52 protein-coding genes and 3 pseudogenes (1 of these 55 only partly in view) are annotated in these 55,917 nt (G+C 73.5%); 27 read left to right on the forward strand and 28 right to left on the reverse strand.

Translation table 11 applies throughout. The features are described from left to right. Together QSK45_RS29360 and QSK45_RS29365 are read right to left on the reverse strand one after the other, a co-directional pair. The coding region (locus tag QSK45_RS29360) for a maltotransferase domain-containing protein (RefSeq protein WP_285561911.1) at positions 1-721 on the reverse strand (721 nt) is incomplete at its 3' end. Positions 722-830: 109 nt separating this feature from the next. Beyond that, entirely contained in the window at positions 831-1,130 is a 300-nt protein-coding gene (locus tag QSK45_RS29365) for a DUF5133 domain-containing protein (protein ID WP_285561912.1), read from the reverse strand. Between the two features lie 303 nt (positions 1,131-1,433). On the opposite strand from QSK45_RS29365, the gene QSK45_RS29370 reads away from it, so the two are divergent. Together QSK45_RS29370 and glgX are read left to right on the forward strand one after the other, a co-directional pair. Beyond that, positions 1,434-1,946, forward strand: a complete 513-nt coding sequence (locus tag QSK45_RS29370; RefSeq protein ID WP_285561913.1) for a pep a2 — start codon at positions 1,434-1,436, stop codon at positions 1,944-1,946. After that, a complete protein-coding gene (gene glgX, locus QSK45_RS29375) occupies positions 1,943-4,093 on the forward strand; it encodes a glycogen debranching protein GlgX (protein WP_285561914.1) in 2,151 nt (716 codons plus the stop codon). The genes QSK45_RS29370 and glgX overlap by 4 nt, the downstream gene beginning before the upstream one ends. A 45-nt stretch (positions 4,094-4,138) precedes the next feature. Here glgX and QSK45_RS29380 read toward each other — a convergent pair whose 3' ends face one another. Beyond that, positions 4,139-4,969 (reverse strand): VOC family protein, encoded by an 831-nt coding sequence (locus tag QSK45_RS29380; RefSeq protein ID WP_285561915.1) that lies wholly within the window; start codon positions 4,967-4,969, stop codon positions 4,139-4,141. Between the two features lie 127 nt (positions 4,970-5,096). Here QSK45_RS29380 and QSK45_RS29385 point away from each other — a divergent pair. Beyond that, a pseudogene (locus QSK45_RS29385) lies at positions 5,097-5,408 on the forward strand (ANTAR domain-containing protein); the annotation flags it as partial. A gap of 93 nt (positions 5,409-5,501) precedes the next feature. Here the strand turns inward: QSK45_RS29385 and QSK45_RS29390 are convergent. Continuing rightward, on the reverse strand, positions 5,502-6,308 hold the full coding sequence (locus tag QSK45_RS29390) for an RNA polymerase sigma factor SigF (protein ID WP_285561916.1): 807 nt from the start codon (positions 6,306-6,308) through the stop codon (positions 5,502-5,504). 262 nt (positions 6,309-6,570) lie between these two features. Between QSK45_RS29390 and QSK45_RS29395 the strand changes: the two genes are divergently transcribed. The 4 genes from QSK45_RS29395 to QSK45_RS29410 all read left to right on the forward strand — a co-directional run bounded on the left by QSK45_RS29395 (position 6,571) and on the right by QSK45_RS29410 (position 9,553). Then, a complete protein-coding gene (locus QSK45_RS29395; RefSeq protein WP_285561917.1) occupies positions 6,571-7,134 on the forward strand; it encodes a MarR family winged helix-turn-helix transcriptional regulator in 564 nt (187 codons plus the stop codon). Further along, positions 7,131-8,024: an ABC transporter ATP-binding protein gene (locus tag QSK45_RS29400; protein WP_285561918.1), complete on the forward strand. Its 894-nt coding sequence runs from the start codon at positions 7,131-7,133 to the stop codon at positions 8,022-8,024. The genes QSK45_RS29395 and QSK45_RS29400 overlap by 4 nt, the downstream gene beginning before the upstream one ends. Next, positions 7,981-8,844: an ABC transporter permease gene (locus QSK45_RS29405; RefSeq protein ID WP_490993632.1), complete on the forward strand. Its 864-nt coding sequence runs from the start codon at positions 7,981-7,983 to the stop codon at positions 8,842-8,844. Before QSK45_RS29400 ends, QSK45_RS29405 begins: the two co-directional genes overlap by 44 nt. Positions 8,845-9,028: 184 nt before the next feature. After that, complete coding sequence (locus tag QSK45_RS29410) at positions 9,029-9,553, forward strand: hypothetical protein (RefSeq protein ID WP_285561919.1); 525 nt, start codon at positions 9,029-9,031, stop codon at positions 9,551-9,553. A gap of 24 nt (positions 9,554-9,577) precedes the next feature. Here QSK45_RS29410 and hemC read toward each other — a convergent pair whose 3' ends face one another. From hemC to QSK45_RS29430, 4 genes are all read right to left on the reverse strand, one after another. Beyond that, positions 9,578-10,519, reverse strand: coding sequence for a hydroxymethylbilane synthase (hemC, locus tag QSK45_RS29415; RefSeq protein ID WP_285561920.1), 942 nt, complete (start codon positions 10,517-10,519; stop codon positions 9,578-9,580). Between the two features lie 18 nt (positions 10,520-10,537). After that, entirely contained in the window at positions 10,538-11,494 is a 957-nt protein-coding gene (locus QSK45_RS29420) for an ATP-dependent DNA ligase (RefSeq protein ID WP_285562088.1), read from the reverse strand. Positions 11,495-11,610: 116 nt separating this feature from the next. Next, on the reverse strand, positions 11,611-12,390 hold the full coding sequence (locus QSK45_RS29425; protein WP_285561921.1) for an XRE family transcriptional regulator: 780 nt from the start codon (positions 12,388-12,390) through the stop codon (positions 11,611-11,613). 187 nt (positions 12,391-12,577) lie between these two features. Next, positions 12,578-12,961 (reverse strand): SH3 domain-containing protein, encoded by a 384-nt coding sequence (locus QSK45_RS29430; RefSeq protein WP_285561922.1) that lies wholly within the window; start codon positions 12,959-12,961, stop codon positions 12,578-12,580. 261 nt (positions 12,962-13,222) lie between these two features. Here QSK45_RS29430 and QSK45_RS29435 point away from each other — a divergent pair, with 261 nt between their 5' ends. From QSK45_RS29435 to QSK45_RS29445, 3 genes and pseudogenes are all read left to right on the forward strand, one after another. Continuing rightward, positions 13,223-13,747 carry a MarR family winged helix-turn-helix transcriptional regulator gene (locus QSK45_RS29435; RefSeq protein ID WP_285561923.1) on the forward strand — a complete coding sequence of 175 codons (525 nt, stop codon included), beginning with the start codon at positions 13,223-13,225 and terminating at the stop codon, positions 13,745-13,747. Between the two features lie 197 nt (positions 13,748-13,944). Continuing rightward, entirely contained in the window at positions 13,945-14,412 is a 468-nt protein-coding gene (locus QSK45_RS29440) for a peroxiredoxin (RefSeq protein ID WP_285561924.1), read from the forward strand. Between the two features lie 56 nt (positions 14,413-14,468). Continuing rightward, positions 14,469-16,807: pseudogene (locus QSK45_RS29445) on the forward strand (SpoIIE family protein phosphatase); the annotation flags it as partial. A 17-nt stretch (positions 16,808-16,824) separates the two neighbouring features. On the opposite strand, the gene QSK45_RS29450 reads toward QSK45_RS29445, so the two are convergent. The 3 genes from QSK45_RS29450 to QSK45_RS29460 form a co-directional block, all read right to left on the reverse strand. After that, the gene (locus QSK45_RS29450; protein WP_285561925.1) at positions 16,825-17,262 is read right to left on the reverse strand and encodes a cupin domain-containing protein; all 438 of its coding nucleotides are present in this window, start codon (positions 17,260-17,262) and stop codon (positions 16,825-16,827) included. Positions 17,263-17,360: 98 nt separating this feature from the next. Beyond that, positions 17,361-17,969 carry a DNA polymerase ligase N-terminal domain-containing protein gene (locus tag QSK45_RS29455; RefSeq protein WP_285561926.1) on the reverse strand — a complete coding sequence of 203 codons (609 nt, stop codon included), beginning with the start codon at positions 17,967-17,969 and terminating at the stop codon, positions 17,361-17,363. Between the two features lie 59 nt (positions 17,970-18,028). Further along, a complete protein-coding gene (locus QSK45_RS29460) occupies positions 18,029-18,859 on the reverse strand; it encodes an aldo/keto reductase (protein ID WP_285561927.1) in 831 nt (276 codons plus the stop codon). Positions 18,860-19,174: 315 nt separating this feature from the next. Here QSK45_RS29460 and QSK45_RS29465 point away from each other — a divergent pair. Then, a pseudogene (locus tag QSK45_RS29465) lies at positions 19,175-19,753 on the forward strand (TauD/TfdA dioxygenase family protein); the annotation flags it as partial. 138 nt (positions 19,754-19,891) lie between these two features. Here QSK45_RS29465 and QSK45_RS29470 read toward each other — a convergent pair. From QSK45_RS29470 to QSK45_RS29480, 3 genes are all read right to left on the reverse strand, one after another. Continuing rightward, a complete protein-coding gene (locus tag QSK45_RS29470; RefSeq protein WP_285561928.1) occupies positions 19,892-20,920 on the reverse strand; it encodes an LLM class flavin-dependent oxidoreductase in 1,029 nt (342 codons plus the stop codon). Between the two features lie 104 nt (positions 20,921-21,024). Then, positions 21,025-22,524: a metallophosphoesterase family protein gene (locus tag QSK45_RS29475; protein ID WP_285561929.1), complete on the reverse strand. Its 1,500-nt coding sequence runs from the start codon at positions 22,522-22,524 to the stop codon at positions 21,025-21,027. Positions 22,525-22,721: 197 nt separating this feature from the next. Continuing rightward, the gene (locus QSK45_RS29480) at positions 22,722-23,702 is read right to left on the reverse strand and encodes an alpha/beta fold hydrolase (RefSeq protein WP_285561930.1); all 981 of its coding nucleotides are present in this window, start codon (positions 23,700-23,702) and stop codon (positions 22,722-22,724) included. 1,039 nt (positions 23,703-24,741) lie between these two features. Here QSK45_RS29480 and QSK45_RS29485 point away from each other — a divergent pair. Then, positions 24,742-27,177, forward strand: a complete 2,436-nt coding sequence (locus tag QSK45_RS29485) for a M4 family metallopeptidase (RefSeq protein WP_490993633.1) — start codon at positions 24,742-24,744, stop codon at positions 27,175-27,177. 65 nt (positions 27,178-27,242) lie between these two features. Here the strand turns inward: QSK45_RS29485 and QSK45_RS29490 are convergent, their stop codons facing one another. From QSK45_RS29490 to QSK45_RS29500, 3 genes are all read right to left on the reverse strand, one after another. Next, entirely contained in the window at positions 27,243-28,442 is a 1,200-nt protein-coding gene (locus tag QSK45_RS29490; protein WP_395482112.1) for a glycoside hydrolase family 64 protein, read from the reverse strand. 185 nt (positions 28,443-28,627) lie between these two features. Then, positions 28,628-29,392, reverse strand: a complete 765-nt coding sequence (locus QSK45_RS29495; protein WP_285561931.1) for a dienelactone hydrolase family protein — start codon at positions 29,390-29,392, stop codon at positions 28,628-28,630. A 163-nt stretch (positions 29,393-29,555) separates the two neighbouring features. Beyond that, positions 29,556-30,176, reverse strand: a complete 621-nt coding sequence (locus tag QSK45_RS29500; protein ID WP_285561932.1) for an L-threonylcarbamoyladenylate synthase — start codon at positions 30,174-30,176, stop codon at positions 29,556-29,558. A 358-nt stretch (positions 30,177-30,534) separates the two neighbouring features. Here QSK45_RS29500 and QSK45_RS29505 point away from each other — a divergent pair, with 358 nt between their 5' ends. Next, complete coding sequence (locus QSK45_RS29505) at positions 30,535-32,076, forward strand: helix-turn-helix domain-containing protein (RefSeq protein ID WP_285561933.1); 1,542 nt, start codon at positions 30,535-30,537, stop codon at positions 32,074-32,076. A gap of 576 nt (positions 32,077-32,652) precedes the next feature. Here the strand turns inward: QSK45_RS29505 and QSK45_RS29510 are convergent. After that, on the reverse strand, positions 32,653-33,132 hold the full coding sequence (locus tag QSK45_RS29510) for a hypothetical protein (RefSeq protein WP_285561934.1): 480 nt from the start codon (positions 33,130-33,132) through the stop codon (positions 32,653-32,655). A gap of 1,075 nt (positions 33,133-34,207) precedes the next feature. Between QSK45_RS29510 and QSK45_RS29515 the strand changes: the two genes are divergently transcribed. Beyond that, the gene (locus QSK45_RS29515; protein WP_285561935.1) at positions 34,208-34,648 is read left to right on the forward strand and encodes an Lrp/AsnC family transcriptional regulator; all 441 of its coding nucleotides are present in this window, start codon (positions 34,208-34,210) and stop codon (positions 34,646-34,648) included. 33 nt (positions 34,649-34,681) lie between these two features. On the opposite strand, the gene QSK45_RS29520 is transcribed toward QSK45_RS29515, so the two are convergent. Further along, positions 34,682-35,794 carry a PP2C family protein-serine/threonine phosphatase gene (locus QSK45_RS29520; protein WP_490993634.1) on the reverse strand — a complete coding sequence of 371 codons (1,113 nt, stop codon included), beginning with the start codon at positions 35,792-35,794 and terminating at the stop codon, positions 34,682-34,684. A 271-nt stretch (positions 35,795-36,065) separates the two neighbouring features. Between QSK45_RS29520 and QSK45_RS29525 the strand changes: the two genes are divergently transcribed. The 6 genes from QSK45_RS29525 to QSK45_RS29550 all read left to right on the forward strand — a co-directional run bounded on the left by QSK45_RS29525 (position 36,066) and on the right by QSK45_RS29550 (position 40,830). Beyond that, the gene (locus QSK45_RS29525) at positions 36,066-36,974 is read left to right on the forward strand and encodes a GNAT family N-acetyltransferase (RefSeq protein ID WP_285561937.1); all 909 of its coding nucleotides are present in this window, start codon (positions 36,066-36,068) and stop codon (positions 36,972-36,974) included. A gap of 44 nt (positions 36,975-37,018) precedes the next feature. Beyond that, positions 37,019-37,369 (forward strand): hypothetical protein, encoded by a 351-nt coding sequence (locus QSK45_RS29530; protein WP_285561938.1) that lies wholly within the window; start codon positions 37,019-37,021, stop codon positions 37,367-37,369. Positions 37,370-37,602: 233 nt separating this feature from the next. After that, positions 37,603-38,139, forward strand: a complete 537-nt coding sequence (locus tag QSK45_RS29535) for an EF-hand domain-containing protein (RefSeq protein ID WP_285561939.1) — start codon at positions 37,603-37,605, stop codon at positions 38,137-38,139. Further along, positions 38,136-39,236: an isocitrate/isopropylmalate family dehydrogenase gene (locus QSK45_RS29540; RefSeq protein WP_285561940.1), complete on the forward strand. Its 1,101-nt coding sequence runs from the start codon at positions 38,136-38,138 to the stop codon at positions 39,234-39,236. Before QSK45_RS29535 ends, QSK45_RS29540 begins: the two co-directional genes overlap by 4 nt. Next, complete coding sequence (locus QSK45_RS29545) at positions 39,233-39,877, forward strand: cysteine hydrolase family protein (RefSeq protein WP_285561941.1); 645 nt, start codon at positions 39,233-39,235, stop codon at positions 39,875-39,877. Before QSK45_RS29540 ends, QSK45_RS29545 begins: the two co-directional genes overlap by 4 nt. Further along, positions 39,856-40,830 (forward strand): class I SAM-dependent methyltransferase, encoded by a 975-nt coding sequence (locus tag QSK45_RS29550; RefSeq protein ID WP_285561942.1) that lies wholly within the window; start codon positions 39,856-39,858, stop codon positions 40,828-40,830. Before QSK45_RS29545 ends, QSK45_RS29550 begins: the two co-directional genes overlap by 22 nt. 46 nt (positions 40,831-40,876) lie before the next feature. Here the strand turns inward: QSK45_RS29550 and QSK45_RS29555 are convergent, their stop codons facing one another. The 5 genes from QSK45_RS29555 to QSK45_RS29575 all read right to left on the reverse strand — a co-directional run bounded on the left by QSK45_RS29555 (position 40,877) and on the right by QSK45_RS29575 (position 45,024). Beyond that, the gene (locus QSK45_RS29555; protein ID WP_285561943.1) at positions 40,877-41,764 is read right to left on the reverse strand and encodes a Gfo/Idh/MocA family protein; all 888 of its coding nucleotides are present in this window, start codon (positions 41,762-41,764) and stop codon (positions 40,877-40,879) included. A 35-nt stretch (positions 41,765-41,799) separates the two neighbouring features. Further along, on the reverse strand, positions 41,800-42,783 hold the full coding sequence (tgmB, locus tag QSK45_RS29560) for an ATP-grasp ribosomal peptide maturase (RefSeq protein WP_285561944.1): 984 nt from the start codon (positions 42,781-42,783) through the stop codon (positions 41,800-41,802). Positions 42,784-42,801: 18 nt separating this feature from the next. After that, positions 42,802-42,993 (reverse strand): putative ATP-grasp-modified RiPP, encoded by a 192-nt coding sequence (gene tgmA / locus QSK45_RS29565; protein ID WP_046416733.1) that lies wholly within the window; start codon positions 42,991-42,993, stop codon positions 42,802-42,804. A 118-nt stretch (positions 42,994-43,111) separates the two neighbouring features. Further along, positions 43,112-43,978 (reverse strand): fructosamine kinase family protein, encoded by an 867-nt coding sequence (locus QSK45_RS29570; RefSeq protein ID WP_285561945.1) that lies wholly within the window; start codon positions 43,976-43,978, stop codon positions 43,112-43,114. A 167-nt stretch (positions 43,979-44,145) separates the two neighbouring features. Further along, positions 44,146-45,024: an SCO6745 family protein gene (locus tag QSK45_RS29575; protein WP_285561946.1), complete on the reverse strand. Its 879-nt coding sequence runs from the start codon at positions 45,022-45,024 to the stop codon at positions 44,146-44,148. Positions 45,025-45,335: 311 nt separating this feature from the next. Between QSK45_RS29575 and QSK45_RS29580 the strand changes: the two genes are divergently transcribed. Together QSK45_RS29580 and QSK45_RS29585 are read left to right on the forward strand one after the other, a co-directional pair. Next, positions 45,336-45,932, forward strand: a complete 597-nt coding sequence (locus QSK45_RS29580) for a hypothetical protein (RefSeq protein WP_285561947.1) — start codon at positions 45,336-45,338, stop codon at positions 45,930-45,932. A 559-nt stretch (positions 45,933-46,491) separates the two neighbouring features. After that, positions 46,492-47,148 (forward strand): class F sortase, encoded by a 657-nt coding sequence (locus QSK45_RS29585; RefSeq protein WP_285561948.1) that lies wholly within the window; start codon positions 46,492-46,494, stop codon positions 47,146-47,148. Here QSK45_RS29585 and QSK45_RS29590 read toward each other — a convergent pair whose 3' ends face one another. The 3 genes from QSK45_RS29590 to QSK45_RS29600 all read right to left on the reverse strand — a co-directional run bounded on the left by QSK45_RS29590 (position 47,149) and on the right by QSK45_RS29600 (position 50,524). Continuing rightward, a complete protein-coding gene (locus QSK45_RS29590; RefSeq protein WP_285561949.1) occupies positions 47,149-48,315 on the reverse strand; it encodes a GDSL-type esterase/lipase family protein in 1,167 nt (388 codons plus the stop codon). 34 nt (positions 48,316-48,349) lie between these two features. Beyond that, positions 48,350-48,919 carry a TetR/AcrR family transcriptional regulator gene (locus QSK45_RS29595; protein WP_285561950.1) on the reverse strand — a complete coding sequence of 190 codons (570 nt, stop codon included), beginning with the start codon at positions 48,917-48,919 and terminating at the stop codon, positions 48,350-48,352. A 159-nt stretch (positions 48,920-49,078) separates the two neighbouring features. After that, on the reverse strand, positions 49,079-50,524 hold the full coding sequence (locus QSK45_RS29600) for a glyceraldehyde-3-phosphate dehydrogenase (protein WP_285561951.1): 1,446 nt from the start codon (positions 50,522-50,524) through the stop codon (positions 49,079-49,081). Positions 50,525-50,751: 227 nt separating this feature from the next. Between QSK45_RS29600 and QSK45_RS29605 the strand changes: the two genes are divergently transcribed. The 4 genes from QSK45_RS29605 (at position 50,752) to QSK45_RS29620 (ending at position 54,931) form a co-directional block, all read left to right on the forward strand. Continuing rightward, positions 50,752-51,960, forward strand: coding sequence for a glycosyltransferase family 39 protein (locus tag QSK45_RS29605; RefSeq protein WP_285561952.1), 1,209 nt, complete (start codon positions 50,752-50,754; stop codon positions 51,958-51,960). Positions 51,961-52,066: 106 nt separating this feature from the next. Continuing rightward, a complete protein-coding gene (locus tag QSK45_RS29610) occupies positions 52,067-52,387 on the forward strand; it encodes a hypothetical protein (RefSeq protein ID WP_285561953.1) in 321 nt (106 codons plus the stop codon). Between the two features lie 129 nt (positions 52,388-52,516). Next, positions 52,517-53,347: a PP2C family protein-serine/threonine phosphatase gene (locus QSK45_RS29615; protein ID WP_285561954.1), complete on the forward strand. Its 831-nt coding sequence runs from the start codon at positions 52,517-52,519 to the stop codon at positions 53,345-53,347. A 549-nt stretch (positions 53,348-53,896) separates the two neighbouring features. Next, positions 53,897-54,931, forward strand: coding sequence for an MASE1 domain-containing protein (locus tag QSK45_RS29620; protein ID WP_285561955.1), 1,035 nt, complete (start codon positions 53,897-53,899; stop codon positions 54,929-54,931). Between the two features lie 14 nt (positions 54,932-54,945). On the opposite strand, the gene QSK45_RS29625 is transcribed toward QSK45_RS29620, so the two are convergent. After that, entirely contained in the window at positions 54,946-55,149 is a 204-nt protein-coding gene (locus QSK45_RS29625) for a hypothetical protein (protein ID WP_285561956.1), read from the reverse strand. A 133-nt stretch (positions 55,150-55,282) separates the two neighbouring features. On the opposite strand from QSK45_RS29625, the gene selA reads away from it, so the two are divergent. After that, positions 55,283-55,917, forward strand: the 5' portion of a protein-coding gene (gene selA / locus QSK45_RS29630; protein WP_285561957.1) for an L-seryl-tRNA(Sec) selenium transferase. The gene runs 814 nt beyond the window's last position; the window shows 635 of its 1,449 coding nt (coding positions 1-635); its start codon is at positions 55,283-55,285; its stop codon lies off the right edge, out of view.

The raw sequence follows: 55,917 nt of genomic DNA on the forward strand, positions 1-55,917 counted from the left end.
GGTAGACGACGTCGAAGCCCATCTCCGCGATCGCCCGCAGGCGCCGGGCCGCGGTGCGGAAGGTGCCGTGGGGCCGCTCGGCGGTGCCCTCGCTGCGCGGGAAGAACTCGTACCAGGAGCCGTAGAGCGCGCGCTCCCGCTCCACCAGCAGCGGCATCGGGTCGGAGGCGGTGACCAACTCCCGCAGCGGGTAACGGTCCAGGACCTCCCGCACGGAGGGCGACAGCGCGGGCCTGAGGCGCTCGTGGACCGAGCGGGAGTCGTCGCCGAGGGCGTGGGCCGCGGCCGTCACCAGGTCCCGCTCCGGGCCCTTCGGCACACCGGCGGCGGCCCGCTCGTACAGCTCGGCGCCCTCCTCCAGGACCAGCCCCGTGTCGATCCCGGCGGGCACCTTCGCCGCGGCGGTGTGCCGCCAGGTCGCCAGCGGATGGCTCCATGCCTCCACGCGGAAGGTCCAACGGCCCGTCGTGTCCGGGGTGACGTCGGCGCCCCACACATCGCTGCCGGGGGACACCTCGCGCATCGGCGTCCAGGGGCCGCGCCGGCCCCTCGGATCGCGCAGGACCACATTGGCGCCGACGGCATCGTGCCCCTCCCGGAACACCGTGGCGGTGACCTGGAAGGTCTCCCCGGCCACCGCCTTCGCCGGGCGCCTTCCGCACTCCACGGCCGGCCGGACGTCACGTACCGGTACACGGCCGATGGCCGGGGTCCTGCGCATGTATCTCACCTCCGCCGTGCGCGAAGCCGGGCACCGGCCCGGCTTCGCGATCCGAGAGCGGGGCCGGCCCGAGCCGGTCCCCGAAGGGAACGCCTTGTACGGTGCCAGCTCAGGGGCTCGGCGCCGTGGAACGCCGCTCCGAAGCGGGCGTCCTTCGCACCGAACGGCGCGACTTCGGCCGTCCGTCCTGCTCGCGCAGATAGGTGGCCAGACTCGTGCGCAGATAGCGCTCCGCCGCGTCCGCCGCCTCGCGGGCACAGCGTTTGCCCATCAGGACGCACAAGGTGTACCCCGAGTCCTCGAACGTGGCCCGGACCCTGCGGTCGTACGGCGAGGCAAGCATCACGCGCTCCCACGCCCGGTATCGCCGCAGCTGCCGGGCCACTTCGGCCTTGGCGGGTAGCAGCATGGCCCTCTCCACCCTCCACGCACTCGACTGGGCGCGTTCCCGACGGTCGGGTGGCGCCGCCCAGGGGTGGGCGCGGCACCGTTACGGCGATCGAGGCTTTCACTCATGGTGCACGGGTGACGACGCAGCGTCTTGTTGGAGCTTCAACCATTGGGGCCGGTGTGTGCTCGTGTTGCACGAATGGCGTAGCGGCCGCACCGTTGGAGGTGACTCAGAAGCGATCACCGCTCACGCTGTGTGTCCGGGATCCCTCCCGGACAGGGCGAGGGGAGCGAGAGCTTCGCCGGTGAGGAGCAAGCGACGATGAAGACCGCAGTGCCCTGCTACTACCACCTCGACGTGGAAGTCAGCCCGGAACGGGTGGGACAGGTCAGCCGCATCCTGGCCGCCCACCTCCGCCACTGGGACCTCGACAATCTCGTGGCCCCCGTCTGCCGCGGCGCCGAACTGCTGCTGCGGGCGATCGACCAGCACGCCAGTGACAAGCACACCTCCATCGAGATGTGGTGGAACGGACAGCACCTCATCACCGCCTTCGGCGACGACGACCCCGAGCTGCGCCCGGACCAGGATCTGCGGGCCTGCCTCGCGGACATCGCCGCCATGAGCGACGGTTGGGGCTGCTGCGCCTCCGAGACCGGCAGCAAGATCATCTGGTTCTCGCAGCGGGCCCGCGCCGGCGAACGGGTGCCGCTGGTGCCGCTGCCGCCGGAGCCGTTCCTGAGCACGGGCCTGCACGAGCCGCGCCAGCATCAGGTGGCCGTCCTGGCCGCCCCCGCGCCCGCGGGTGACGACGCCCTGGAGGGCAGCCGGTGAGCGCCCGCACCACCCGGAAAGGGCTGCCCGTCTGGAGCGGGCAGCCCTACCCGTTGGGTGCCTCCTTCGACGGACAGGGCACCAACTTCGCGCTGTTCAGCGAGGTCGCCGAGCGGGTCGAACTGATCCTCGTGGACGACGACGGACGGGAGACGTCCGTCCGGCTGCACGAGGTCGACGGCTTCGTCTGGCACGCCTATCTGCCCGGCGTCGGGCCGGGCCGGCGCTACGGCTACCGGGTGCACGGCCCCTGGCAGCCCTCGCTCGGCCACCGCTGCAACCCGAGGAAGCTGCTGCTCGACCCGTACGCGCGCGCCGTCGACGGCCAGATCGACAACCACGCCTCCCTGTACGAGCGTTCACCGGACGGCCCGGACCCCGCGGACAGCGCCGGGCACTCCATGCTGGGCGTGGTCACCGACCCGTACTTCGACTGGGGCGACGACCGTCCGCCGCGCACCCCGTACGCGGACTCCGTGATCTACGAGGCCCATGTGCGCGGGCTGACCCGCACCCACCCGGACGTCCCCGAGCGGCTGCGCGGCACCTACGCCGGCCTCGCCCACCCGGCCGTCATCGAACACCTGACCTCGCTCGGGGTGACGGCGGTGGAGCTGATGCCGGTGCACCAGTTCGTCCAGGACGGCGTGCTCCAGGACCGGGGCCTGTCCAACTACTGGGGCTACAACACGATCGGCTTCTTCGCGCCGCACAACTCCTACGCGGCCTTCGGTTCCCGGGGCCGGCAGGTCAACGAGTTCAAGGCCATGGTGAAGGCGCTGCACGCGGCCGGCCTCGAAGTCATCCTCGACGTGGTCTACAACCACACCGCCGAGGGCAACGAGAGGGGACCCACGCTGTCCTTCCGGGGCATCGACAACGCCTCGTACTACCGCCTGGTCGACGGGGACTGGGCGCACTACTACGACACCACGGGCACCGGGAACAGCCTGCTGATGCGGCACCCCTACGTGCTCCAGCTGATCATGGACTCGCTGCGGTACTGGGTCACCGAGATGCACGTCGACGGCTTCCGGTTCGACCTCGCGGCCACCCTGGCCCGGCAGTTCCACGAGGTGGACCGCCTCTCCGCGTTCTTCGACCTGATCCAGCAGGACCCCGTGATCAGCCGCGTGAAACTGATCGCCGAGCCCTGGGACGTGGGGGAGGGCGGCTACCAGGTCGGCAACTTCCCGCCGCTGTGGTCGGAGTGGAACGGCCGGTACCGGGACGCCGTACGGGACTTCTGGCGCGCCGAGCCCGGCTCGCTCGGCGAGTTCGCCTCGCGGCTGACCGGCTCCTCCGACCTGTACCAGCACAGCAGGCGCCGGCCCCGGGCGAGCGTCAACTTCGTCACCGCGCACGACGGGTTCACGCTGCGGGACCTGGTGTCGTACAACGACAAGCACAACGAGGCGAACGGGGAGGACAACCGGGACGGGGAAAGTCACAACCGGTCCTGGAACTGCGGGGCGGAGGGGGACACCGGCGACCCCGCCGTGCTCGAACTGCGGGGCCGCCAGCAGCGCAACTTCCTTGCCACACTGCTGCTTTCGCAGGGAATTCCCATGCTGTGCCACGGGGACGAGCTCGGCCGCAGCCAGCGCGGCAACAACAACGCGTACTGCCAGGACAACGAGATCTCCTGGGTGGACTGGCGACTCACCGAGGAACAGGAGAACCTGGCCGACTTCACCCGGGGCCTGATCGCGCTGCGCGCCGCGCACCCCGTGCTGCGCCGGCGCCGGTTCTTCCGGGGCGAGACCGCGACGAACGCGAGGCAGCCGCTGCCGGATCTCATGTGGCTCCGGCCCGACGCCCGTGAGATGACCGGCCGGGACTGGCAGCGGGGCGACGCGCATTCCGTGGGGGTCTTCCTCAACGGCGACGCGATCGCGGAACGGGACGGGCACGGGCGGAAGCTGACCGACGACTCCTTCCTCCTCCTCCTCAACGGCTACTGGGAACCGGTGGACTTCCGCCTCCCCGACGACAGCTTCGGTGAGCGCTGGACGACCCTGATCGACACCGCGGCCGCCGACGGCGTTCCGGACGAGCGGGAGAGGAAAGCGGGGACGCGGCTTCGGGTGGAGGCGAGGAGCCTGGTCCTGCTCACGCGGCCCTCGAAGGCGCGGGCCCGGAGGTGACCAGGGACGACACACGGCGCCGCGCCCCGCACGGGGCGCGCCGGGTCAGCGGGCGGGCCGGGACATCACCGTGAACTGGGCGCCGTCCGCGTCCCGCAGGATCGCCTCCTTCTCGTCCTCCTTCAGGACGCTGCCCCCGTGTTTCTCCGCCGCTCGGGCGCATCCCGAGACGTCCGCCACCGCGAAGTGGATCTGCCAGTGCGGGCGGACGGAAGGGTCCGGCGCCGCCTCCACGGCGCCCGAGTCGATGCGCGCCACGGCGTCCCCCCGGCTGCGCAGCACCACCTCGTCACCGTCGTACTCCACCTCGCAGCACCCGGGTTCACCCGACGCCCAGTCGAGGATCTCGCCGTAGAACATCGCGGAGTCGAAGGCGTCGCGGGTGTGCAGCCGGATGAACGTGGGCGCGGCCCGCCGCCACGCCTCCCAGTTGGAGACCAGTTCCCCCTGCCAGATCCCGAACGTCGCCCCGTCGCGGTCGGCGAGCAGCGCGGCCCGGCCCGGCGGGAAGGACAGCGGTCCGACCGCCGCCGTACCACCCCGCTCCCGTGCCCGCGCCACCGCGACATCCGCGTCCGGCACCGCGAAGTACGGCGTCCACGCCACCGCCATCTGCCACATCGAGGCCACCGCGGCGATCCCGGCCACCGGCACCCCGTCCGCCAGCGCGACCCGGAAGTGCTCGCCGAGCTTGGCCCCGCGCCAGCGCCAGCCCAGTACGGCCGTGTAGAAGTCCTGGGTGGCCTGGAGGTCACGGCTGGTGAGGCTCACCCAGCACGGTGCGCCGAAGACGGACTGCGTGGAGACGACCTCCCGGGTGCGCGGCCCGTGCCCGGTACCGCTCGCTCCGTCGCTGACAGGGGGTTCTTCGTTCATGGCGGTCGTGTCCTGCTTTCGGGGGCCGGGGGGACCGGTCTGGTTCCAGTGTCCGACCGGAAGCGGGTGGGGCGCCTGTCGAGTACCCCCGGTGGCAGGGGAACAGGCCGCTGCGCACGATGGAGGCATGGCAGAGAGTGAGCCGGAGCGGATCGCCGCCCTGGAGGCCGAGGTCGACCAGCTGAAGCGGGCCGTGACCTCGCACGCCGTGGTCGACCAGGCGATCGGCATGATGGTGGCGTTCGGCCGCGTCACCCCGCGGCAGGGCTGGGAGGTACTGCGGGACGTCTCCCAGCACACCAACATCAAGCTGCGCAACGTCGCCGAACTGGTCCTGATCTGGGGCCGCAGGGGCGAGTTCCCGTACGAGATCGGCGCGGCCCTGGAGGACGCCCTGGACCGGTACGGGCGCGCCCGCACACCCGGCGGCGACCCGGAACCCGTGCCCGCCCCCGAGGAGCCGGTACCCGCGCCCGAGCAGCCGGCCGCGCCCGCCCCCGGCCGGACCGGCTCGCCCTGAGGCGGGGCGGCCTCACCGCGTCGCCTCCGACAGCAGCTCCTCCCGCAGCCGGTCGAAGCACCCGCTGAGCAGCCGCGACACGTGCATCTGCGAGATACCCAGCTGCTGCGCGATCCTGCTCTGCGTCATCCCGCGGAAGAACCGCAGGTAGAGAATGGTGCGCTCACGCTCGGGCAGTGCCGCGAGACACGGCTTGACGGCCGCCCGGTCCACCACGAGGTCGTACCCGGGGTCCGGCCCGCCCAGCGAGTCCCCGAGGGCGTAACCGTCCGTCCCCGCCACCTCGGCGTCCAGGGACAGCGCGGAGAAGCACTCCAGCGCCTCCATCCCGGTGCGCACCTCGTCCTCTTCGAGCCGGGTGTGCGCGGCTATCTCGGCCACCGTGGGCGGCCGGCCCGGCGTGGACTGGGACAGCTCCTTGACCGCCGTGCGGACCCGGTTGCGCAGGTCCTGGACCCGGCGGGGCACGTGCAGGGTCCACATGTGGTCGCGGAAGTGCCGCTTGATCTCACCGGTGATGGTGGGCACCGCGTACGCCTCGAAGGCGCGGCCGCGCGCGGGGTCGTAATGGTCGACGGCCTTCACCAGGCCCAGCGCGGCCACCTGGTACAGGTCCTCCAGGGACTCCCCGCGACCGCGGAACCGCACGGCGATCCGCTCGGCCATGGGCAGCCACAGCCGGACCAGTTCGTCCCGCAGCGCCCGGCGCTCGGGGCCGTCGGGCATCTCCACGAGCCGTTCGAAGGACTCGCCCGTGTCGGGCGCGTCGTCATGTGGATGGGGGTGAGACCTGGGGTTGGTGCTGCCAGTGACACGCATCGCGCGCACCTCTCTCGCCGGTGCTGGATGGACAGACACCGTGGGAGGCGCGCGCTTGCTCGGGAAACGGAGACTGGGCGTCAGGCCGCGCGGCGGCCGGCTCCCACGGAAGTGCCTCCTGTCCGAAGCACGTAGGTGCTCTTTCCCGCTCACGGACATCGCGAAACAAATCACCGCATACAGGAAAAACAGTGCGATCGCCTTGACCGCTTCCGGAGCCGCCCGACGGGCGCTACCTCTGTAGCAGAGTTAATCTCCGGACGTGGAGGACGAAGCGCTGCGCGGGCGCGGCCGGGAGACGCCGCCCGGCGCCCCGGAGACCTTCCCGGCGGAGCTGGCCGACGCGCTCGTCGGCGTCCAGCGGCTGATCCGGCGCCGGCTGCGCGGGGGCCTCGCCGGGCCCCGGCCGCGCGGTGCCGAGGTGGAACTGCTGCGCCTGGTCGAGTCCCGGCCCGGCATCGGCGTCTCGGAGGCGGCCAGGGAACTGCACCTGGCGAGCAACTCCGTGTCGACGCTGGTCAACCAGCTCGTACGGGACGCGTACCTGGTGCGGGAGACCAACCCCGCCGACCGCCGGGCCGCGCGACTGCGGCTGACCGGGGCCGCCGAGAAGCGCCTGGAGGACTGGCACCGCCGCCGCGCCGAACTGGTCGGCCGCAACCTCGACCGCCTGGACGAGGCGGACCAGGCGGCCCTGCGCGCCGCCCTCCCGGCCCTGCGCCGGCTGGCCGGCCGGCTGCGTGAGGAGACCGGGGAGCCCGTGACCACGCCGGCCGGGGCGGGACCCGTCCGTGAGGCACCCTGGACGGAGGGCACGCCATCATGACCACCGACCCGGCGGGACCGACCGCCACCACCGCTCCGGCCACCGCCGCGGGCGAGGCGGCCACCGCCCCCGCCGAGGCCGTCAGCTGCACCGGGCTCACCTACGCCTTCGGCGAGACCAGGGCCGTCGACGGGCTTGACCTGGGCGTCCGCCAGGGTGAGGTGTTCGGACTGCTCGGACCGAACGGCGCCGGCAAGACCACCACCATCCGCTGCGTCACCACCCTGCTGCCGGTCCCCGCGGGCATGGTCCGCGTCTTCGGGCACGACGCCGCCAAGGAGCGCATGGGAGTGCGCCGCCTGCTCGGCTACGTCCCGCAGCAGCTGTCCGCCGACGGCGGGCTCACCGGACGCGAGAACGTCGCCCTGTTCGCGCGCGTCTTCGACGTGCCGCGTCGCGAGCGTACCGCCCGGGTGGACCAGGCGCTCGCCGCCGTCGGCCTCTCCGACGCCGCCGAACGACTCGCCGGCACCTACTCGGGCGGCATGGTCCGCCGCCTCGAACTCGCCCAGGCCCTGGTCAGCGCGCCCCGGCTGCTGATCCTCGACGAGCCGACCGTCGGTCTCGACCCGATCGCCCGCACCGGCGTGTGGGAGCACGTCAACGCCGTGCGCGAGGCGACCGGCATGACCGTCCTCGTCACCACCCACCACATGGACGAGGCCGACCAGTACTGCGACCGGGTCGGCCTGATGCACCGCGGCCGCGTCCGCGCCCTCGGCACCCCCGAGGAACTGCGCCGGGGCCTCGCCGAACGCAAGGGCACCGACACCCTGCCCACGCTCGAGGACGTCTTCCGCGACGTCGCCGGCAGCGGCCTCGACGACAACACCGGAGGAGGTTTCCGTGAAGTCCGGAGCACCCGCCGCACCGCACGCCGCGTCGGCTGACCGCACCCCCGGCGAGGACACCGCGCTGCTGCTCAGCCCCCCGGTGCCGCGCGCCGGCTGGCGGCTGCCGCCGGCCCGCGTGCTCGCCCTGTGCACCGTGGAACTGCAGAAGCTGCGCCACGACCGCACCGAGCTGTACACCCGGGCCGTCCAGCCCGCTCTGTGGCTGCTGATCTTCGGTCAGACCTTCACCCGGATCCGGGCGATCCCCACCGGCGGCATCCCGTACATCGACTACATGGCGCCCGGCATCATCGCCCAGTCCGCCATGTTCGTCGCGATCTTCTACGGCATCCAGATCATCTGGGAGCGCGACGCGGGCATCCTGAGCAAGCTGCTCGTCACCCCGACCCCGCGTTCGGCGCTGATCACCGGCAAGGCGTTCGCGGCCGGCGTGAAGTCGCTGGTGCAGGCGATCGTCGTGATCGTCATCGCCGCCGTGCTCGGCGTCGCCCTGACCTGGAACCCGCTGAAGCTGCTCGGCGTCGCCCTCGCGGTGGTCCTCGCCTCCGTGTTCTTCTCCTGCCTCTCGATGACCATCGCGGGCATCGTGCTCAGCCGCGACCGGCTGATGGGTTTCGGACAGGCGATCACCATGCCGCTGTTCTTCGGGTCCAACGCCCTGTATCCCGTCTCCGTGATGCCGGGCTGGCTCCAGGCGGTCAGCAAGGTCAATCCGCTGAGCTACCAAGTCGACGCGCTGCGCGGGCTGCTGCTCGGCACGCCCTCGCATCCGGCCGCGGACTTCGGGGTGCTGACGATCGCGGCCGCGCTCGGCATCACCGCGGCCTCCGCACTGCTCGGCCGGCTGGCCCGGTGATCTTGCCGGGGAACGTGATGTGCGGCACGCGCCGCGGCGCGCCGGAAAGCGGCTCGGGAGGATTCTTCCTGGGCAGCGCTGTGATCGACGATCAAAGCGGGCGAACCCCCTGGGCACGGCGCATTCCGCTCATTTGACAGTGCGCTGAGCCCACAGATAGACACTCGGGGTCGAGAGGGGCACTGTGTACGAGCCGAACGTGGTCGGGGACTGGCAGGAGTACGAGGAGCATGCCGGTCTGCGGGTCCGCGTCCACCGCCTGGAGGCGGCCGAACCGCCGCGCGGACGCGACGACGCCGCGGCCGGGCTGACGTATTTCAGTGTCCGGGTGACGATCGAGAACCGCGGCACGCGGCACTTCGGCGTCCACTTGGAGGACGGGCAGATCGACGTCCGCGTCGGCCCGGACGGCGAGGGCGCGTTCATCGACTGGCGCAACTCGCAGTTCATCGAGGGCTTCGACGTCTATCCGCTGCGCCGGGCCACAGCCGTCCTCTACGCCGCCGCCCCCGAGGCCGCGCTCTGCCATGTGGACGTGCAGGTACAGCTGCGGGTGGACGAGGAGTGGACCGACCGCCGGCTGTGGGCCGGCGGCACCGGCGTCCTGGAGGCGGGCACCCCCTCCGCCCCCGTGGGTCCCGGGCAGGGCGACCTGGCCCACCAGGTCAGCGCCTTCCTGAAGGAGCAGACGGAGCGCGGTACCGCCTGAGCCCCGGCTGCTCCCCCGTACCGCTCAGTGCGGGATGCCGTCGATGATCTCCCGCGCGCCCTGCCGCAGCAGCGCCACCGCGACCGAGGTGCCGAGCGTGGCGGGGTCGAGCCGCCCCGCCCACTCGTGGGCGTTCAGCCGCGTCTTGCCGTCGGGCGTGAACACACAGGCCCGAAGGGAGAGTTCACCGCTGCCGTCGACGCGCGCGTACCCGGAGATCGGGCTGTTGCAGTGTCCCTGGAGCACGTGCAGGAACATCCGCTCGGCCGTCGCCTCCCGGTAGGTGTCCGGGTCGCCGAGCCCGCTCACCGCGTCGATCAGCTCGGTGTCGTCCTCCCGGACCTGCAGGGCGAGGATGCCCGCACCGATCGGCGGCATCATCGTCTCCGGGGACAGCACCTCGCTGATCACATCGGTGCGCCGGATGCGCTCCAGGCCGGCCACCGCGAGCAGCAGCGCGTCCGCCTCGCCCTCGGCCAGCTTCTGGAGCCGGCGGTTCGCGTTGCCCCGGAACGGCACGCACTCCAGGTGCGGGTGGGTGGCGGCCAGTTGGGCGATCCTGCGCACCGCGGAGGTGCCGATCCGGGTGCCGGCCGGCAGCTCGTCCAGGGTGAGCCCGCCCGGGTGCACCAGCGCGTCGCGCACGTCGTCCCGCTTCAGGAACGCGGCGAACACCGTCCCGGCGGGCAGCGGCCGGTCGGCGGGCACGTCCTTCACGCAGTGCACCGCGAGATCCGCGGCCCCGGCCAGCAGCGCCGCGTCCACCTCCTTGGTGAACGCCCCCTTGCCCTCGACCTGGGCCAGATCGCCCAGCCACTTGTCGCCGGTGGTCTTCACCGGGACGACCTCGGTGCGCACCCCCGGGTGCAGGGCGGCCAACTCGGCGCGGACCCGCTCGACTTGGGCCAGGGCCATGGGCGAGTCACGGGAGACGATTCGGATCAGTTCGGGAATCGGCATGCGCACACGATAGACCTTCGGGCCTCATGCCGAGTCCCCGGGCAGGTCCGCCGCCGAGTCCTCCGGGGCGAGATCCGGGCGCAGCCGCAGCCAGGACGGCTGGCGCAGCATCCCGGACCGGGTGCGGGTGCTGTAGCCGACCTCGCCGACCAGCCGGGGCAGCACCCAGCGGGCGCCCGGGACGCGGGGCGCCGGCACGAAGGGGCACCGCTCGCTCGCCATGTCCGCGAGCAGGTCCGCCAGCCGGGTACGCTCCGCCTCGCTCCAGCCGGTGCCCACCCCGCCGACGTACCGCAGCCGGCCGTCCGCGTCCCGCTGGCCCACCAGCACCGCGCCCGGCAGCCCGGTCAGCCGCCCCTTGCCGGGCAGCCAGCCGCCCACGATCACGTCCTCGGCGCGCGTGTTGCGGATCTTGATCCAGGCGCGGGAGCGCACCCCGGGCTCGTACACCGAGTCCAGCCGCTTGCACACCAGGCCCTCCAGACCGTGCTCCCGGGTCGCCGCGAGTGCCTGGGCGCCGTGCCCGGTCACCGCGCCCGGCGTCGACCAGTACGGCCCGGACAGGCCCAGCTCCGTCAGCCGGGCCCGGCGCCGTGCGTACGGCTGCCGCAGCTGCGGCTCCACCAGGAACGGCACGTCGAAGAGCACCAGATGCACCGGCACCCGCGCGGCCCGGCGCGCGGCCCGAGCGGGAGCGTGGGCGAGTCCCATCCGGCTCTGCAGCAACTGGAAGTCGGCCCGGCCGTCCGCGTCCAGGGCCAGCACCTCGCCGTCGAGGATCGCGGGCGTGTCGCCGAGCACGCCGCCGAGCGGTGCCAGTTCCGGATACGCCCCGGTGATCACCTCGCCCGAGCGGGCGCGCAGGACCAGGGTGCCGTCCCCGGGCAGGTAGACCATCACCCGCTGCCCGTCCTGCTTGGTCTCGTACGCCCAGCGCGCGTCCTGTGCGGCGGGCGGCAGCGAGCCGGGGGTGGCGAGCATGGGCGCGATCAACGGCAGGGCTACGGCGGTCACGGCTGGAGATGTCGACCGCCGGCCGCCCGCTCACGCGCCTTCGGCCGCCGGTTCCCCTGAACGGGCTGCCCCCGGTCGCCCCCTCAGCCCCGGTCGCCCGGCGGCCTGCCCGCGTCCAGCCCGGTGCACGCCACCTTCCCGCCCATCTCCGCGCACGCCTCCACACCCCGGGGTGAACCCACGGGGAGCATCGGGCTGTTGACGCTGGTCACATCGTCGGCCGGATAGCTCGCGGAGAGGATGGCGTCGCCCGCGCGGACCGACACCTCCCGGGCCCGGGGGCTGCGCATCCGCACCTCCGACCAGGCGGTGCCGCAGGACGGTGAGTAGCGCAGCCGTACGGCATAGGCCGGATCCGTGACCGTGCTCCTGGTCTGCGCGTCCCGGGCGCACGCGGAGGTGTCGGGCAACTCGCCCTGGCAGGACGTGCCGTGACAGCGCGGCACCTCGCTCATGGGCCGGGTCGCCGGCGCGGATCCCGGGCGCCCGGACAGCGCCACGGCGGCGGCGACCGCGGTGGCCGCGCCGAACAGCGCGAGCGCCGACACCGGGAGCCATGGCGGCGGCCAGGAAGAGCGCCGGGCCTCGGCGTGCGCCACGGACGGGTCCGGGGGAGCGGGACCGTCGGCCGCCTCCCACAGCGCCAGTACGGCGGTGGGGTCGGCGTCGGCCAGTCGGCACAGGGCCTCCACCGCGGGCCGCGGTGGCCGTTTGCCGCCCGAGAGATAGCGGTGCCAGGCGGACTTGCTGTACGGGGTGCGCGCGGCCAGCGCCGCCAGGCTCAGCCCCGTACGGTCCTTCAGCTCGCGCAGTCTCACCACCAGCGACTCGTCCGGCGCGATCGATCCTTGGGGGTGCCGCATCGTGCGTCCCTCGACTCCCATTCCCCTATGGGCGGTTCGCCCCTGTTGCCGGAATGGCTTCCCTGTCGGACGGGGGCTGCAACACCGGACGAGGTATGGGCCGGGTCAAGCACCCGCGTGCCGAAGGCCTGTTCGGGACGCGGCTCCCGGACAGGCCCTCGGCGGTCGGCGGTGCGGCGGACGACCGTCAGCACCAGGGGACGGACCGCTTGGTGGTCACGTAGTGGGCGGAGACGTAGCCCTCGTGGTGCGGGAGCCGGTACCAGACGCGGTTGCCGTGCACCCGGGAGCCGTAGGTCTTGCAGCTGACCGAGACGAGCCCGCGGGTGTTCCGGTGGCCGACCACCCGGTAGCCGGTGCCCGGACCGGAGCGGACGTTGAGCCGGACGTGACGGGTGACGACCCGGCCGGTGAGGTAGGAGTGCGTGCGGACGGGGTGCCGCGGTGCGGAGACGGCTGCCGCCGGGTGCGCGGGGGCGGCGCTCGCCGCGGCGGCACCGGCCGTCACGGGCAGCAGCGCGAGCACCGCGGCGGCGGCCGGGAGAAGGGTCTTGAGGGCCCGTCGGATCATGGAAACCTCCGGCTGTCGATCTCGTGACCACGAACCGTGATCACCTTGCCCAGCCTTGCCGTGACCGGCCCCCACCATGCCGTTTCCGCGTCCCCTGGGACGGCGTGGGACGTCCCGCGGGACGGGCGCCGGGAGTCTTCGCCGCCTGGTCCGGCGGGGCGCGGCGGACCGTCGCGGCGTGCCGGAGCGGCTCGGACCGTGCCGTTCGCGCCGCCGGGACGGAAAAGGCCGGGCCGCGCGAGGTCTGCGTAGACTTGGGGCATGCCCGCGCCCCCGCCGTCCGGCCGGCCCGCGGCCTCCCCGGAGGTCGCCGAGATCGAGCGCGCCCTCACCCGTATCACCTATCTCGGCACCCGCACCCGGCACCACGACCGGCTGCGGGCCCTCGCCGACGTGCCGCTGGACCGGGCCGCCGTGGCGCTGCTGCGGCAGATCGCCGACTGCGAGCCGATGCGGCTCGGCGAGGTGGCGCACCGCCTCGGTGTGGAGGCCTCGCACGTGACCCGTACCGTGCAGCAGCTCCAGCGGGCGGGGTACGTCACCCGGGTGCCCGACCCCGACGACCGGCGTGCCCAGCGGATCCGGCTCACCGACGCCGGCCGGCTGGCCGTCGCCCGGATCCGGGAGGCCGGTGCCGGGGAGATGCAGCTCGCCCTCGCCGACTGGCGGCCCGAGGAGCTGCGGCAGCTGGCCGTGCTCTTCCACCGGATGGTCGACGACTTCCTCGCGTACTCCGCCGAGGTGGAGGCGGCGCCGGAGGCGAGGGAAGCCGTCGGGGAGGGCTGAGCCCCCGGGACGGCGTGGAGAAGTCGTGCGAAGGGTCCGCCCGGCGGTCTACCGTCCAGTAATATCCGGCGGCAGGCCATCCGAGGAGGAACCGTGCCCTGCTCCGAACACCCGCTCCCGCCGCCCGCCGACCCCGGGGCCGCCCCGCGCCGGTCCGCTCCGGCCGTCCTCGACGCCGCGGTCACGGAGGCCCGGTCATGAGCGGACGCGTCAAGGTCGGCGACAAGGCCGAGGACTTCGCCCTGCCCGACGAGACCGGCACCGTGCGCCGCCTCGGCGAACTGCTCGCCGACGGGCCCGTGGTCCTCTTCTTCTACCCCGCCGCCCTCACCCCGGGCTGCACCGCCGAGGCCTGCCACTTCCGCGATCTCGCCGCCGAGTTCGCCGCCCTGGGCGCCCGGCCCGTCGGCATCAGCGGTGACGACGTCGACAAGCAGCGGGAGTTCGCCGGGCGGCACACCCTCGGCATGCCGCTGCTGTCCGACGCGGACGGGGTGGTCCGCGAGCGGTTCGGGGTCAGGCGCGGCTTCACCCTCGCCCCCACCAGGCGCGTCACCTTCGTCATCGCCGAGGACCGCACCGTCGTGGAGATCGTCCGCAGCGAACTGCGCATGAGCACCCACGCCGACAAGGCCCTCGCCGCCCTGCGCGCCCACCGGGGCTGACCGCGGTCGCGGCTCCGCGCTTGAGGAGCTACGACAATCGGATCATCCTGGGGTTTATGGACCGTGTCGCCGCCGTGGCGGTCATCGACACTCAGGGCAGGGTGACTGGGTGGAGCGAAGGCGCGCGGCTGCTCACGGGCCACCCGGCCGAGGAGGTCGTGGGCCGTCCCGCCGCGGATCTGCTCGCAGGGGAACCGCCGGTCGAGGCGCGTACCGCGGGGGCCGAGGCGTGGTACGGCACCGTCACCCTGCGCCACCGCGACGGCCACCGCTTCGACCTGGCCGTCACCGTCTGCCCCGTCGACCGCGGCGACGGACGGTCCGCGGGCTACGCCGTCACGGCCGAACCACCCGGCACCGCACTCGCCGCACAAGCCTTCGAACAGGCGTCCATGTCGATGTCCGTCTTCGACCTCCAGCAGCGCTACCTGCGCGTGAACGACGCCGCCTGCAAGGTCCTCGGCGTCCCCGAGGTCGCGCTGACCGGCCGGTTCTTCCCGGACACCGTGGCCGACATCGAGGAGAACCGGGGCTTTCTCCGCCATCTCCGCGAGGTCGCCGAGACCGGCACGCCCGTGCGCTACGAGAACTTCGCGGTCGCCCCCGCGCTGGACCGGGAGCATTTCTGGAGCCTGGAGATGTGGCCGCTGCACGACGCCTCCGGCACCCGGACGGCGGTCGCCATCGCCGCCTACGACAGCACCGGGCAGTACTGGGCCAGACGCCGGCTCGCCCTGCTCAACGAGGCGGCCACCCACATCGGCACCACGCTGGACGTGGTGCGCACCGCCCAGGAACTGATCGAGGTCCTGGTTCCGCACTACGCCGACTTCGCGAGCGTCGACCTGCTCGACTGGGTGCTCGGCGCGGACGAGCCGCCGATGCTCCCCGCGGACGACGTCGAGCTGCACCGCGTCGCCTGCAAGTCCACCGGACCGATCGCCCCCGGCGTGGCCGTGCGAGTCGGCGAGACGCAGATCTACCGGCCGCCCGCCCCACCCGCCCTCGCGCTGCGCGAGGGTCGCGCGGTGCTCGCCCACGCCGGCGAGCCGGGCTTCCGGGCCTGGCTCGCGGACCGCGACGAGCACGCGCCCGAGGGCCGGCCCTTCCGGAAGGGCGTCCACTCCATGATCGCCGCACCGCTGCGTGCCCGCGGCACCACGCTGGGCGTCGTGGTGTGCGTCCGGCTCGCCCATCCGGAGGACTACGGCCCCGACGACGCCGTCTTCACCGAGGAGCTGGCCAGCCGCGCCGCCGTCTGCATCGACAACGCCCGCCGCTTCGCCCGCGAACGCACCACCGCACTCGCCCTCCAGCACAGCCTGCTGCCGAGCGGGCCGCCCGGACAGGTCGCGCTCGACGTGGCCCACCGCTATCTGCCGTGCCGCTCGCAGGCCGGCATCGGCGGCGACTGGTTCGACGTCATCCCGCTCTCCGGCGGCCGGGTCGGCCTGGTCGTGGGCGACGTGGTGGGCCACGGCATCAGCTCCTCGGCCACCATGGGCCGGTTGCGCACCGCCGTGCGCACGCTCGCCGAGTCGACCTGCCGCCCGACGAACTCCTGACCCACCTCGACGACCTGGTGACCCACCTGGCCGCCGAGAACGGTCGCGAGGAGGTCGCGGAGTTCGGTGCCACCTGCGTGTACGCCGTCTACGATCCCGTCTCGCGCCGGCTCGCGCTCGCCTCCGCCGGCCACCCCGCCCCGCTTCTCGTCCTGCCCGGCGAACAGGCCGAGTTCGTGCCCGTGACCGCCGGGCAGCCCCTCGGCATCGGCGGACTGCCGTTCGAGGCGACGGAGTTGGACCTGCCCGAGGGCTCCGTCGTGGCGCTCTTCACCGACGGCCTGGTCGCGCACCGCGACGGCGACGGGGGCGCCGACGACGAACTCCGCCGCGCCGTCGGGGCATCGGCCGACTCCCTCGACGCCCTCGCCGACGGGGTCCTGAAGTCCGTACTGCCCGACCAGCCCGGCGACGACGTGGCCCTCCTGCTGGTGCGCACCCGCGCCCTCGGCGCCGACCGGGTCGCCACCTGGGAGGTGCCGGCCCATCCCGCCCAGGTGGCCGTGGTCCGGCAGGCGGCCGGCCGGCAACTGGCCGCCTGGGGGCTGGAGGAGACCGCCTTTGTCACCGAACTGGTCGTCAGTGAACTCGTCACCAACGCCATCCGCTACGGCGAACCCCCCATCCAGCTCAGGCTGATCCGTGACCGCGCCCTCATCTGCGAGGTCTCCGACGGCAGTTCCACCTCCCCCCACCTGCGCCGGGCACAGGTGTACGACGAGGGCGGCCGGGGGCTGCTGCTGGTCGCGCAGCTCACCCAGCGCTGGGGGAGCAGGCAGACGGCCGCGGGCAAGACGGGCAAGACCATCTGGGCCGAACAGCCGCTCCCCGACGCCCGGGAGGCCGCCTACTGGAAGGAACAGCCCGGGTTCGCGGCGTCCTCGGAGAACGGGGAGCCGTGCGGCAGCACGTAGAGCACGTCGAGTACGACCGGGGTGTCACCGAGATTGCGCCCTATGTGCACGTTCCCCGGTCCGGCCGGCTCCTGGATCCGCCGGCCCGCGGCGTACACCCCGTCGGAGGCGCAGGAGGAGTCGAAGTGGCTCAGCGCGCCCTGCCGCACCACGCCGTACAGCGGTCCGTCGTGGAAGTGCCAGCCGGTGCTCTGGCCGGGCGGGATCGTTATCTCCCGCAGGGTGTAGTCGGTGCCCCCGACGGTCCGCTCGGTGATCGTGCGGGCCGTCACCCCCGGACCCGGCGGAGTCGCCCCGGCGGTCCCGCAGGTCAGTACGGTGGCGGCGGTCACGGCGCCGATCAGGGCGGCGCCGCGCAGTGTTGTGCGCATTCGGATGCCTCCAAGGCAGCGAAGGATGTCGGCGCGAACATAGACGCCCCGCGGGCCCGTCGGGGCCGGAATCGGGGAACACCGGGGAATGAGGACGGTCACCGTTCGATGCCGTCCGCCGCGACCTGGGCGAGGGTGCGCCCGGTGCGCACCGAGCGCGCCCGCCGGGGATCGGGGGCGCCGTGCCCGGCCTTCCCCGCCGGGCCCTTGCGCACCAGCAGCCAGGCGTCCTCGCCGTCCCGGCCGCGGAAGCGGGTCAGGGCGTACTCGCCGTGCAGCTTGGTGCCGTGCAGCCGGAACGTGGCGTGGCCGCGCTCCAGCGACTCGGCGAAGTCCACCGGCCGCCCCTGCCGGTCATGGCTCAGCGGCTCGTACGTCCCCCGGTCCCACACGATCACCGTGCCGCCGCCGTACTCGCCCTTCGGGATCACGCCCTCGAAGTCCTCGTACGCCAGCGGATGGTCCTCCGTGGGCACGGCGAGCCGCTTGTCGCCGGGGTCGCCGGACGGGCCCCTCGGCACCGACCAGGACTTCAGGACGTCGTCCACCTGGAGCCGGAAGTCGAAGTGCATCCGGCGCGCGTCGTGGATCTGCACCACGAAACGCGGGCGCCCGCCGCCCTCGGCCGACCGCCCGCCCGAGGGCTCCCGGGTCCGCTCGAAGTCACGCTTGCCGCGGTACGTCCGCAGCCGGTCCTCTTCCGCCACGTGCGGCTCCTTCCGTGCGTCCGCCTCACGTGGCCCGGGTACCCCCTCGCGCGCGGGTCTCAGAACTCCTCGTGCGTCTCCGGGTCCCCGCCGAGCCTGCGCGGGGCGTGCCGGGCGATCGCGGCCATCTGGTCCGAGTCCAGCGCGAAGCCGAAGACGTCCAGGTTGGTGCGCTGCCGCTCGGGGTCGGCGGACTTGGGGATGGGCAGCGCGCCCAGCTGGACGTGCCAGCGCAGCAGCACCTGCCCGGGGGTCACACCGTGCTCGGCGGCGATCCGGGTGACCTCAGGGTCGGCCAGCAGATGGCCGCCCCGGCCCAGCGGGCTCCAGCTCTCGGTGAGGATTCCCCGGTCCGCGTGGAAGGCGCGCAGCTCCTCCTGCGGGAACAGCGGGTGCAGTTCGATCTGGTTGACCGACGGCAGCACCCCGGTCTCCTTCTCCAGGCGCACGATGTGCTCGGGCGTGAAGTTCGAGACGCCGATCGAGCGGACCAGTCCGTCCTCCCGGAGCCTGATCATCGCCTTCCAGGAGTCGACGTACCTGCCGACCCGGGGGTTGGGCCAGTGGATCAGGTACAGGTCCACGTACTCCAGGCCCAGCCGCCGCCGGGACTCCTCGAAGGAGGCCAGGGTCTCCTCGTAGCCGTGGTGGCGGCCCGGCAGCTTGGTCGTCACCACCAGGTGCTCGCGGGGCACCCCGGCGTCCGCGAGGGCACGGCCCACACCGGTCTCGTTGCGGTAGTTCGTGGCGGTGTCCACCAGCCGGTAGCCGAGGCCGAGGGCGCCGCGCACGGCGCGCTCGGCCGCCGCGTCGTCCAGCGGCCAGGTACCGAGGCCCATGGCGGGGATCGTCGTGCCGTCGTTGAGCGTGTGCACCGGTACGCGGTTCATGCGGGGACCTTCCGCTCGACAGTGTCGTGCCTCCAGCCTCATGGATAGGGTGAGTGGTGATCAACCGGGCGGGCGCGACGAAGCCGGCGGACGGCACGGGCCGCCCCGGGCCGGTACGGCCGAGCAGCGGAGCGCGCGCACGACGACGGACAGGGTCGCGGCGAAGCGGCAGGAGCGGGCCGCGGGCGTGGACATGCGGGCCGGGGACGTGGAGGTGCGGCCGGTCGCCGGGCACATCGGCGCTGCCGACCTCGCCGGTCCCCTCGACGACGCCGCGGTGGACCTGATCCTGCGGCCGTGCCGCGCTGGAAGGCGGTGTTCTTCCGGGAGCAGCGCCTGGACCACGCCGGCCACGTCGCCTTCGCGCGCCGCTTCGGCGAACCCGTCGTCGTCGGCCGCCGCGGCGGCGCCTCGCCCCCGGACTTCCCCGAGGTGGAGACCACGGCGGACCGGCTGGAACCGGGCGGCCGGTACGGGATGGACCACGAGCAATGGCTCGCGCGCCGCCGGCCCACCCTGTCGCGCGGCTTGCACTGCGATCACGGCGCCCGCGTCGACCCGCCGGCCGCGACGATCCTGCGCGCCGAGTCCGTCCCGCCCGGCGGCGACACCACCTGGGCCGACCTGGCCGCCGCCTACGCCGGCCTCTCGGCCCCCGTGCGCGCCTTCGTGGACGGCCTGCGGGCCGAGCACCGGCTCGGCGTCGGCTACCAGCCCCCGGCCCGGCGACGACGCGTACCTGCGCCACCTCCTGGACCACCAGGCGGCCTCCGTGCACCCCCTCGTCCGGGGGACCCAGGGACCGGGGAGCGGGTGCTGTTCGTCAACGGCTACTACGTCGAGCAGATCACCGGCGTCTCCCGCCCGGAGTACACGGTCCGCTTCCGCTGGGAACCGGGCAGCGTCGCCTTCTGGGACAACCGGGCCACCGTTCATCTGGCCCCCGGCGACCACACGCACGTCGGCGCGCCCGGGATCATGCACCGGGCGATGCCGCACGGCGAGGTGCCGGTCGTCCGCACCGACCGACGGTCAGCCCGCCGGTCGCCAGCCGAGCGCGGGGCCCAGCTTCGTCGCCATGTCGGTGAGGATCTGTACGTAGTCCTCGTGCGCGAAGGTGAACGGCAGCGCGAAGGCCACCTCCTCGACCTCCCGGAACGCGGCGTCCGCCCGCAGCCGCTCGGCCAGTTCCGCCGAGGTGCCGACCAGGTCCGGCGCGAACAGCAGCCGCGCCGGGCCCTGCGGGGTGGCGGTGCGGGGCAGCCGCCGTGCCGCGAACTCGGCATACCTGGCGCGCTGTTCGGGTGTCGCCGAGTCGGTGGGTATCACCACCAGCCCCTGCGAGACCCGGGCGGCCTCGCCTTCGGGGTGGTGCGCCCGGAACTCCCGGATCAGGGCCAGCTGTGTCTCCGCGAAGTCCGGCGGCCCCTCCGGGTCCTCGGCCTTGACGACGCTGCTGGTCAGGAAGTTCATCCCGTGCAGACCCGCCCAGCGAGCGGAGCCGAGGCTGCCGCCGCCGTACCAGAGCCGTCGGCCGAGCCCGGGGGAGTGGGGCTGCACCACATCGCTGAACACCTCGAAGCCCTCGACCCCGCTGAAGTCGCTGGCCGGCTTGCCGCGGACGAGGTCCAGCAGTCGCCGTACGCGCTCGTGGCCGAAGTCCTCGCTGTCGCCGGTGTCCGGGTAGAGGGCGTGCTTCACCTGGTCGTAGTGCATCGGCGGGCCCACACTGACGCCCGGGTTCAGCCGGCCGCCGGACAGGACGTCGACGGTCGCCAGGTCCTCGGCGAGGCGCAGCGGGTTCTCCCAGCCGAGCGGTGTGACCGCGGTGCCCAGTTCGATGCGGCGGGTGCGCTGCGAGGCGGCGGCCAGGACGGCGACCGGGGACGAGATGCCGTACTGCAGATGCCGGTGGCGGACCCAGGCACTGTCGAAGCCGAGCCGCTCGCCCAGTTCGATGATCTCCAGCGTGGACTGGTGGCCCCGGGCCGGGTCCGCCGGGTCGAACAGACCGATGGTGAGGAAGCCCAGCTTGCGCAGGGGGCGTGGGGTGGGCGGCACGGGCTCCTCCAGCGGTCGTACGGCGGTTCCGCTTCGAGTGTGACAGCCGAGTGTGACAACCGTGTGATCGGTTTTCGCGGGCGGGCCCCGACCGTCCGGCGGGGTCACTCCAGGGGGATGACGACCTCGTCCTCCATGGGCGGGTCCAGTTCCTGCGGGCGGTTGCCGGTCGCGGCGAAACAGCGGACGCGCAGTTCCCGCGCGTCGACGTCAAGGCGCAGAAAGGACTTGAAGAAGGGCGGCGTGTAGGTGACGGAGGACGGCGAGAAGAGCTGGGTGTACATCTTGCGCACCGGCAGCCGGAAGCGCGAGGTGCGGTCGGGGCGGCCGCCGGCCCCGAGGAGGCTCGCGACCAGACGGGTGCGCCGGGTGACCCGGGTGTCCGGCCCCGGGGCCCGGCCCGGCTCGATGCCGAGGCGTTCGGCGATCACGGCCGTGGCCTCCGACTCGCTGAGACCGAGGCGGCGCAGGCCCAGCCGGCGGGCGTACAGACGGCTGTAGAAGGCGAGCGAGTCGCCGCGCAGCGGGTAGCAGCGGAAGTCGCGCTCGGTGACCCCGCCGACCGACACCCGCGGGATGGTGTGCGTGGCGTGCATGAACGCGCCCCCACCGCCCGAGACGACGTACTGGATGGTGCGGCCGTCCACCTGGACCGGGTACCGCTGGTAGTTGTGGATGTCGCCGCCGATCGCGGCCACGTAGTGGTGCTCCGGTTCCCGGACGATGTCGTCCACGGTGCCGCCGCCGTCGATCGGGCACGGGTGATGCTCGCCGTCGACGTACAGCGGTGATCCGGTGACCAGGATCTTCGGCCGCGGTCCCTGGGACACCTCGCGCAGCCAGGCGCCCTGTTCGGCGTCGAGGGTGCCGAGGAGGCCGGTGTCGATGCCGATGATCCGCACCGGTCCGGCGTCCAGCGCCCAGTAGGGTCCGGGCTGTTCGGCCCGCTGCTCGGGCGCGGACCGCAACTTCCGTGCCACGTCGAGGCGTTGTCCGTCGGTCGGGTGCGGCCGATGCCACAGCAGCGCCTGCCACCAGGCGCGGCTCAGCGGGCGCGGGCGGGGCGCGGGACCGAGCGGCGGCGTGTCGGCACAGAAGACGCGCATGAAGGCGCCGAGGTCCTCGTACCAGTCGTGGTTGCCCGGTATCGCGTAGATCGGCGCCGGGTAGTCCTGGTACGGCCGGAAGAACTTGTCCTCGTAGTCGTCGGCGCTGCCCACCGGGTAGATCACATCGCTGGTGATCACCGCGAACTCGGTGCCCTGGCCGATCTTCAGGAACCCCGGCACGGCGGCGTACTGGGAGTCGCCGCCCTCGCCGGGGTCCCCGATGACCATGAAGGAGAACCTGTCCGGCACCTCCCGCCGGAACACCTTGTCGGCGGGTACCCCCGCGGCCTGCCTGCGGGACACCCACCGGCCGCGGGTGCGGCCGGTGGGGTCGCCGAACCAGGAGGCCAGCACGCCGTTGCGGGCGGCCCACAGCAGCCGGGGGTCCAGCCACGACACTTTCTCGACGTGGGCCGGCATCAGCTGCTTGTAGGCACCCGGCTCGGCCGAGCCCCAGCCGGCGCCCTGTGCGGTATCACGAGAGGAGTCAGACACGCGAAGACCGTAACAACGCGCCGACCAGCGGCGGGAGGCCGGGTTCGGGCCAACGGCGCGCGTCCGCACCGCCGTTCGCAGCGACCCCGCCGTCGCCGGTCCACCGGGCGGGAGTGCGCGAGCCGGGGTGGGGACGGACCCGCGCACGGCGAGCCGGACCGCCGGAGGGTTCCCGCGGTCACGGCCTGGGGCCCGTATCAGGCGGGCAGCCCGGCGAGCCAGTCGAGGAGCAGGCGGTTGGTGTCCTCGGGGCGCTCCTGCTGGATCCAGTGGCCGCAGTCGTCGAGGAGGTGCGAGGAGACGAGGCCCGGCAGGGTGACGGGGAACGCCTTGACGGCCTCGGACAACCAGGACGTGGTGGCGTCCAGGGCTCCGCCGACGAACAGGGACGGCTGCGTCAGGGGAGCGCCGTTGTGATCGGCGAGGTCCGCCCAGTCGCGGTCCATGGCACGGTAGCGGTTGAGCGGTCCGGTCAGGCCGGTCCGCTCGAACTCCTCCGCGTAGTGATCGAGTTCCGCCTCGCCGAGCCAGGCGGGCGACGGGCCGGCGGGAAAGCGCTCGCGCAGGGTGCCGTCCGGGCTGACGAAGTACGGGGCGGGCTCGCCGGGACCGGGCATGGTCTCGGCGGACAGGGCCCGGTAGAAGCCCGCGAGCCAGCCTCGTACATCGGGTTCGATCTCGGCCTCGGCGCGGCCCGGCTCCTGGAAGTAGGAGATGTAGAACTCGTCCTCTCCGTCGCCCATACGGGCGAACACCTCGGTGGGCCGGGGCTCGCTGCGCGGGGTGTACGGCACGCTGAGCATGCCCACCGCCCGGAAGACGTCCGGCCTGAGCAGACCGGAGCCCGAGGCGATGGCCGAGCCCCAGTCATGGCCGACGACCACCGCGGACTCCTCACCGAGCGCGTGCACCACCGCGACGTTGTCCTCCACGAGTTCGACCAGCCGGTAGGCGTCCGTCGCGGACGGTTTGGAGGAACGGCCGTAGCCGCGCACGTCGATGGCCACCGCGCGGTATCCCGCCGCCGCGAGGGCCGGCAGCTGGTGGCGCCACGAGTACCAGGACTCGGGGAACCCGTGGACGAGCAGGACCAGCGGCCCGCTGCCCTGCTCCACGAGATGGATCCGGCCCGCCGGAGCGGGGACCAGCCGGTGCGTGAAATGCGTGCCGTGCGTCATCGTGCCCTCCTCATGGGCAGTCAAGGGGTGAGTCGAAGGACGTGGTCTCACGTCTTTCCCGGTGCGACGAGGTGACGGCGCGCGGTCGCCGTGCCGACCGCGGCGGCGTCCGCTCCCGGCTGCCCTGACCCGGTGCGGACGGCGGCCGCGTACCGGCGGCCGTCCGGACAGGAGACGACGCCGGCCTGCCACGTACGACGCCGACCAGCTCCCGCTCCCGGCAGTCACCCGCACCGGCACCCGGAACGCGCTCGTGATCCGGTGCCGGGGGAACTGCCGCGCCACGAGCGCCCGCACCCGGCCACGGGCGGCGGCCGGTCCCGCCTGATCGGTCGGGGCGAGTCGGAGCGGCGCGACCGTGCCGCGCGATGTGGGCGGATGCCCGTACCGAGGGGTGAGGGCACGGAGCGTGCCGATCGCGCTGAAGGCGCGGACCTGGTTCGCCGAGGCCGACCCGATCCGCGGGAGCCGGCGGTGCCGACGCGCCGTCCCGGTGCCGACACCCCGAACACGACGGCCGCGAGGCCCGGCCGGGGAACACGGTGGTCCGGTCCGATCCGCGTACCATGCCGGACTCGGTCGGCGAGGACCTCGGCCACCGGGCGGACCGTCCGCGCGGACGACCGGGTCCGGAACCACCAGTTGGTCCGTCCATCCCGAACTCCCCGTCCGCGCACGGGTGTTGCGCGAGCGGTGCGCACGTGCGACCCGCCCGTGCGAAGACCGCCCGCACCTCGTCGTCGCCATGGAACCGATCTTCCCAGGGCGGCGCCCTGCGTCACAGGGGCCTCAACCGTTGTTTCATGAACGTAAATTGGCCGCTGAGGAAGCGCACAGCGACGTCATAGGGAAAACCCTCGATTGGTCTCCGAGCTGGTGACATGGCCGGGTCAAGGCTGTCATTCTCCCAGCGCACGCTGATCCCCCACGATCGCAACACGGATCACGGTCCCCGCACAGCACCACCCACCGGACAACAGACCCTGCTGTCCGGTCCCTCACAGGCCGCGACCCGGCGGCCTCCGCAGGAGGAGTAAGAGTGAGACCCCACAGATCCCTTTCTCACGGACGTCTTCCCCAGGGACGTCCCTCCAGGCGGGCGCAGGTCGGAGCCGCGCTGCTCTCCACCGCGGCCTTCCTCGCCGTCGGCATGCAGGCGGTCCCCGCGACCGCCGCGCCCGCCGCGCACCACCTCAGCCCCCTGCGCACCGGCGCCCTGGAGGCCAGGCTCAGCCCGGCCCAGCAGAAGGCCCTGATCCAGAGCGCCCAGGCCAAGACGGCCGACACCGCCCGCAGCCTCGGCCTCGGCGCCAAGGAGAAGCTGGTCGCCAAGAGCGTCGTCAAGGACGCCGACGGCACGCTGCACACCCGTTACGAGCGCACCTACGACGGCCTGCCCGTCCTCGGCGGCGACCTGATCGTGCACACCCCGCCCGCCTCGCTGGCGGTCGGCACCGTGAGCGCCACGTACAACAACAAGCACAAGATCGCGGTGTCCTCCACCACCGCGACCGTCGCCAAGTCGGCCGCCGAGAGCAAGGCGCTGAAGACCGCCAAGGCCCTCGACGCCGCCAAGCCCTCCGCCGACAGCGCCCGCAAGGTGATCTGGGCCGGCAACGGCACCCCGAAGCTTGCCTGGGAGACCGTGATCGGCGGCTTCCAGGACGACGGCACGCCGAGCAAGCTGCACGTCATCACCGACGCCACCACCGGCAAGGAGCTGTACCGGTACCAGGGCATCGAGACCGGCGTCGGCAACACCCACTACAGCGGCCAGGTCTCGCTGACCACGACCCAGTCGGGCTCGACGTACACCCTGACCGACGGCACGCGCGGCGGTCACAAGACGTACAACCTGAACCACGGCACCTCCGGCACCGGCACGCTGTTCTCGCAGAGCAGCGACACCTGGGGCGACGGCACCAACTCCACCGCCGCCACCGCCGGCGCGGACGCCGCCTACGGCGCGCAGGAGACCTGGGACTTCTACAAGAACACCTTCGGGCGCAGCGGCATCAAGAACGACGGTGTCGGCGCCTACTCCCGCGTCCACTACGGCAACGCTTACGTGAACGCGTTCTGGGACGACAGCTGCTTCTGCATGACCTACGGCGACGGTTCCGGGAACAACGACCCGCTGACCTCGCTGGACGTGGCCGGCCACGAGATGAGCCACGGTGTCACCTCCAACACCGCGGGCCTGAACTACAGCGGCGAGTCCGGCGGTCTGAACGAGGCGACCTCCGACATCTTCGGCACGGGCGTGGAGTTCTACGCGAACAACAGCTCGGACCCCGGTGACTACCTCATCGGCGAGAAGATCGACATCAACGGCAACGGCACCCCGCTGCGCTACATGGACAAGCCGAGCAAGGACGGCGGTTCGGCGGACAGCTGGTACTCGGGCGTCGGCAACCTCGACGTGCACTACTCCTCGGGTCCGGCGAACCACATGTTCTACCTGCTGTCCGAGGGCAGCGGCACCAAGACCATCAACGGTGTCACCTACAACAGCCCGACCTCCGACGGCGTCGCCGTCACCGGCATCGGCCGGGACGCCGCCCTCCAGATCTGGTACAAGGCGCTGACGTCGTACATGACGTCCAGCACCAACTACGCCGGTGCCCGCACCGCCGCCCTCAACGCGGCCTCCGCGCTGTACGGCGCCAACTCCGCGCAGTACGCGGCCGTGGGCAACGCCTTCGCGGGCATCAACGTGGGCAGCCACATCACCCCGCCGAGCAGCGGCGTGACGGTCACCAACCCGGGCAGCCAGTCCTCCACCGTGGGCACGGCGGTCAGCCTCCAGGTCCAGGCGAGCAGCACCAACAGCGGCGCCCTCACCTACAGCGCCTCGGGCCTGCCGACCGGCCTGTCGATCAACAGCTCCACCGGTGTGATCTCCGGTACGCCTTCCGCGGCCGGGACCTACAGCACCACCGTCACGGTGAAGGACTCCACGGGTGCCACCGGCACCGCGACCTTCTCCTGGACCGTCAGCACCAGCGGCGGCGGTGGCGGCTGCACCTCGACCCAGCTGCTGGCCAACCCGGGCTTCGAGTCGGGCAGCACCGGCTGGACCGCGTCCAGCGGCGTCATCACCAACGGCACCGGTGAGACGGCCCACGGCGGCTCGTACTACGCCTGGATGGACGGCTACGGCACCTCGCACACCGACACGTTGTCCCAGTCGGTGACGATCCCCGCGGGCTGCAAGGCGACCCTGAGCTTCTACCTGCACGTCGACACGGCCGAGACCACCACCAGCACCGCGTACGACAAGCTGACGGTCACCGCCGGTTCGACCACCCTGGGCTCGTACTCGAACCTGAACGCGGGCACGGGCTACGTCCTGAAGACCTTCGACCTGTCCTCGCTGGCGGGCCAGACGGTCACCCTGAAGTTCAACGGTGTCGAGGACTCCTCGCTCCAGACCAGCTTCGTCGTGGACGACACGTCCCTGACCACCAGCTGATCACCCGCACGACCTGAACACGAGGGTCCCGCTCCCCGGCCGGGGAGCGGGACCCTCGCACGTCGTCAGCTCAGCGGACCGAGCGTCAGGTACGCCTGCTGCGGATCGCCGTCCTCGACCAGCGACTCCTGGTTGCCGACGTCGTCGAAGGCGAACGCGTAGGCCTTGCCGTCCGCCATCCGTGCGTGCACCGCCCGCGCGTACTGGTTGGTCACCGCGTCCTGGTAGAAGTCACCCGGCGTGTTGTCGGGCGCCTGCGAACTCACCAGCAGCGTCGAGCGGTTGAAGCCGGCGCACAGCGTCCGGGAGACGGGCCCGCGCACCGCGTCGTTGGGCGCGTCCAGGAGCTTGTGGCAGCCGAACACGCTGTCCGCGTCCGGCTTCTGGAAGCTGGTGACGACCGCGCCGGAGGAGTCGGTGAAGTTCATGACGCTCCCGGAGACCCGGCCGTAGAACTTCTTGCCGGGCTGGTCGGCGAACGGCGTGACGGTCAGCGTCGACGTCGTGTACTTCTGCCAGACCCGGTTCACGTAGTCGTCCATCACGTTCGCGGGCAGCACGCCGGTCTCCACGCCGTACAGCGGCGACAGCGCGCGCAGCACGGTGCCGTCCGCGCGCGTCTGGACCAGCCCGGACCAGCCGCCCGGCTGGGCCCGCAGGGCGCCGAAGAATCCCGACCAGCCCCCTTGCCCCAGCTGCCCGGTGGTGCTGACGCTCCCGTCCGCGCGGCGCACCCCGACGGAGTACGGCGCCGAGAACATGTCCACCTGGGTGCTGTTGAGCCACAGCCCCGCGTCGTTCAGCGTGTACTCGGACCAGTTGAAGAGGATGTCGTGGTTCGGGTCCGTCGGGTTCTGCACGGCCGGCTGGACGAGCCCGCCGGTGGTGAGCTTGAAGACGAGCTTCTGGCCGTAGGAGAAGTAGATCCGGCCGGAGAACTTCGGGATGCGGATCGTGGTCGACTGCCCGGCGGCCGGACCGGGAATCGCCGCGTCCGGCGCGGGAGTCGGGGGATTCCCGCCCGCGGGCCAGGCGTGGAAGGCGCCGTTGGCGTCGGCCCAGCCCTGCTGCCCGGTGGACAGCTGGGTGCCGAGGTCGTAGAGGTAGACGGGCTCGGAGCGGCCCGAGTCGTTGGTGACGGTCAGCGCGATGGTGTCCGGCACGGCCGCCGTGGCGCGTCCGGGGACGCCGAGGACGAGCGCTCCGCCGACGAGGGCGGTGGCGGCGGCCAACGGCAGTGCGCGGTGGGCCGGGGTGTGCGGCACTCTCCACCTCCGTGTGGGGGTCGGGGTCGTACGGACCCCTCATCCTTGGTCCGTACCTGCGTGAGAGCGCTCTCAGCGTGGTGCCGTCGTCGTGCCCGTGTCAACGAGTGGGGCGGGACTTCCGGTTCACCGTGCCCGCCCGGCGCCCGCCGCGGGGCGGGCGCCGTGGACCGGTGCCGGACGGTTCAGGAGGTCCGGAAGGCGCGGTCGAGCAGGGCCAGCAGGGCCGACCAGTGGCGCTCGTCGGCCTGCCGGTCGTAGGCGGGGGTGTCGGCCTGCGTGTAGCCGTGCCGCGCGCCCGGGTACACCTCGGACGTGTACCGCACCCCGGCCGCGTCCAGTGCCTGCTCCAGCTCCCGGATCTGCTCCGCGGGCATGGAGGCGTCCTGGTCCGCGAAGCCGAGGTACACCTCCGCGGTGACGTTCCCGACGCCGCGGTGCGGGCTGTCCGGGGCGTCGGTGACCAGCCTGCCGCCGTGGAAGCCGGCCGCCGCGGCCACCCGGTCGGGATGCGTGGCCGCCGTGCGCAGGGCGAGCCGGGCGCCCATGCAGTAACCGGTCACCGCGACCGGGCCGTCGGCGACGAACGGGTTGTCCGCGAGGAAGCCCAGATAGGCGTCCGCGTCCCGCCGGGACTGCTCGGGGGTGAGCGAGTCCATCACCGGGCGGATGCGCTGCCAGATGGTCGGGTCGGCCGACGGGTCGATGAACTCCGGCAGCTCACCGAACGGCTTGCCGCCGTGCCGGTAGAAGACGTTGGGCAGCAGGACCGTGTACCCGGCGGCCGCCAGCCGGTCGGCCATCGACCTCAGCTGGGGGCGCAGGCCGTACGCGTCCTGGTAGAGCAGCACGCCCGGATGCGGCTCGCCGTCCGCGGGACGGGCGAGGTAGGCGTCGGCGGTGCCGTCCGCGGTGGTGATGTCGACGGATGTGCCCTGTACGTCGGTCATGGTGACAGGTCCTCCTGGGGAAGGGACGGCGGCCGGCGGGTGCCCCGCCGGGCCGCGGGTGCGCCGGTGTGCCGCGAGGACGCGTGGGGTGCGTCCGGCGGCTCTCATGCTGCCACGCAAGATCCACGCCCTCGCGACCGGTCCCGCCGGGGTGCCCCCGCCCTCACTCGAAGCGCGAGGCGTCCCCGGCGCCGTACCGGACGATCTCCGCCTCGCCGCCGGAGAAGTCGACCACCGTGGTCGGCTCGGTGCCGCAGTCCCCGGAGTCGACCACCACGTCCACCACGTGGTCGAGGCGGTCCTTGATCTCCCAGCCCTGGGTCAGCGGCTCCTCCTCGCCCGGCAGCAGCAGCGTGCTGGACAGCAGCGGCTCGCCCAGCTCGGCCAGCAGCGCCTGGGTGGCCACGTGGTCCGGGATGCGCACGCCCACGGTCTTCTTCTTCGGGTGCATCAGCTTGCGCGGGACCTCGCGGGTGGCCGGGAGGATGAAGGTGTAGCTGCCGGGCGTCGACGCCTTGACGGCCCGGAACACGTCGTTGTCCACCCGCACGAACTGCCCGAGCTGAGCGAAGTCCCGGCACATCAGCGTGAAGTGGTGCCGGTCGTCGAGCTGGCGGATGGCACGGATCCGGTCCACGCCGTCCCGGCTGCCCAGACGGCAGCCCAGCGCGTAGCAGGAGTCGGTCGGGTATGCGATGAGCGCCCCCGACCGCACCGCGTCGGCGATCTGCGCGATGCTGCGTGCCTGCGGGTTCTCGGGGTGCACGTCGAAGTACTTCGCCATCCACCGAGCTTATGCCGTACGCGGGGACGACGCGGGCAGTGAGGACGCCGCCTGTCGCGCACGGGCCCGCCGGTCCGCCCGTGCGGCCCCTCGCTCCCACCCGAACGGGCCCTCGTGCGGACGCCCGGACTCCGGAGGTCCCCCGGGAGCACCCGGGTGTATCCCCGGGATTCCCGGGCACCCGGACCCTGAGCCGTCCGGAGCCCACCCCCGGTCCCGGAGGCGTTGCCTCCGCCGGTGGCCCCACCCCCCCCGGGCCGCCGGTGGAGCCATGCCCGGCCGGATGGGGCGGGGAGGCCGGCTGTCGGGTAACGTCCCGCTGAACACCGAGCCGACATGGATGACAGGAGAGGGACGCGTGGCCCGCCGAGTGGAGGAGGAGCCGGTGTCCCGGCCGTCGTACTGGACCGAGGGCGCCTGGGCGCGCGAGCTGCTCGACCAGCTGCGCCCCGCGGCACGCGACGTGAACCGGCTGGTCGCCTGGCTCGCCCGGAGCACCGGCGCGTCGGTACGGCTCCAGGACGCGCGCGGCGGCCTCCTCGCCGAAGCCGGGGAACGGCTGGCGCTGGACGCCACCGTCGTCGCCGAGGTGGCCGGCGGACGGGTCTCCGCCGCCGCGTTGGAGGACGGCACCCGGCACGTGCGCCTGGTCGGGATACGGCATCCCGGACCGGACCCGGCCGCCTCGGCCGTCCTGGCCGTGGCCCGTCCCGAACCCTTCGACCGGCACACCACCGAGATCCTCGGTCATGCTGCGGGTGTGCTCGAACTCCTCCTGCGCGAACGCGAGTTGGCGCACGCCGACCACCGGCTGCGGCGGGCCACCGCCGACCTGCGCCTGGCCATCCTGCAACTGCTGATGGTGGAGGACACCGTCTCCGCCCGCCGGGTCGCCGCGGGACTGTGGCCGGGGCTGCTGGAGAGCGACACGGCCCGCGTGTACGTCATCGAGGGCAGCGTCGGCGAACGCGACCGCCTCGCCGAGGACTGCGGGGCGGCCACCAGCGGCGGCGCGCTCGTGGTGCGCTGCCCCGCGGTGGACGAACACGTCATCGTCCTCGGCCCGGCCAACGAGGTGGAGGAGCGGCTGCGCGCCCTGATCGCCGTCCGGCCCGGCACCTATCTCGGCGGCAGCCCCCGCCAGCGTCTCGCCCTGACCGCCACCGCCTACGGACAGGCCGTCACCGCGCTCGCCGTGGCCCGCTTCAGCCCGGAGCGCGCCGCCGTGTACGCCGAACGCACCCGACCCGCCCGCCTGATGGACCCGGCCGCGCTGCACGCGTGGTCGGCCGCCCTGCTGCGCCCGCTGGACACGCTGCCTTACCACGTGCGCGCCGAACTCCTCGCCACCACCCGGCTGGGTCTGGAGTTCACCGCGGTGAGCACGGCGAAGGTGCTCGGCGTCAGCCGCAACACCGTGCGCGCCCGCATGGACCGGGTCGCCACGCTGCTCGGCGCCGACTTCTCCGCCCTGGCCGTCCGCGCGGTGGCGCACATCGCGCTCAACACCGAGGCGGCGCACGGCCCGTACGACCCCGAGGGCAACGCCCCCGCCGCGCCGGTGAGGTTCGCGGACCTGCTCGGCGGCGACGCGCTGCGCGGCTGGGCGCAGGGCCTGCTCCGGCGCCTCGACGCCGACGGCCGGGACCTGCGCGGCACCCTGCGCGCCTGGCTGGCGGCCGACGCGAACGCCGGGCCGGCCGCCGAGGCGCGGGGCGTGCACGCCCAGACCGTACGGGAGCATGTGCGGGCCGCCGAACCCGTCCTGGAGCGCCGGCTGCTGTCGGGGGGCACCGATCTGTACGAGGTCGTCCTCGCCCATCTCGTCACCGGTGAACTCCCGGTCCCCGCCCTCGACCCGGCGAACCCGGACCAAGCGGACGCGGTTGTGCACCGGTGAGTGCTACGCGCGTCGTGCCGGGCACCGGTGCGCTGGTACGGACCGCGCCTCGCACGTAAGTTCACTTCCAGCGGGGCACGACCGGGACGGGGGGCCGGTCGGGGCCCCGCGCGTCTTTTCCGGCGTGTGATTCCCGCCGCGCCGCCCTCGCGCCCGCCCGCCCGTCCCGCGCCCGCCTGTCCCGCGCCCGCCCGTCCGTGTTCGCCCCTTCCGCGCGGGATGTTTTTCCGACGGGCGGAAGGCCCCGTTCGAGCGATGCCGTCACCCGACCCGGTGAGCCCACCGTGCCGGGCGTACCGCCGGCAGGCGCGGAACGTTGCCCCGGCAGGAGCCGCTTGGAGGACCGGATGCCGTGGGGGGATCGGATGGAGCGCGTCGAGGGGGGGCCGGGCGTCGCGGACCCGGGAGCCCGTCTACGACCGGCTCGTCGCCGAATGGCGGGCGCAGGGCCGGACCGTGCCCACCGACCCCGAGGTGCCCTGGACCTCCCTCGCCGGTCTCGCCGACCTCGCGAGCCTCGCTCTGCGCACCCGGTCAGGGTCCGGGCGGTCCTGAGGCGCCGTACCGGACGAGCCGTCACGGCTCCCGGGGCCCGCGCGGTGGTGGGGCGAGGACCGCCAGGGTGCCGTTGGCCTGCTGCAACGCGTCCTCCAGGGTTCCGGGGGAGTGCAGGGTGCCGGTGCCGTCGGGCGGCACCAGCCACTCCAGGGAGCGGGCGGGCCGGTAGGGCGGCGGCACGGCGACCCAGGAGCCCCGGGTCGCGTAGCGCAGCCCCGCGCCCACCCAGCCCCCGGCGGGGTCGGGCGGCAGGAAGAAGCCGACCCGGCGCGCCGTGAGGTCCACCAGGGTCGGGCCCGGCACCGGCAGCGCGGGCCGCCAGAGCAGGTCAAGGGTGAGCATGCCGAGCCGCTCGGGGACGCTGAGCATGTCCCAGAAGCGGCCCGCCTCCAGCAGCGCGACCCCCTCCCCGTGGTCCCACTCCCACTTGCAGGCGCGCGGATCCGCCGCCGATGCCGCCAGCCATTCCACGCCCCGCATCCACATCGTGTTCGTCATGCACTGCTCCGCGTTCTCGGGCACTCGGTGCGTCCGCACAGCAACCCGGCATATGCATGCTCGTAGATATTTCTATGCGGCGGAAGGGGTGGCGCGGCATGGCGTTTATGTCGACGCGTTCGAAATCCGCGTGCCGGTTCGGCAGTCGGCCAAAGGGGGGCGCGTCACTCTTCCGAGGGTCGAAGGAAGCGGAGGCGGACGATTCGAGTTCTGTGGCGATCGCTTCACGCGCTTGTTTTCGGGATGGCCGCTGTTCCGGCCGTGGTGTCACCTCGTTCCGTCGCCTGACTCCGGCGAGGTTTTCCATGGACCGCACCCGTCCGCGCACCCTCGTGGTCACCGGAGAGCGCCGAGGCCGAGCGTCGCGACCCGCGCTCACGCGCCGCGTACGCCGGGGCCGACCACCCCTTCGGGGGGCGAAGGCATGGACGAAGAAGACGGCCGGCGCTTCGCGGAACCCGGCGCGGCCACGCGATGCCGCCCAGGAGGTCGCCGAGCGGGCCGGCGCCGAGCCGACCCGCTGGAGCCCGCACCCTCGCAGGCGACGCGCTGTCGGGCGCGGCCACCCGTGCGGGGCTCGAACGCGTGCTCACCGACGAGGCGTTCGCGCGGATCCCGGCCGTGCGAACGCTTGGGGCCGGGCGCTGCGGCGGCTCCGAGGCGCATGACCGCCCCGGTCGGCGAGCCTGCTCGGCGCGCGCACCGAGCACCGCTTCACCGCACCGGCACCCGTGCACGCGCCGGTACTCGCACCCGTGCCGCGCACTCGCACCCGTGCCGCGCACTCGCACCCGTGCCGCGCACCGGCACCCGTGCCGCGTGCCGGTACCGGGTCTGGTCGCTCGCGGTCGCGCGGCGGCGGCCGCGTGTCGGAACTGCCCCGCGCCCTTCCCGGGGTGGCTCCTCCTTTCCCAGGTACCCGCTCCCTCCGCCCGTCCGGACGCCACCGCCGCGATCGACGGGCCCCAGCCGGCCGCCGACCCCGGCCGGAGGACGTCCCGCGCCCAGCGCGCCGACCGGGCATCCTGTCCACCCCGTTCCAGGGCAGGACGAGCGGAGGGGGATGATGTCCGCCATGGACGACATCGACCGGGCCATCCTGCGCGAGTTGCAGACCGACGGCCGTATCGCCTACGCCGACCTCGGACCCAAGGTGGGCCTGTCCGCCTCGGCGGCCCGGCAGCGGCTCCAGCGGCTGCTGGACTCCCGGGCCGTCCAGGTGGTCGGCGTCACCGATCCGATGGCGATGGGCGGCCAGGCCATGGCCCTGCTCGGGATCGGCGTGGACGGCGACCCGCGCGCCGTCGCCGACGCCCTCGCCGAGCGGCCCGAGGTCGTGTACGCGGTGCTCACCTCGGGCGGGTTCGACCTGTTCGCCGAGGTGGTGGCGTCCGGCCCGAAGGCCCTGCTGGACTTCGTCAACGACGTGGTCCGCCCGATCGAGGGCGTCCGCGAGATCCGGTCCTTCCCGTACTTCGGCATCCACACCCACCGCTTCCTGTGGGACGTGGGCTGACCGGCTCCTCGCGGGACGTGCGCCGACCCGGAGTCAGGCGGGCGGGTGGCCCGGATCCGGTGCCAGGACCAGCATTGTCGCGTCGTCGTGGACCTCGTACCCCAGCCGGGCGAGGTCGGCCCACACGGCGGTGGGCAGCTCGCCGCCCCGGACGCCCGCGAGGGCGGCCAGCCGGTCCGGCAGCGGGTAGAAGACCCCGGAGCGGTCCCGTGCCTCCCAGACGCCGTCGGAGGCCAGCAGCAGCCGGTCGCCCGGCTCCAGCGGCACCGTGACCTCCTTCGGCGGATCGACCCCGACCAGGCCGATCCCCAGCGGGGTGCCCGGCGTCACGGTGATCTCCCGCGCCTCGCCCTCGCGCAGCAGGACCGGCGCCGGGTGACCGCAGGCCACCACCCGCATCGTGCGCGCGTCGGCCGGGAACTCCACCAGCACCGCCGTCGCGAACAGCTCCCCGTCCGGACGGGCCGCCGCGTCCACCTCCAGGCGGCGGCCCATCCGGGCCGCCACCGACTCCAGGTCCTGCTGGTCCAGGACCGCCTCCCGGAACGCGCCCAGCAGGGACACCACGGTCGCGACCGCCGCCAGCCCGTGCCCGCGCACGTCGCCCATCACCGCCCGCACGCCGGACGGCCCCTCGCGCACGTCGAAGAAGTCCCCGCCCACCAGCGTGCCGTTCTCGGCCGCCCGGTAGAAGCCCGCGCAGCCGACGCGCCCGACCCGGTCGGGGAGCGGCGGCATCACCGCCTGCTGCACGGCCTCGCCGATCGCACGCTCCACCTGGAGCTGGGCGTCGCGGCGACTGCGCACGAACGCCACGAACACACTGAGCAGGGCGACGAAGGCGATGGTGAGCAGGTCGGTGTTGCCGGGCCGGTTCAGATGGGTCCCGGGCACGTTCAGGGCCACGACCACCAGGGAGCCGAGCAGGGCGGTGACGAGGGGGCCGTACGACAGGACGGCCAGTGGGGGGATCGCGCCCAGCAGGAAACCCAGGTCGCTCGCGTGGGGCGTGATGGTCGCCGCCGCGGTCACCGCGACCAGCAGCAGCACCGGCAGCAGCCGGATCCACCACGGCGGCGGCGCGCCCCGCAACCAGCCGCGATCCTCCTGGCTCCCACGCGACGACCATTCGCGCACCGATCGCACATGCCCACGCTACGCCGCGGCCTGGAGGAGGGCCCGTCGGTCGCGTCCGTGCCGTCCCGGCGGTGCTCCCCGGGACGGCACGGAAAAGCGGTGGACGCCGGTTCGGCGGCCGGGCTAGCGTGTGGCCGCACACCCGAGACGGACGAAGGAGGCGAGTGTCATGGCCGCAGTCATCATGCGCTCCCCCTCCCCCGTCGCCCGGGTGTGCCAGGCCTGACCGGGAGCGCGTCCCGCCGCGAGGTCGTTCGCGGCACGTATCCCGGAGGATTCCTTGACCGATCCGGTCATGCGCACGCTCGACGCGAGCAGTGCGCACCTGTTCGACACCATGCCCGACCCGCTGGCCTTCGCCGAGCGGTACCGGCGGGTCACCTTCCGCCCCGAGTGGCAGCGCGTCGCCCTGCGCGACGGCCGTACCGTGGCCCGCGCCGCCTGGTGGGGCCGCCCCGAGGACTCCGAGCCGCTGCTGATCAACTGGCTGGACGTCGCCGAGGGCGAGGAGGCGGCCGGCGCCGAACTCCTGCGGACCGCGCCCTGGCGTCCCGACGAACTCGAACTGGACATGCCCGCCGGCTGGCGCGACGACCCTGGGCTGCGGGCCGCCGCCGAGGTCCGCGCCGCTGCCGCGCGCATGGCGGGCTACACGCCGCTGGTGGAGCGCTTCATCTACCGCTGGACCCCGGAGCACGGCCTGCCCGAACGCCCCGGCCGCCTCGTCTTCACCCCGGAGCCGGACGACGCGGTCTTCCTCGGCCTCCTGCGCCGCATCCACTCCGACACCCTCGACGCGCACGCCCGCCGGGCCATCGCGGAGGGCGGGGTCGAGCAGGCCGCCCAGGAGGAGATGGACGTCTTCCACTGGATGCCGTCGCCGCGCTCCTGGTGGCGGATCGCCCGCACCCGCGCCGGCGACCCGGTCGGCATCCACATCCCCGCCCGCAACCCCTCGGGCCCCTGCGTCGGCTTCATCGGCGTCGTCCCCGAGCACCGGGGCCACGGCTACGCCTACGACCTCCTCGCCGAGTGCACCCACTTCCTGTCCGGCGAGGGCGCCGGGTTCATCGCCGCGGCCACCGACCAGTCCAACCTCCCGATGGCCGCGCACTTCACCGCGGCGGGGTATCCGGTCGTGCGGGAGCGGCTGAACTTCCGGGCCGAGGGCGTTGTCGGTGCCGGGTGACATGCTGACGACGCGGTGATCGGTCGCGAAGCGGGGGAGGGGCCATGGGGTTCATCGGTCAGGTGTGGTGGGTGCGTGCGGGGGAGGACCCGGTCGGCGCGATCGCGATCGACGACGCGGACTTCCCCTGGCTGTCCGGTGTCTTCACCCCCGCCCCCGGCTTCGCCGCCGTACGCGGTCTGTTCGCCCGAGAACTCGCCCTGACGGACTGGGACGACGAGGAGTGCCGGGAGGAATGGGAGGGCGTGTACGACGAGATACGACGCCGGGTCACCCTCACGGCACCCGGCGGACCGGTCCCCGAGTTCCTGCTGCACATCGAGGCGGACCGGGCGTGGTTCCGGTGGAGCGACGAGCCGTTCGAGGAGGACGGCTCCACGCGGCCCACCGGCTGAGCCGCGCCGGGGCGGCCGTGTTCCCGGTGCCCGGGGGCGGGACGGCGTCCCGGCGTGCGGTGCTTTCCAGGATCGGGGGGCTTCATGCCTCCGGTGGAGGAATTCCCCCCTTCGGGGGCACCTCGCCGCCTTTTCCTCTCCCGGTGCGGGCGGCGAGCCGATAGTGGAGCCGCCGCCGGGCCCGGGACCCGGTGGTGTTCTGGCGACCCGCGTGACCGGAGGGGAAACACACCATGGCCACCACCGAGGCGAACAACCGTGTCGAGCTCGTCTTCTCCCTGTTCGACGCCAACGGCAACGGCGTGCTGGACCCCGGGGACTTCGAGCTGATGGGAAGGCGGGTGGTGGAGGCCGTACCCGAGGCCGGGGACAGCGCGAAGCACAGGATGCTCAAGGCGTTCCAGGGCTACTGGGACACCCTGCGATCCGAGCTGGACGCCGACGGCGACGGGCAGGTCAGCCCGGAGGAGTTCAACGCCATCGTGCTCGACCCCCGGCGATTCGACGCCACCGTCGACGAGTTCGCCGAGGCCCTCGCCGCGCTGGGCGACCCGGACGGCGACGGCTATGTCGAGCGCCCCCACTTCGTCGCCCTGATGACGGCCATCGGGTTCCGACGCCCCAACATCGAGGCCCTGTTCGACGCCTTCGAGCCGGTCCACGGCGACCGCGTCCCCGTGGTGACGTGGGCGGACGGCATCCGCGACTACTACCGCCCCGAGAAGTCCGGCATCCCCGGCGACCACCTCACCACGGGCGCCACCCGGTGACCCACGAGCCAGACGCCCCCGTCGTCGGACTGGCCGTGGGCCGGGGCACCGGACCCGAACTCGCCGACGTCTTCGAGCGGGTGCTCGGCGCGCTGACCACCGGCCACCCCGGTGTGACGGTCGAGCGATCCCCACGGCTCTACCACTCCTACGCATCGCTGCGCGCCGAACGGGACATCGCCCGGATCCGCGAGCTGACCGCCGCGGACGCCGACCACTACGAGCGGTTCTGCCGCGCCCACGCCGAGCGGGGCACGACGGCGGTCTTCCGTACGGCCGTCAACGCACAGTCGCTGTACCTCGTCCGCGAGCGGCTGCGTGCCGTCAAGGTGGACCTGCTGGGCGCCGACGGACGCTCCCTGCTGCTGGTGCGGGACCAGGCCCAGGGCTTCTACACGGGCGAGAACCGGCACACGCCCGGCGAGGTCACCCGCACCATGACCTTCGGCCGGGAGACCACCGAGGCCGTGGTCCGCTACGCCCTGCGGCGGGCCCGGCAGGAGTGGCCGGACGGGCGGATCGGCCGCGTCGTCATGGCGTACAAGTTCCACCTGCTGGACGGCGCGCTCGACGCCTGGGTGGCCGACCTCGCGGCCCGACTCGGCGTGGAGATCGGCCTCTTCCAGCCCGACACGGTCAACCGCGACCTCGTCACCCACGGCCTGCCCGACCGCACGCTGCTGATCGCCGGGAACGAATGGGCCGACATCATGCACGTGCTGCTGCTCGACCGGTTCGGCTCCGACCGGCAGGAGAACCGCTGCGCCGAGAACGTCTTCCTCGACCCCGCGCTGGCGGGTCTCACCGAGTACCAGACGGTGCACGGCTCCGCCGACGACCTCGCCGGACGGGACCTCGTCAACCCGGTGGCGACGATCCGCGCGGCCGCACGCGTCGCGGAACGGCACGCCGGGTGCGCGGGTGCGGTGGAGGCCGTGGAGAAGACGCTGCGCATCCTGGACGAGCGGGGCATATCCACGCCCGACCTCGGCGGACGGCACTCCACCACCGCCGTGGCCGACGCCCTGCTCGGCGTCCTCGACGCGCCCGGGGCCGACGGGACACCGGCGGACGCCGCCCTGGCCGGCGGGTCATGAGTGCGGCGGCGGGCGAGCGGACGGCCCTGGTCGTCGTGGACGTGCAGAACGACTTCTGCACCGGTCCGGCGGCCCTGAACCGCTTCGGCGGCGACCCCACCGTCCTGGACGCGGCCGTCGCCGGCACCGTCCGGGCGGTGGCCGCGGCACGGGCACGCGACGTGGAGGTGATCTTCGTACGGTTCACCGGCGACCCCGAACACCAGGGCGCCGCCTGGCGGTTGCGGGACCGTGCCCTCGGCAAGCGGCCGAAGTGTCTGGAGGGCTCCTGGGGCGCCGAGTTCCACCGGGTCGCCCCGGCGCCGGGCGAGCGCGTCTTCACCAAGCGCGCCCGCTTCGACGCGTTCCTCGGCGAGGGCTTCGAGGAGCATCTCGGCGCGCGCGGCGTCGGACACCTGGTCCTCGCCGGGGTGTACGCGGACGTGTGCGTGGACACCACCGCCCGCACGGCGTTCCAGAAGGGCTTCCAGGTGACCGTCCTGACGGACTGCACCGCCGCCCTGCATCTGCCGTACGACGACGTCCTGCGGTTCATGCGCGTGGTGTACGGCGCCCGGACCACGACCGCGGCCGACCCGGCGGCCTGGACGGCGCCCACCGCGCGGCCCGAGGAGGTGCCGTGCGCACGGCCGCCGGGCTGACCGACGGGGTGGCGCGGGGGGTGGGCCGCACGGCCCTGCTGGTGGCCGCGGCCCGCGCGATCGAGACGCATCGGCCCGACGCGCTGGCCCGCGACCCGTTCGCCGAGCACTTCGTGCGCGCGGCGTCGGCGTCGGCGGGCTGGCCCGTCCGCCCGGCGCAGGTGCCCGGCGGGGACGCCGACCCGCTGTGGGGAAGGCTCGGCCGGTACTTCGCCCTGCGCACCCGCGTCCTGGACGACCACCTGCTCCGCTCGGCGCACCTGGGCGCCCGCCAGGTGGTGCTGCTGGGCGCGGGCCTGGACTGCCGGGCCTACCGGCTCGACTGGCCGCAGGGATGTGTGGTGTACGAGGTGGACACGGCGGCGGTGCTGGCCTTCAAACAGACGGTCCTCGACCGGCTCCGGGCCACCCCGGTGGCCGAGCGCCGGACCCTCGCGGCCGACCTGCGCGACGACTGGGCCGACGCGCTGGTGTCCGCGGGCTTCGACGCCGCCGCGCCCACCGCGTGGCTGGCCGAGGGCCTGCTGCTCTACCTGCCCGCGCCGGCCGAACGGCGCCTCGTCGCGACGGTCGACCGGCTCAGCGCGGCGGACAGCACCCTGGCCTACGAGATCAAGGACCTCGTCGAGTCCCCCCGGGTCCGGTCCGGCCCCGTCTACACCGCCGCCCGCCGGCGCCTCGGCGTCGACCTCCTCGCCCTCTTCGCCACCGGGCCCCGCCCCGACTCGGCCGCGGACCTCACCTCCCACGGCTGGACGGTGACGACCCGCACCCCCTACGACTTCACCCGCCGCCACGGCCGCGGTCCCCTCCCCGAACCGAACGACGCCCTGGCGGCCAACCGCTGGATCTTCGCGGCGGCGTCGAGGGATGCGCGGGGGCCGGTCCCGCCGCCTCGGCCGGTGGCACCGGCTTCGGACGTGAGCGGGCCCGGTAAGCCCCCTGTCCCGTAGCCTCCCCGGCCCGGCCCGCCTCTGCCCCGACGGGCCGGACCGGGGCCTACTCCGCGTCCGCCGCCAGCCGTGTCTCCGCCGCCGCGAGGATCTCCGTCACCCGGAGGCCGAAGACCGCGTCGCAGGGGTGGGGGCGGCCGGTCGCGGCGGCGGTCAGCAGGGTGTCGGCGGCTCGGGTGAGGGCGGTGACGGCGTCCTCGGACGGGGACGGCATGACGGTGACGCCTCGGTCGCCGCGGAGTTCGTACTCGGTTCCGGCGGCCGCGGGCGGAACCGTCTGGCTGAGGGTGACGGTGCTGGAGGCCCCAGTGGTGTGGTCGAGGACCAGGTGCACGGTGTCACCCGGGCCGTGGGCCGCCGCCACCACCTGGGTGACGTCGCCGAGGACCGGCAGCAGCACCGACAGCGCGTGCGGGCCCACGTCCCACAACGCGCCCTTCTCCCGGCGCCACGGCGACGCCGCGAAAGGGCTGTCGGTCGTGAACACCGCTCCCAGCCACTGTGCCCGCGCCGTGAACCAGCCCGCCGCGGCGGCCTGTTCCTCGATCCAGGCATCCGGCTCCTTCTGGAAACGCGTGGTGAAGAACACCACCGACGCCACCCCGGCCCGCTCCACCGCCTCCGCCACGGCCCGCGCGTCGGTGACCGACAGCGCGAGCGGCTTGTCGAGGAGCAGATGCCGTCCGGCCTCCGCCGCCCGCACCGCCAACGGGGCCTGCACGGAAGGGGGCAGGGCGACGGCCACCGCGTCCACGTCGGCCAGCAGCGCGTCCACATCGGCGTACGGCGTGACGTCGTACCGCTGCGCGAGCGAGGCGGCCGCCTCGGGACGGCGGCCCCACACCCCGGCGAACTCCAGGCCCGGGTGCCCGGCGAGGGCGGGGGCGTAGGCCGCTCGGGCCCAGGGCCCCGTTCCCAGCAGTCCGATGCGCATCTGTCGTTCCTCTCTCCGAACCGTTCCCCGCGTCCTCAACAGCCTGCGCCCGGAGCGGCGTTCGCACACCCGTCTTTCGAAACCCCGTCCGCGGCGAGCCATCGGGCGATAGTGGCGGCGATCGGCTGGCCCGTGTCCATCTCGACGAACCCGAACTGCCCGGACTGGTTGCACTCCAGGAACCACCAGACGCCGTCCATGTCCTGCGCGAAGTCGAACGCGCCGTAGGCCAGTTCGGCGCCCCGGAGATAGCGCAGGACCCCGTCGGCGACCCTCGGGGGCACCTCCACGGGTACCCACGGCGACATGGACGGGGCGAACCGGACATCCACGTCGTCGGGATGGGCATCCGGAGCAACCGGCTTGCGGGCCGCCAGCAGGGTGTCGCCGACGGCGGTGAGCCGGATGTCGGCCCGCTTGAGGACGCGTTGTTGCAGCAGGGTCGGGCCGAAGGCGACCGCCGTGAAGTCCGCGTCCGGCGCGACCCTGCTGGTCGGCACCGCCCGCGGCGGCTCCTGGGGATGCGCGCCGGAGACCGGCTTGACCACCAGGTCCCGGTAGCGTGCCGCGAACTCCCGCGCCCTCTGCGGGAACGTGGTGATCAGCGTGGCCGGCACCGCGAGCCCGCTGCGCTGGGCGTGGTGCAGCTGCCAGGGCTTGTTCCGGGCGCGGCGGGCGGCGTCCGGATGGTTCATCCAACGTGCGTCGGTCCAGCGGAGCATGCCGTACAGCGCCTGCGTGGACTCCTCGGTCAGCCAGGCGGACGGCTGGGCGGCGCGGGTGGCCGCCTCTCCGGGCCTGCGCACCCAGATGGAGCGCAGGCCGTCCATGTCCACCAGGCGCCCGCCGACGGACAGGTGTCCGTGGCGGTCGCCCAGCGTGTACTCGCCCGACAGTGCGACCCCGTCGGTCAGATCGGCGGGATCGAGCCGGACGACGGGCACCCCGGCCTCGGCGAGGCGGAGGACCACCATGTCCGCCGTCACGTCCTCTTCACTGGTCAGGATGAGCACGGTCATCGTCTGCGGGTCCGTGGGTCAGTCGTCGAAGTGCGTCTTGGAACCGGCGGTCGAGGTCGTGGTCCCCAGCGCGCGCAGGGTCGCGTGGTCCGTCGCGGCGATCCGCCCGTCCGGGAGGACGTTCAACTGCAGTCCGGAGTCGTAGGCGTACGGCACGGTGACTTCCAACTGCACAGCCGGGCGCGCGTAGTTGAGCGTGAACGGTTGCATGGTCTCTCCCTGGTTCGGCTTTCACGTCCTTATACGAATCGAACGGGTGATTGGTTTCCTTACGCTCTGTGACGATGGCACGGACGGAAACCTTCCGTCGTTCCGCCGAGCGCCGTTCTCACACCGCGAGCGCCCCGCGCGCCACCGTCAGCGCCTGTTCCGCGTACCCGCGTCCGAACAGCACCGCGTGCACGAGAAGCGGGAAGAGCTGATGCACGCCGACGCGTTCGCGCCAGCCGTCGGCGAGCGGTGCCGCCTCCTGGTACCCCGCGAGGACGTGCCCCAGACAGGGGCAGCCGAAGAGCTGAAGCATCGCCAGATCGGTCTCGCGGTGCCCGCCGTGCGCGGCCGGGTCGATGAGCCGCACCTCGCCGTCGGCACCCCACAGCACATTGCCGTTCCACAGGTCGCCGTGCAGCCGGGCGGGCGGCTCCTCGGGCCCCGCCAGTTCCGGCAGCCGCGCGCAGACCCGCTCGAACACCGCCGCCTCGCCCGGCCGCAGCGTGCCGTGCTCGACCGCGCCGCGCACGTAGGGGAGCACGCGGTGCTCGGCGTACCAGCCGGACCACTCGGCGCCCAGCACATTGCGCAGGGGCGCGCGGCCGATGTACGCCTCCTCGGGTCCGCCGGGCGGCGCCGCCCCGAAGCCGGGGGCACCGGACGCGTGCAGGGCCGCGAGAGCATGACCGAAACGGAGCGCCGCCTCCGCGTCGGGACGACGGGTCGCCACCCGCTCGGTGACCATCCACTGCTCGTCGTGCCCGAGCACGGCCGGCAGCCGCACGGCACCCGCCGCGGCCAGCCAGCGCAGCCCCGCCACCTCGGCGCGCACCGCCCCAGGCGCTTCGCCGCGCTTGACCATCACCGGCGTGCCGTCGTCCAGCAGCACCTCCGCGGGCGACCCGGACGCCCCCCGCGCCGCACCGACCGGGCGCCCGGTGAGCCGGGACGCCGCCTGTCCAGGATCCTCGTCTCGCGTGACCACGGCTTCAGGGTACGGCGCACAACCCCAGGTCAGGAGGGGGTACTTCGACCGTTGCTACGACGCTTTTCGGCCGTTCGGCGCAGCCGTCCGCCCGCGCCGGTACCACGCCGGTACCGCGAGGGCGGCGCGAGTGCGCGAGGTGGCCACACGAGGTGTGTGCCGTACCGTCAGTCGCCGGCCGGGGCCGAACGCGAGGGCAGCCCCACCGGGTTGCCGGGCGGCAGCAGATCCGACTCCTCCACCGCGCGGGCCAGCGGGTCCAGCAGGGCGGCGAGCCGGGCGGTGCGGTCCGGGCCGAGCGCGGTCCAGGGGCTTTCGGCCGCCGCGTCGGTCAGCGCCTCGACCTCCACGCGCACCGCCCTGCCGGCCGCGGTGAGCGAGCCGTCCCCGGCGAGCAGCCCGCGCTCCCGCAGCCGGGTACGGGCCGCCGTCCACTCGCTCTGCTCCCACTTGCGCGTCTCGCGCAGGAACCCCTCGTCCGACTCCCCGGCGGCCGCCTTGAGCACCATGGCCTCGACCGGCCCGAGCCCCTGGCCGACCAGCACCGCCATGTGACCGTCGCCGCGGTGTTCGCGCAACGTCGTCAGCGCCTGCCACAGCCGCGCCGTGGGCCGCTCCGGGCGCTCCAGCGCCTGGTTGGCCGCGGCCAGCACCCGGCCCGCGGTGTCCGCCGCCGCCGCGGCCCGCCAGGCGAGGTCGGCGGCCTCGGTGAACTCGGCGGAACCGGTGACCTCCGGTCCGAACAGCTCGGTCATCGCCGCGTCCATGGCGTCCTCGCGGGCCGCGAGCACCCGCGCCGGGTCGGCGTACCCCCAGGCGTCCGGCAGGGCCCTGGCCACGCGGGAGGGGTGGAAGACGTAGAAGGAGCTCGTCACCACGGCGGGGGAGACCGCGCCGAGCGGGGCGGCCCGCAGCGCGAAGTAGCCCATCCAGTAGCCGCGCAGGCCGAGCGCCTCCGCCGCGCGGTGCGCCCGCGGTGCGAAGTACACCAGGTCGTGCACCGGTTCGTAGCGCTCCCACAGGGCCCGCGCCATCCCGTCCGCCACTGCCGCCTCCCACCGCCTCGGCCGTCGCCGGCCGTGTGCCGTCGTACCGTCCGGCACAAGACTGCGCTATGACCGCTGTCATAACAAGGGCTGGTGGCGAACGTCTCACCGGCGGCCCCGTCGGCGTTCCCGACTGGCCCGGACGAGGGGCGGCGGGCCGGGCGCACTGGGGCAGACGGGTGGGCCGGTGACACGGCTGGGCGGCCCGGATGGTGGGAGCCCGGTGCGTCGCTGACGGTGGTTCATGTCGAGACCGGGTCCATCCAGCTGATGAGGCGTCCGCTGCCCGGTCACGGCGGAAGGACAACACGATGCGTTCTGCCCGTACCCTCCTGGCCACGGCAGCCGCCGCGGCCGCCCTGGCCTTCGCCACGCCCGGCGCCGCGTTCGCGGTCCCGGCCGGGCACGACTCGGGCCGTGGCGACTCCTCGCACAGCAGTGACTCCGGCGGTGACCGCGACAAGGGCTCCGACCGGGACCAAGACAACGGCAGCGGAGGCGGCAACGACCGCGGACACGACCGTCCCCGCGGCGGAATGCACACGGGTGGCGGAGCGCTCGCCACGGTCCTGCGCTCCGACAGCGGCGGCGACATCCGGTTCGACCCCGAGTCCTACAAGGAGGACAAGGGGAGCGACGGCGGCGGTGGCGGTGGTGGCGGCCGCGGCAAGGGCGGCGACGACGGCGGCGACAGCGGTGGCGGCCGTGGCAAGGGCGGCGACGACGGCGGCGACGAGTGGGGCGGCGGCTCGGACGGCGGCGGCGGCAAGCCGCGCGGCGGCATGCACACCGGCGGCGGCGCGCTCGCCGACCCCGGCGTCACCACGGGCGGCCTCGCGGTGCTCGGCGTGGGCGCGGCGGGCATGTACGCCCTGCGCCGCAAGAAGGCCGCGCAACCGGCGTCCTGACCGGGGCCACGGACGCCGCCGGCGCGGCAGGGCGCCGGCGGCGCGCGGCCCTCGCGGGGCGGGCGGGTGAGAGCCGCCGGCCTGTCGTCCGTGGGCCGGTTCGCCGGCCTGCCGCGTGTCCCCGGTGGCCGTCGCGGCCGGGCCCCGTGCTTCGGGAGCCGGTGGTCTCGCGCGGACTTCCCGCACCGCGCGGGCCGGTTGACACGGCCTCCGCGGCCGGGTCGCCCGTGTCCGCGTCCCCCCGCGGAGGCCGGCCCCGCGCGCCGCACCCGCTCTCGGCGGGCCGGTCCCGGTACGCGGGCTCCCCGCCGCTGGACCCCGTGCCCCGGTTCCCGTCCCCTACGGGCCTTACCGCCGGACCCCGTGCCCCGGTTCCCGTCCCCTACGGGCCTTACCGCCGGACCCCGCGCGGCTTCCCGTCGCCGACGTCACCGGCCACCCGGTCCCCGCCGGCCGGATCGCGTGGGCCGATCCCGCCCCACGGGCCGCGACGTGCCCCCGACCCCGGCCCGCCCCTGCTCCGTCCCCGTGCTGCCGTGTCCAAGTGAGGTGGTCTTTGATGGCAGCGGACTCGTCCTCCTCGCGGCCCCCCGAACCGGAGTCGGACGTGGGAGGTGCCGCTCGTGGTGGGCGTCTGGTGCTCTGGGGGGTGGCGATCCTCTTTCTCGCCGTCAGCGTGTTCGGCGGGCATCACGGGTCGTTCCCGGCCCCCCGGGCGACCCCGGCCTCCGGGGCCAGCTCCACCGGGCAGTCGGGCGCCGCGCTGCCCCGGTCCGAGCCGACCCGGCTGCTCATCCCGAAGATCGGGGTCGACGCCCCCTTCACCCGGCTGACGCTCGACCCCTCGGGGCAACTCGACCCCCCGCCCGCGGCGAACACCAATCTCGTCGGCTGGTACGCGAAGGGCGCCGCGCCCGGCGAGAAGGGCACCGCCATCATCGCCGGGCACGTGGACACCAAGGTCTCCGCGGCCGTCTTCGTCAACCTCGACGACCTGGACACCGGCGACCGGTTCTCCGTGGAGCGCGCCGACGGACGTACCGCGAACTTCGTGGTGGACAGCTCCGAGACGTTCGCCAAGGACGACTTCCCGAGCGACCGGGTCTACGCCGACACCGCGCGCCCCGAGGTACGGCTCATCACCTGCGCGGGCGACTACGACCACGCGGCCAAGGACTACACGGACAACCTGGTGGTCTTCGCCCACCTCGTGTGATCAGCCCCGTCCGGCCGCGAAGGCCCCGCCCGTGCCGAACGCCAGCCTCGCGAACCGCTCGCCGATCCTGCGGTGCGCGGCCGGGCCCGGGTGGAGGCCGTCGGGCAGCGGCAGTTCGGCGAAGTCGGCGTCGCCGTACAGTTCGCGCCCGTCGATGTGGAACAGCCGGTCGTCCTCGGCCGCCCGCTCGCGCACGATGCGCTCCAGCTCCGCCCGGACGACACCGAGCGTGAGCTTCCCGGCCGCGGTCTCCGCCGGGTCCCCGGCGGCCCGGAAGGCGAGCCGCCCCTCGCCGAGGGCGCCGAGGTCCCAGGCGGTGGGGCCGGGCGTGTCCTCGTGCATCGGGCACAGGATCGGCGAGACGACGAGCAGCGGAGTGTCCGGGTGGCCCTCGCGGATGGTGTCCAGGAAGCCGTGCACCGCGGGGCCGAAGGCGCGCAGCCGCATCAGGTCGCTGTTGACCACGTTGATGCCGAGCTTGACGCTGATCAGATCGGCCGGGGTGTCGCGCAGCGCCCGCGCCGTGAACGGGTCGAGCAGCGCGCCGCCGCCGAGGCCCAGGTTGATCAGCTCCGCCCCGCCGAGGGACGCGGCGAGCGCCGGCCAGGTGGTGGTGGGGCTCGCCGCGTCGGAGCCGTGGCTGATCGAACTGCCGTGGTGCAGCCACACCTTGCGGCCCCGGTCCGCCGCGGCCTCCACCGGGGCGTCGGTGCGCAGCGCGACCAGCTCGGTGGTCTCGTTGTGCGGTAGCCAGATCTCCACGTCCTTGGGCGTGTCCGGCAGCCCGGTGAACCGTACGGTGGCGACCGGGCCCGGTGTGTGCTCCGCGGCGCCCGTGGCCATGTCGATGGTGAGGGTGTTGCCGCCGGTCGCGGTGCCGCTGCCCGCCGGGCGTCCGTCGACCAGCAGGTCGTAGACCCCGTCGGGACGCGGGGGAGCGCCGACGTAGACCCGCTTGGTCGGCAGCGTGTCCAGCTCGACGGTGGTGGCGCGGGTGCGGAACACCAGCCGTACGCCCGCGGGCTGGGACTCGGCCAGGGCCAGCTGCGGGTCGGCGCACTGGGCGCGGGCACGGGCGGGCAGCCGGTGCGGGAGCAGCCCCCGCTCGGTGCTCTCGAGGTCGAGGGCGCCGCGTACGAGGTCGGCGGTGAGGGCGGTGGTGTGCATCGTGTCGGCCTGGATTTCGTGGGGAGAGGTCGGGTCAGCGGGCGGGCCAGTTGCGCAGCAGGGAGTCCAGGGCGTCCACGATCCGCGTCCAGGACTCCCGGGAGTCGGGGGCGCTGTGCGCGAATCCGCCGGCCGACTCCAGGCTGACGTAGCCGTGGAAGACGCTGCCCAGCAGGCGCACCGCGTGGGTCTGCTCGGATTCGGGCAGGTCGTAGCCGCGCAGGATCGCCCGGGTCAGCTGGGTGTGTCGGGGACCCGCGCTCGCGGCGGCCGTCTCGGCGTCCAGCGGGTACCGGGCCGCGGTGTAGCGGCCGGGGTGGGCGAGTGCGTAGTCGCGGTAGACGTCCGCGAAGGCGCCGAGCGCCTCCTTACCGGACCGCCCGGCCAGCGCGTCGGCGCCTCGGTCGGCCAGTTCCTCCAGGGCGAGCAGCGCGATCCGCGTCTTGAGGTCCCGGGAGTTCCTCAGGTGCGAGTACAGACTGGCCGCCTTGACGTCGAACCGCCGGGCCAGTGCCGACACCGTCACCTGCTCGAAGCCCACCTCGTCGGCCAGCTCCGCACCCGCGCGGACCAGCCGCTCGGTGGTCAGACCCGCACGCGCCATCGACTTCCTCCCTGCTGCCTTTTGCGATTATGCGGTTTCCTAATGCCTTTAGGCAAACCACTATACGGCAATGGATACGTCGGGAAACGCGAACGGCCGCCGACCGGAGGCTCCGGTCGGCGGCCGCTGGGGCGCCGGGGGCGGGGGTGTGGCCTGGCGTCAGACCGCCGTCGCCGGGTACGTCGGGTACTCCACGCCGGACACGTACTGCACGACCCGGACGACCTGGCACGAGTAGCCGAACTCGTTGTCGTACCAGAGGTAGAGGATCGCGTTGTCGCCGTCGACCTTCAGCGCGCCGGCGTCCACGATCGAGGCGTGGCGCGAGCCGATGAAGTCGCTGGAGACCGCGTCGGGCGCCGTGGTGAAGTCGATCTGGCGCTTGAGCGGCGAGGTCAGCGAGACGTCGCGCAGGTAGTCGTGGACCTCCTCGCGGGTGGCCTCGCGGGCCAGCTGGAGGTTGAGGATCGCGATCGAGACGTCCGGCACGGGGACGCGGATCGAGCTGCCGGAGATCTTCGCCTTGAGGTCGGGCAGCGCCTTCGCCACGGCGGAGGCGGCACCGGTCTCGGTGATCACCATGTTCAGCGGCGCGGACCGGCCGCGGCGCTCGGCCTTGTGGTAGTTGTCCAGCAGGTTCTGGTCGTTGGTGAACGAGTGGACCGTCTCCACGTGGCCGCGCAGCACGCCGTACTCGTCGTCCATGGCCTTCAGCGGCGGGACGATCGCGTTGGTGGTGCAGGAGGCGCAGGACAGGATCTGCTCGTCCGGCTTGATCGTGTCGTGGTTGACGCCGTGCACGATGTTCGGGACGTCGCCCTTGCCGGGCGCGGTCAGCACGACCTTCTCGATGCCGGGGCGCAGGTGCTTGGACAGGCCCTCGCGGTCACGCCACTTGCCGGTGTTGTCGATGAGGATGGCGTCGCGGATGCCGTACTCGGTGTAGTCCACGTGCGACGGGTCGTCGGCGTAGATCACCTTGATGGCGTTGCCGTTGGCGACGATGGTGCTGTTGTCCTCGTCCACCGTGATGGTGCCCTGGAACTGGCCGTGGATCGAGTCGCGCCGCAGCAGCGAGGCGCGCTTGACGATGTCCTGGGCGCCGCCGCCGCGCACCACGATGGCCCGCAGCCGCAGACCGTTGCCGGAGCCGGCCTTCTCGATGAGCAGGCGGGCCACGAGCCGGCCGATGCGGCCGAAGCCGTACAGCACGACATCGCGCGGCTCGCGCCGGTCGATCTTGTTGGCGCCGGTGGCACCGGCGACCGCCTCGGCGGTGAACTCCTCGACGCTCAGGCCGCGCTCGTCGGCCTGGTGGAGGGTGGCGAGCATGCCCAGGTCGATCTGGGAGGGGCCGAGGTCCAGGGTGGTCAGGGCCTTCAGGAACGGCATCGTCTCGGTGACGGACAGCTCCTCGCCGGCGATCTGCCGGGCGAAGCGGTGGGTCTTGAGGATGCTGACCACCGACTTGTTCACCAGGGAGCGGCTGTGCAGCAGGACGGTCACGTCCCGCTCGCGGTGCAGCTTCCCGATGAGCGGGATCATCGACTCCGCGATCTCCTCGCGGTTCTTCCAGTTGGTGAACGAGTCGTCGTTGACAGTCACAGGTCCATCTTTCGAGCTAGGCAGCGCTCATATGATAACCACACCCTACGTGGGTCCATCAGGGGGTCCGCGGCGGGGTGGTCCGAAGACGAGTTCGGCCGGTCGGAGTAAGGGGGAGTAAGGGACTTACACCTATTTCTTGAGCAATTCCTGATTCAGGGTGGAAGTGTGTAAGAAACCCGAGTCGTGGTTTGCACGTCTTACCCGGCGTGCCCAAGGTCAACTATGTGAGCACCTCCTCCGTTCCCCGGCCCGAGCCGGCCGCCCCGTCCCGCCCCGTCGGCCCCTTCGACCTGCCCCGGATCGCCCGCCGAGGGGTCCCCGAGGGGGCGGTGCCGGCCCTCGCCCTGTTCGCGGCCGTCCGGCTCGCCGGGCTCCTCGCGGTGATCGTGACCAACGCCCTGCGCGGCCGCCCGCTCCTCAGGACGCTCGCCCACTCCTGGGACTCCGGCTGGTACCTGCACATCGCCGCCCAGGGGTACGGCCACAAGATGTGGATCACCCCGCAGGGCGCCGTCCAGACCGACTGGGCCTTCTTCCCCCTCTACCCGGCGCTCATCCGAGCGCTCACCACCGTCCTGCCGTTCACCCCGGGCCAGGCCGCGCTGCTGATCGCCTGGCTCGCGGCGGCCGTGGCCGCGTACGGCGTCTACGTCATCGGACACCTGCTCCACGGCCGGGGCGTCGCCACCGCGCTGGTCGGCCTGTGGGCGGTGATGCCGCACGCCGTCGAGCTGACCATCGCCTACACCGAGTCGCTGTTCGCCGCACTCGCCGTCTGGTCCCTCTACTGCGTGCTCAAGGGCCGCTGGCTGGGGGCGGGGGCGCTGGCCGCGCTCGCGGGCCTGGCCCGGCCCAGCGGCTTCGCGGTGGCCGGTGCGGTCGTCCTCGCGGCCGCGTACGAGGCGTGGCGCGGACGGGGCCGGGTCCCGCTGGGCCTGTGGGCGGGCGCCGTGCTCGCCCCGCTGGGCTTCCTCGGCTATGTCCTCTGGGTGGGCGCCCGGGTCGGCGACCTGTTCGGCGGCTACTTCCGGGTGCAGAGCGCCTGGGGTTCCCGCTACGACTTCGGCGTGGGGGCGGCCCGCTTCGTCAAGGCGCTGCTGCTGCACGGAGGCGGTGTCGTCTACACGGTCGCGCTGCTGGTCGTGGTCGCTGGGGTGCTGCTGTTCGCGCTGCTGTGCCTGGACCGCGCCCCGCTGGTCCTGGTCGTCTTCGCCGGGGTGCTGATCCTCCTGGTGGTCGGCGGCTCGGGCTCCTTCTCCTCCAAGCCGCGCTTCCTGCTGCCGGCCTTCCCCCTGCTCATCCCCATGGCGCGGGCCCTCGTCCGGACGTGGCGGGTACGACCGGTGCAGGCGGTCCTCGTCTACGGCGCCCTCACCCTGGTGTCGCTGTTCTTCGGCGCGTACGTGACCGCGGTGGCCCACTCCCCGCTGTGAGCACGCGGATCCGGTGAGCGGTCGTTAAGAAGACGGTCAGGCCGCACACCCCGTGCGAAGGCCGGGAAACGGGGTAGTCGTGGGGACGCCCGAGGAAAGGACCGTCATGACGACCTACCTGATCAGCGTCCCCGGCACCTTCACCGCGGGGGCCGGCGCCGACACCCGGACCCGGCTGACCCGCGCGCTGCGCCCCGCCGACCCGCACGGCACCCGGATGGGCAGCAGCGAGGACCTCGACGTGCTCAGCGTCAACGACGACAACACGTTCACCCTTCGCCTGACCGTCGAGGCCGACACCGGCCCGCACGCTGAGGAGGAGGCCCGCAGGCTCGCGGACTCCGCCCTGCGCGGCGCGGGCCTGGACGAGCGCAGCGCGCCGCTGGGGCCCGCGGTGATCACCGGCATCGACTCCGGGGCGGGCTGAGGCCGCCGTGCCGCCGGGCCGCGCCGAGTTTGGTCAAAATAGGTAAAATCTAGGCGTTCGCCGCTGATGGGGCAGCTGTCTTCTTCGGAGGCGGCCGTCCCGAGGGCACCTCCCGCCGGAAGTGAACCGATGCCCCGCAAGCGCTCCACCGATGACGGCGACGAACTGCTGGCCAGGCTCGGTTCGCTCACCGCCCAGGCGCGCGAACGCGCGGAACTCCAGCGCACCCAGGTCGAACTGGCCATCGCCCTGCAACGCGGCATGCTGCCCCGGGAACTGCCCACCGCCCCCGGACTGCACCTGGCGGTGCGCTACGCGCCCGCCTGCCACGGCCTCAACGTGGGCGGCGACTGGTACGACGCCTTCACGCTGCCCGACGGACGGATCGGGCTCGCCATCGGGGACGTCCAGGGGCACAACATCGAGGCCGCCGCCTTCATGGGCCAGGTCCGGGCCGGACTGCGCGCCCTCGCCTTCGCCACCGGGGAGCCCGGCGAACTGCTCGCCCGCACCAACGACCTGCTCGTCTCCCTCGGCAGCGACCTCTTCGCCACCTGCACCTTCCTGCGCCTCGACCCGGCCACCGGCGAGCTGGAGAGCGCCCGCGCCGGCCACATCCCCTTCGTATGGGCCACGGCGGACGGCAAGTCCGGCGTCGTCGACGACGAGGGCGGGCCGCCGCTCGGCATCCAACGGGGCATCGACTACCCGGCCACCCGGCACCGGCTGACCAGCGGCGGCGTGTTCGTGCTGCTCACCGACGGCGTGGTGGAGGGCCCCTCGCTGGCCGTCGAGGACGGCCTTGAGCAGGTCGTCCGCCTCGCGGGCATAGCCGCGGTCGCGGGCCTGGAAAGCCAGGCGCTGGCCGCGGCCGTGATCAAGGGAGCGGAGAGCGTCGGTCACGAGGACGACGCGGCGGTACTGGTCGTGGGCCTCGACAGGCCGGAGGCGCGGCCGTAGCCCCGAAACGGGACCGCGGTGGCCGTCCCGTGCCGCGCCTCCCGGCCCGCCCACGGCTACCGCTCCCGGTGTCACCGCGACGTGGACCGCCCTCGCGGCCGTGTCCCCCGGCCCGCACGCGACCACGGACCACGCCGGCGATCGCCGGCGTGCCACCCGGTCCGGCCAAGGCAACGGCTCCGGGCCCGGAACCCCGTGGTTCCCGGACGTGCCTACGCCCTCGGCTCCTGTCCCGCCCACGGTCGTGTCCTTCGTCCCTGCTCACGGCTCCGGCTCGGCGGCCCCGCGCGGCCGCGGCCGTAGCGCGGACGCAGCTCCCCTCCCGTCCTGCCCTCGGCTTCCGATTCCGTCCTGCCGTGGAGCTCCGGGACCCGACCTCGGTCGTCGTCGCCCTGCTCGCGGCCGCACGCCGCCCTGGGCGCGCCTCTCTTCCTCCGGCCGGTGCCGTGGTCCTCGGTCCCGGTCATCGACGGCCCCGGCTCCGAAAGTCAGCCGGAGGGGCGGGCCCCGGGCGGTCTCGCCTCGCCGAGGCGGGCCGGGCGGTGTGAGATGGCAGCTGTGGTGGGTATCGCGGAACTGCGCCGGCCGGGCGGCTACGTCGTCCAGGTGTTGGCCGTCGCGGCCCTCTACTACGGCTCGGGACGGCTCGGCCTGCTGCGCGAGCTGTCCGTGGAGAACGCCGTCTTCACCCCGATCTACCCGCCGACCGGCGTCTCCGTCGCCGCCCTGCTGATCCTCGGCATCGGCTGCTGGCCCGGCATCACCCTCGGCGCGCTCGGCGTCATCGTGTCCATCTCGCCCCCCGGCCCCGACCTGGTCGGCATCCTGTTCGGCAACACCGCCGCCCCGGTGTGCGCGGCGATCCTCCTGCACTGGTCCCGCTTCCGCATGGACCTGAGCCGGTTCCGGGACGGCGTCGCCCTGGTGTTCCTGGGCGCGCTGGCCGCCATGACGATCAGCGCGACCATCGGCGTCGGCATGCTCGTGCTCATGGACAAGCTGGCCGCACACGCCTTCTGGACGGTGTGGCTCGCCTGGTGGGTCGGGGACGCGATGGGCGTCCTGCTCGTCACCCCGCTGCTGCTGTTGCTGCGCGGAATCCACCGGCCGCTGTCCCTGCGCCGGTGGAGGGAGGCGACCGCGCTCACCGTCATCGCCTGCGTACTCGTCCCCGTGGCCGCGTACAGCTCGATCAGCCTGCTCTTCCTCGTCTATCCGCTGATCATCTGGGCGGCGCTGCGCTTCGAGCTGGCGGGCGCCGTGCTCTGCGCGCTGTTCACGTCGGTGATGGCCACCATCGCCGCCACGGACGGCAGCGGCTCCTTCCAGGGGCTCAGCCCGATCGAGACCATGGCCAAGCTCCAGGCGTTCAACGGGACGATGGCGCTCACCGCGCTCCTGATGTCGGCCCTGATCACCGAGCAGCGCAACACCCGCCGCTCGGTGGAACAGGCATGCCAGGAACTGATGGAGGTCCTCGAACACCTGACCACCGGCGACGCCCCGGTGCCCCGGCCGCAGGCGGACGCCGACGACAAGGGCGGCGGCGACGACACCGGTGGCCGCTCAGGGCCCACCCGCTGAGGTGGGCCGGTCGGTCAGTTGTGCCGGTGCGGCTCTTCGCCGCCCCGCTGCGCCGAGCCCCTGTTCCTGGAGCTGCGCTCGGCGATGTCGCGGGGTGTGGGGGTCGGTGTCGGCGAGTTGCCGGACGACTCGGCGGCGCGTCGGCGCTCCGCCTCGTGCCGGCGGTTCGTGGTCCGTTGGTCCTGTCGGCCCTGACGCTGGTCGTCGCGTTCGTTCATACGACGCCGGGTACCCCCGCCCCCGGCCGCCGCAACGTCCCCCGGCGTGTCGAACGGCCGCCCCGGGGCACTGGGAGACGATGGACGGACCCCGCCAGGGGCGGCGCGGGCCGGACCGGAGGGACAGGGCGGCATGGAACAGCGGGTGACCCCGCGGACGGCGGACGCGGGGGGCAGTGCGGTGGGCGCGGAACGCGTGACGGCAGGCTCCGGCGGTACGTCCGGTACGGCACCGCCCGCCGGGACGCACCCGCACGCGCCCGACTCCCGCCGTCGCATCCCCCGCACCGACGCACTCCTGCGTGACCCCCGGTTGGCCGAAGCCGTGGACCGGCTCGGGGCCGGGCTCGTCAAAGGGGCCGTGCGGGAGGCCCAGCAGCGGGCCAGGGACGGGAAGGTCGCGCCCGAACGCGTGCCGGAGACCGTCCTGGCCCTCCTCCCCGGCACCGCGAGCGGCCTGCGCCCGGTGATCAACGCCACCGGGGTGCTGCTCCACACCAACCTCGGCCGGGCCCCGCTGTCGGACGCCGCCCGGCGGGCCGTGGCGGAGGCCGCGGGGCCCACGGACGTCGAACTCGACCTGAGCACGGGCGTACGAGCCCGCCGGGGCCGGTCCGCCCTCGCCGCCCTGCGCGCGCGGGTGCCCGCCGCCGGCGACGTCCATGTCGTCAACAACGGCGCCGCCGCCCTCGTCCTGGCGGCCACCGCGCTCGCGGCCGGCCGGGAGATCGTCGTCAGCCGCGGCGAGATGGTGGAGATCGGCGACGG

The sequence above is a fragment of the Streptomyces hygroscopicus subsp. hygroscopicus genome (assembly GCF_030269125.1).
Lineage (GTDB): Bacteria > Actinomycetota > Actinomycetes > Streptomycetales > Streptomycetaceae > Streptomyces > Streptomyces hygroscopicus_C.

What these genes read in the sequence shown, in the direction of transcription:
- QSK45_RS29365 (WP_285561912.1), bottom strand. Translation starts at nt 1,130, where the DNA reads ATGCTGCTACCCGCCAAGGCCGAAGTGGCCCGGCAGCTGCGGCGATAC.
- QSK45_RS29370 (WP_285561913.1), top strand. Translation starts at nt 1,434, where the DNA reads ATGAAGACCGCAGTGCCCTGCTACTACCACCTCGACGTGGAAGTCAGC.
- QSK45_RS29380 (WP_285561915.1), bottom strand. Translation starts at nt 4,969, where the DNA reads ATGAACGAAGAACCCCCTGTCAGCGACGGAGCGAGCGGTACCGGGCAC.
- QSK45_RS29390 (WP_285561916.1), bottom strand. Translation starts at nt 6,308, where the DNA reads ATGCGTGTCACTGGCAGCACCAACCCCAGGTCTCACCCCCATCCACAT.
- QSK45_RS29400 (WP_285561918.1), top strand. Translation starts at nt 7,131, where the DNA reads ATGACCACCGACCCGGCGGGACCGACCGCCACCACCGCTCCGGCCACC.
- QSK45_RS29420 (WP_285562088.1), bottom strand. Translation starts at nt 11,494, where the DNA reads ATGCTCGCCACCCCCGGCTCGCTGCCGCCCGCCGCACAGGACGCGCGC.
- QSK45_RS29425 (WP_285561921.1), bottom strand. Translation starts at nt 12,390, where the DNA reads ATGCGGCACCCCCAAGGATCGATCGCGCCGGACGAGTCGCTGGTGGTG.
- QSK45_RS29430 (WP_285561922.1), bottom strand. Translation starts at nt 12,961, where the DNA reads ATGATCCGACGGGCCCTCAAGACCCTTCTCCCGGCCGCCGCCGCGGTG.
- QSK45_RS29435 (WP_285561923.1), top strand. Translation starts at nt 13,223, where the DNA reads ATGCCCGCGCCCCCGCCGTCCGGCCGGCCCGCGGCCTCCCCGGAGGTC.
- QSK45_RS29440 (WP_285561924.1), top strand. Translation starts at nt 13,945, where the DNA reads ATGAGCGGACGCGTCAAGGTCGGCGACAAGGCCGAGGACTTCGCCCTG.
- QSK45_RS29450 (WP_285561925.1), bottom strand. Translation starts at nt 17,262, where the DNA reads ATGCGCACAACACTGCGCGGCGCCGCCCTGATCGGCGCCGTGACCGCC.
- QSK45_RS29460 (WP_285561927.1), bottom strand. Translation starts at nt 18,859, where the DNA reads ATGAACCGCGTACCGGTGCACACGCTCAACGACGGCACGACGATCCCC.
- QSK45_RS29480 (WP_285561930.1), bottom strand. Translation starts at nt 23,702, where the DNA reads ATGACGCACGGCACGCATTTCACGCACCGGCTGGTCCCCGCTCCGGCG.
- QSK45_RS29495 (WP_285561931.1), bottom strand. Translation starts at nt 29,392, where the DNA reads ATGACCGACGTACAGGGCACATCCGTCGACATCACCACCGCGGACGGC.
- QSK45_RS29500 (WP_285561932.1), bottom strand. Translation starts at nt 30,176, where the DNA reads ATGGCGAAGTACTTCGACGTGCACCCCGAGAACCCGCAGGCACGCAGC.
- QSK45_RS29510 (WP_285561934.1), bottom strand. Translation starts at nt 33,132, where the DNA reads ATGACGAACACGATGTGGATGCGGGGCGTGGAATGGCTGGCGGCATCG.
- QSK45_RS29515 (WP_285561935.1), top strand. Translation starts at nt 34,208, where the DNA reads ATGGACGACATCGACCGGGCCATCCTGCGCGAGTTGCAGACCGACGGC.
- QSK45_RS29530 (WP_285561938.1), top strand. Translation starts at nt 37,019, where the DNA reads ATGGGGTTCATCGGTCAGGTGTGGTGGGTGCGTGCGGGGGAGGACCCG.
- QSK45_RS29535 (WP_285561939.1), top strand. Translation starts at nt 37,603, where the DNA reads ATGGCCACCACCGAGGCGAACAACCGTGTCGAGCTCGTCTTCTCCCTG.
- QSK45_RS29545 (WP_285561941.1), top strand. Translation starts at nt 39,233, where the DNA reads ATGAGTGCGGCGGCGGGCGAGCGGACGGCCCTGGTCGTCGTGGACGTG.
- QSK45_RS29555 (WP_285561943.1), bottom strand. Translation starts at nt 41,764, where the DNA reads ATGCGCATCGGACTGCTGGGAACGGGGCCCTGGGCCCGAGCGGCCTAC.
- tgmB (WP_285561944.1), bottom strand. Translation starts at nt 42,783, where the DNA reads ATGACCGTGCTCATCCTGACCAGTGAAGAGGACGTGACGGCGGACATG.
- tgmA (WP_046416733.1), bottom strand. Translation starts at nt 42,993, where the DNA reads ATGCAACCGTTCACGCTCAACTACGCGCGCCCGGCTGTGCAGTTGGAA.
- QSK45_RS29580 (WP_285561947.1), top strand. Translation starts at nt 45,336, where the DNA reads ATGCGTTCTGCCCGTACCCTCCTGGCCACGGCAGCCGCCGCGGCCGCC.
- QSK45_RS29585 (WP_285561948.1), top strand. Translation starts at nt 46,492, where the DNA reads ATGGCAGCGGACTCGTCCTCCTCGCGGCCCCCCGAACCGGAGTCGGAC.
- QSK45_RS29590 (WP_285561949.1), bottom strand. Translation starts at nt 48,315, where the DNA reads ATGCACACCACCGCCCTCACCGCCGACCTCGTACGCGGCGCCCTCGAC.
- QSK45_RS29595 (WP_285561950.1), bottom strand. Translation starts at nt 48,919, where the DNA reads ATGGCGCGTGCGGGTCTGACCACCGAGCGGCTGGTCCGCGCGGGTGCG.
- QSK45_RS29610 (WP_285561953.1), top strand. Translation starts at nt 52,067, where the DNA reads ATGACGACCTACCTGATCAGCGTCCCCGGCACCTTCACCGCGGGGGCC.
- QSK45_RS29615 (WP_285561954.1), top strand. Translation starts at nt 52,517, where the DNA reads ATGCCCCGCAAGCGCTCCACCGATGACGGCGACGAACTGCTGGCCAGG.
- QSK45_RS29620 (WP_285561955.1), top strand. Translation starts at nt 53,897, where the DNA reads ATGGCAGCTGTGGTGGGTATCGCGGAACTGCGCCGGCCGGGCGGCTAC.
- QSK45_RS29625 (WP_285561956.1), bottom strand. Translation starts at nt 55,149, where the DNA reads ATGAACGAACGCGACGACCAGCGTCAGGGCCGACAGGACCAACGGACC.